Below are 57671 nucleotides of genomic sequence, written 5' to 3'. Positions count from 1 at the left end.
TCAAAACATAATGGAAAATCGATATCCTATGCAGGCGGGTGGCATGATGCCGGCGATTTATCACAGCAAACACTTCAAACAGGCGATGTAACTTTTTCACTTCTTGAGGCATATAATAAATTAAAGGACAGGAATACCCCTCTTGCCATGCGATTGTTGGAAGAAGCCGAATGGGGATTGGAGTTTATGTTGAAAAACCGTTATGGCGACGGATACCGGGCAAGCAGTGTAGGATTGCTTATCTGGTTAGATGGTATATTTAGTACACAAGATGATATTTCGACAGTTCGTGTACAGAATCTGGCATTCGATAATTTTTTGTATGCAGGATATGAAGCCTATGCAGCAATGACAATTAATCGTGATCCGATGTTGCAGGAATATCTTCAAAGAATAGCAAAAGAAGATTTTGATTTTGCTATTGAAAAGTACAAAAAAGATGGCTATGGTGGTTTCCTTCATTTCTATGAGCATAGTTATAATACTTCCGAAAGCCAATATATGGCAACCATTTCATGGTCGGCTAGTATGCTTTACAAATTAACTGGTGAAGAGTATTATGCACAGCTAGCTGCCGAATATATACGATATACATTAGAATGTCAACGAAAGGAACCTTTGAAAGATAGAAATAAAACTAAAGGATTTTTCTATAGAGATAAATCACGGCAATCTATTGTACATTACAATCATCAATCGCGCGAACAAGTTTATATGCAAGCAATGACGTTATTGTGCGAAACTCAACCCAATCATTCGGATTACAATAAATGGGTAGAATCTATTCAATTATATGGAAATTATTTGAAAGGTTTAATGCAATATACTGCTCCTTATGGAATGGTGCCAAGTGGTGTATATCATATCGAGGAATATAAAGATATAAAAGGGTTTAATAGTTTGCACCTTTGGCCACCTGCTAACGCCAACGAATTGTATATAGAACAAGTACAGAAGGGTGCAAAGCTGGATAAAGAACATTATGTGAAACGTTTCCCTGTATGGTTCAGTATATTTAACGGCAATACAGCCATTCATTTAGCAACAGGAAAATCAGCTGCAATATGTGGTAATTTCCTGAAAGATGAAGAATTACTCAATGTTGGTTTGGAACAACTATACTGGACAGTTGGAAAAAATCCGTTCGGACAATCACTTATATATGGCGAGGGGCATAATTATCCGCAAATGGATAGTTTCTCATCTGGCGAAATGGTAGGGGAGATGCCTGTTGGCATTCGCACCTTGGGTAATGACGATGTTCCTTATTGGCCGCAAACCAATAACGCATGTTATAAAGAGGTATGGGTAACGTCGGCAGGTAAATGGTTATCACTAATAGCAGAGTATTAAAATGTTACTATAACGAATAAATAAATTAAAAATTATGAAGAACTGGAAGTACAGTATTTTATTGCTGATTTTTATGTGTGCATCAATGTTGAATGCACAGACCCCCGATGGTTATCCTGCTAATTACGCAAATGCACCTCGTTTCAAAACATTGGTGTATTATACTCATCATGCCGAAGGTGCCCATGTGGAGTTTGCTTTGCAAGGAATTGAGTTTTTTAAGAAATTAAATTATGGTAATGGATTTATTTTAGATATTACCGAAAGTCTGGCCGACTATCCTTACGAAAAGCTGAAAGAGTATGATATAGTTGTTATGCTCAATGGTTATCCCAACAGTAAAACCGAACGCGATGCATTTGAAGAATACATGGAAAACGGTGGTGGATGGATGGGATTTCATGTTGCCGCATATAACGATAAAAATACTAAATGGCCCTGGCTTGTAAACTTTTTGGGTGGTGGTGTGTTCTATTGTAACAATTGGCCGCCTCAACCGGTTTTGGTAGAAGTTGATAATCCAAATCATCCGATAACTAAAAACCTTCCGGCTTCTTTTGTAGTACCAGCCAGTGAGTGGTATCAATGGAATCCCAGCCCCAGAAATAATAAGGATGTAGAAGTATTGCTCTCTATTTCTGAAAAGAATTATCCGTTAGGTATTAAAGATGTTGTGAACTTCGGAGATTTTCCAATTGTGTGGACAAATAAAAACTATAGAATGATTTACCTTAATATGGGTCATGGCGACGAAGAGTTTACCGACGCTACACAAAATCTTCTTTTTATAAATGCATTCAGATGGGTTTTAAGTATAGATAAAAAGGGAGATCCTTTCAAAAAGTAAAATTATTATAGAAATAATCTTCACCCGGATGTAATTCCTTTACATTCGGGTGTTTTTGTTGAATGTGAAGAAATTATCTATCTTTGTTCCCAATAAAAACGTTAGAACAATGAACTATATTCAAACAGAAATTGATGGTGTATGGATTATACAACCTAGAGTTTTCTCAGATACCCGCGGCTATTTTATGGAATCGTTCAAAATGGAAGAATTTCAAAAGAATATAGGACCGGTTAATTTTATTCAAGATAATGAATCGCAATCATCCTATGGGGTATTAAGAGGATTACATTATCAAACAGGTGAATTTAGTCAAGCCAAATTAGTTCGTGTTATTCAGGGTAGGGTGTTGGATGTTGCTGTGGATATGCGAAAATCGTCTCCCACATTTGGCAAACATATAAGTGTTGAGTTAAGTGAAGATAATAAACGTCAGATATACATACCTCGTGGGTTTGCTCATGGCTTTTTGGTGCTAAGCGAAAAAGCTATTTTTACTTATAAAGTTGATAATGTGTACACACCTGCTGCCGAAAGAACTTTGCTGTTCAATGACCAAGCTTTAAATATTGATTGGCCAATAGGAGAGTTCGACTTAATTCTTTCGGAAAAAGATAAATTAGGGAAACCATTTGGTAATGCTGACTCTTTTGAATAATTTTGAATAAAAAATTACTGATATGAATATAGCTATTGTAGGAACCGGTTATGTTGGTTTAGTTACAGGAACCTGTTTTGCCGAAATAGGGGTAAATGTAATTTGTGTAGATACCAATAAAGAGAAAATTGAAAATTTGCAAAAAGGAATTCTTCCCATCTATGAAAATGGACTCGAAGATATGGTTTTGCGTAATCATAAAGCAGGAAGGCTACATTTTACTACTTCGTTAGAAAGTGTACTAGATGATGTAGAAGTAGTTTTCAGTGCAGTTGGTACCCCACCGGACGAAGATGGAAGTGCCGATCTGAAGTATGTACTGGAAGTAGCCCGCACTATTGGCCGGAATATGAATAAATATCTTTTAGTTGTTACCAAAAGTACGGTTCCTGTAGGAACAGCAGCAAAGGTAAAAGCAGCTATAAAAGAAGAACAGAAGAAAAGAGGAGTTGATATTGAGTTTGATATAGCCTCAAATCCCGAGTTTTTGAAAGAAGGAAATGCTGTTGACGATTTTATGAGCCCCGACCGTGTTGTGGTAGGAGTAGAAACCGACCGTGCCGAAAAACTAATGTCCAAACTATACAAACCATTTTTATTGAATAACTTCCGGGTAATTTTTATGGATGTTCCTTCGGCAGAAATGACCAAGTATGCAGCAAATTCAATGTTGGCTACACGTATTAGTTTTATGAATGATATAGCTAATCTTTGTGAATTGGTTGGAGCCGATGTGAATATGGTCCGTAATGGAATTGGTTCCGATTCGCGAATTGGCCGTAAATTCCTGTATCCCGGAATTGGCTATGGAGGTTCTTGTTTTCCTAAAGATATAAAAGCCCTTATTAAAACTGCCGAACAGCATGGATACGAGATGCGGGTACTCAAAGCAGTAGAAGATGTAAATGAAACTCAGAAAAGTGTATTGTTTACTAAGTTACAGAAATATTTTAATGACGATTTAAAAGGTAAAACTATTGCTTTGTGGGGACTATCATTTAAACCGGAAACTGATGATATGCGCGAAGCACCTTCTTTAATACTTATTAATAAGTTACTTGAATCGGGGTGTAAAGTTCGCGCTTATGATCCGGCTGCAATGGACGAAACCCGCAGAAGGTTGGGTGATTCTATTTATTATGCTAATGATATATATGATGCTGTTTTAGATGCAGATGCTTTATTGCTTGTTACAGAATGGAAAGAGTTTCGTTTACCGTCATGGCCTGTAATAAAAAAAGCGATAAACCAGCCTGTTGTTTTCGACGGACGAAATATCTACGATAAAAAAGAAATGGAAATCCTGGGATTTTATTATACTTGTATTGGAAAATAGGTTGTTATGGATGATATTTATAAAACCATATCCGAACCTTCTGAAAGTGTATATACAGAAAAACGTAGTAAATTTATAGGTATTGCACTACCTGTAACCAGTGCAGAGCAAATAAAAGAGCATCTGGATTATTATCAAAAAAAATATTATGATGCCCGCCATGTTTGTTATGCATATATGTTGGGGCCCGAAAGGAAAGATTTTCGGGCAAATGATAACGGAGAACCTTCGGGTACTGCCGGTAAGCCTATACTTGGACAGATAAACTCTAACGAACTTACTGATATCCTTATTATTGTTGTTCGCTATTTCGGGGGAATAAAACTAGGAACCAGTGGTTTAATTGTTGCTTATAAGGCAGCTGCGGCCGAAGCCATTACGAATGCTACGATAATTGAAAAAACAGTAGATGAAGATATTACAGTAACATTTGAATGGCCTTTTATGAATGATATAATGCGCATTGTTAAAGAAGAAGAGCCGGCAATTATTAACCAGAGCTATGATATGGACTGTGAAATGACTTTACGCATCCGAAAATCATTAATGCCCCGGTTGAGAGAAAGATTGGAAAAAGTAGATTCTGCACGAATAGAGGAGGGTGTATAAAAGAACTTTCACTTTTAATACACCCTCTTGATACATAGTTAGAGGTTGAATTTATGAACGTCTGAACTCTTTTGGCGACATTCCGGTATAGTGCTTAAAATACTTTCCGAAGAAAGATTGGTTAGCAAAGTTTAGTTCGTCTGCAATTTCCTGAATATTAAGTTGTGAAGACCGGAGCAGAGATTTAGCTTCGAAAATAACGAAATTATCAATCCATTCGCCCGCAGTGCGTCCGCTTGTTTTTTTAACCACACTCGATAGGTGTTTGGGGGTTAAGCATAGCGCTTTGGCATAGTAGTTAACACTTCTTTCTTTTCGGTAATTTTCTGACAGTAATCTCATGAACTGATCATATATTACTTCTTTTCTGTTTCTTTTTTCTGTTTTACGAGGAATACGGGTATCATATATGTTATATATCTCGTAAAACATGGCTGTAATCAGCGTAAGAATAATTTCTTTTGTAGTTCTTCTATCCTCATTTATCCTTTCCCAGAATAGGTTGTAATACTCCATTATAAAACTCAGTTCATTACCTTCAAGGTTTAAGCATGGGTATTCTTTTGTATAAAAGAAAAATGGAAGAATTACTTTTATTTTTGGAAAAACTTCATCTGTATATTTCCGTGAAATAGCAATTACTATACCTTGATAATCATCACTGATTTCCATACTGTGTATAATCTGGTCGGGTAAGGCAATGATTAAAGAACCTGGTCCAACATAATATTCTTGCATATTAACGCCTATCCGCGTGTACCCATCAAGACAAACCGATAGTACGGTTGTATCTAATCTGGTAGGTACTTCGTAAATCGGCATACTCTTTAGATCATTAAAAATGTAGAAATCGTCATTCATACGATTTACTTTTCTGGGTTCTTGAAAAACTGGAAGAGATTCAAGTTGTAGTGAGGTCATTTCATTCATCTTTTTTGCACTTTTTTACAAACTTATAGATAAAATCAGCTTGAATCAAGACAGAAAATACAAAAATAAGAGTTTTGGGCTATTTATTGTGTGATATGGAACTTTTTTCGAGGTGTAGATATGAGCAGAATGTTACATTTATCTTACAAAATATCCTGTATATGGCAAAAACAACCATATACAGGATAAATTGCAACTATAATGTTCCGAAAAGTATCAATTCATAATTTTAAATCCAACGAAGAGAGTTCGTGGTTGAGTAGGGCCATAGAAATACCCCGAGTCTCTATACTCTCCCTTATCCAGGTCTTTTTGGAAACTATTGAAAATGTTTTGAATACCTCCGTTTAATTGTATCTTAATATGATCGCGTAAAGGGAAAGTATAATTTAACTTCAGGTTTACATCCATAAAATTGGGCGATTTCTCCATACGGGGCGATTGTTCGTGTGGCATGTGTGGAACAATCATCTTTCCGGTGTATACTCCCGAAACAGAGAAATCGAATTTACTGGTTGGGGCAGAAGTAAATGTAAGATAGCCATAATAGTTAGGGCTACGTGGCATACGTTTCGTGGTTAATGGATTTTCATCCAGATCTTTGGCCCAAACTTCATGTTGAGTATATTCACTTCTTTGGGCTGTAAATCCTAACTGAAATTGGGCGGTGCGTCCATGAGCAATTTTTGCATCCAGATTTAATCCATATACACGTGCTCCGTTACCGTTACGGCGCTCTTTTTCGAAATAGCCATTTTCATTTTCTCCTATATCTTCCAGAACAAAAACATGATTTAATTCTGTATAAAATCCTTCCAGCAGAATATTTGCCTGCCAATGTCCAAATAATCCTGTCCAATCTACCGAACCACTGAAACTATTTGAGCGCTCTTCGCGTAGATTATCTGCTAATTTAATTTGAATACCTTCGCCACCTACTGCGGTAATATGCAGGTCTTCGTCGTAAGCTTGTGGTGCACGGAAACCAGTTGAATAGGTGGCCCGGGCTTGAAAACTATCAGAAGGTTTATATAATAGGTTTACACGCGGACTGAATATTAAATTATCAATCAGGTTGTGCTTGTCCAAACGCGCACCAACAAGTAAAGTTAGTTGGCTCATCTTCCATTCGTTCTGTATAAATCCGCCGCCAATTTTCACTTCCTGTTTCATATTGCGTTCATAACCAGTCATAACGTCGTGTAGGGCATTGTGCTGGTATTCAATTCCCCCAGTAAAAGTAGCTGGTGCAAACCATAGTTTATCCATGTTGCCCACATACATGGCTCCAGCCACCCAAGTCAGATCATCGGTTTTTCCATAAGCAAATTCGTCTTTCTGTGCACCGTAATAACTATTACGATCTACGTGCTGAATAGATCCGTATACCGATAACTTGTGCTTATATTCATTCCAGAAATTATCATAGCTAATGCCTCCACTGTTTATTACATGTTTGGTTTGCTCGGTAATATCACTTTCATGGGGTTGCAGATCGAATGCATTACCTCCACGGCGAAATTCGTTTGTAGTATGGTATTCAATATTAATTTTACTAAAGTGTGTAGGGCGATAATATCCTCTCATGCCAAACGTATTCATATTTAATTTACCAATCTCCGAAAAATCATCATCATCCCGGTCGTAGGGATTTCTGTTGCGGTATGTTTCGTAAAGGGCTATACCATACGAATTATCCTTGGCTACCAACGATACATTGCCTCCCATGTATTGTTCCCACGACTGGCCATCCATATTAGAGAGGGAACTTGATACCTGGAAAGAGTTGTTTATAGGGTCTTTAGTTATAATATTAATTGTACCACCCACAGCATTGGCTCCAAATAAGGCCGATCCTCCACCACGAACAACCTCTACTCTTTCAATCATATTTGTAGGAATCTGTTCCAACCCGTAAACACCAGAAAGAGCACTGATTATGGGCCGACTATTGATTAATATCTGTGAATAAGGCCCCTCTAATCCGTTGATTCTGACTTGTGGGAAAGCACAATTCTGACAGTTATTCTCTACACGGAGGCCAGACTGAAAGTTAAGTGCTTTGGCCATATCTACAGAATTAACTGTTTCAAAGAGTTTGGGAGTTATTACATTCACTACAACCGGAGCCGATTTTCGGCTAACTTCGTTCCTGTTGGCCGAAACTACTACTTCGTCAGTAATGAAACTTTCTTCTTCCATTTTAAAGTGTACAATTGCTGTAAACTGTGAGCTTACAGTAACAACTTTCTCTTGTGTTTTATATCCTAATGCTTCAACACGAAGCGTATAATTACCTTCGGCTAGTTTTTTAAACTCAAATTGTCCTTCTTCGTTCGAAACTGTTCCGGTACCTTTTTCTACAATTAATATAGTGGCGTATGGTATGTTTTCGTCTGTACCTTTTACAATAACATGTCCGGCTATCATGTTGCCTTCTTTTATAGGATTAGCCCCATAAAGGTTTATGCTTGCACACACTAGTGCAAGTATATATAGTAGATTTCTCATTTAATAATGAATATATTAGTATAAATAATAGATTATTGGGTGTATCAAAAAGTTCAATCGCACTTTTGATACACCAAATTATAAACATTGTATACATTTTGCTATTGAGCAAAGCGTAAATCTGGGCAAATAATTTAAAATAAGGGAGGTGCTCTTAGTGAAGGGATTCTTAAATGGACTTCCTTAAAAACAGGAGTTGTTTTTATAGGTTGCAATACCTTAATAATAGAACGGAAAAGTTTTTTTAAGGTAATTCCACAATCCGAATTTAATGAAAGAAAAGAGGAAAGATGGACAATAAAATGTAATCCGTCGTCCGGATGTTCGTGTTGTCCGCTAAAAGGGTGAAAATGGGTAACAGGAATGCCTTTAGAATAATGTACATGGATAAATAGAAGTACATTTATCTGATATACATTAAGAACTATAAGTAATAGTAAGGGTAGTATTTTTCTTGTAACCAGTTTCACTATAACCATTTTAGGTTTCGGAGCGCAAAGTTACATAATATTTTCGTATTTTTCATAAGAATGGAAGTAGTTATAGCTCCTAGCGAAGCGATAACTCCTTCCATTCTGAAATATGAATAATTTAGGTTAAATCTTCCATTATTGTTTTTACCGGATTACCTCGTTTCAAATTATTGTGGTTATTCCAGTTTTCCTGCGCTACCTGCATGGTTTGTTCAACCTGCCAGGCAGCTAAACGTACAAGTAATCTTTCGGTAGCCAGTTTTTTGTTTTGGATTTGCGAACGTTCGTCGCTTGCCACAACGCTTATTCCCGATGGAACATGAGTGGCTCTTACAGCCGACTCGGTTTTGTTTACATGTTGTCCTCCGGGTCCTGATGCTCGCAATGTTTGATAAGTAATATCTTTATCATTAAAAGCAAACAATTGGGGAGATTTGTAGCTGTTAATACCTATAAACCAGTTTTTTCTTTTATGATAAATGCGGTAAGGGCTTTGGGCAATCCACTGAATTGTGCCTTGCCATTCTTCAACTAATTGGTTGCAATTGCTTCCTTCCAGTGATAGAATAGCCGAAAGAAGGGTCCGGTTTAGCGGACCTTCTTCTCGGTATAATATCTCAGCATTGAGTTTCATTATCCGGGCTTGTTTTATAATTTTCTCCAAAACCAAAGCTACTACACGGCAGCATTCGGCAGGACCACGGCCAGACGTAATTTGAAGATATATTTTGTTTTCCATTGTTTTTATTCTTTATTCATTCTAACTATTTTAGGCATAAATTTGCCATGTATGTCTACTAACGATTCTTGTGCTGTCATAATACGGTCAATATTCTTGTATGCCAGTGGAGTTTCTTCTACACTACCTCCCAACAGGGTAACACCAGCCTGCGAAAGCATTTTCTTTAAAGCAGATTGTGTAAACTGTTCTTTTGCTTTTTGGCGCGACATAGCTCTGCCTGCCCCGTGTGATGCAGAATTCAAGGATTCATCAATTCCTTTTCCACAAACCAGATATCCGGGTGTTGCCATACTTCCGGGTATCAATCCCAGTTGATTTTTTCCGGCAGGCGTGGCTCCTTTGCGGTGAACAATGGCATAACGTCCGGGAGCTATTTCTTCTCTCCAGGCAAAATTATGGTGATTGCTAACATTGGCTATTGGCTTCAATCCCAATGCCTTACCCAGATTTATACTGATTCTTTCGTGGCAGGCACGGGCAAAATCTCCAGCCAGATTCATGCTTAACCAATATTCTTGTCCGGCTTCTGTATCCAAATTTAACCATGCAAAATGTTGGGCTTCGCGAGGTAGTTTACAAACCTCACGGGCAATGTCGCTATAATGTTTGGCTATGGCTGCTCCCATACCACGCGATCCGGAGTGGGAGAGAAGTGCTACATAATCTCCCGAAGGCAGGTTAAGTGCATTATTCTCTTTTAATTCCAGTTCGCCGAATTCCACAAAATGATTTCCACCACCCGAAGTACCTAGTTGACGAACAGCTTTACCATGTAGAACTTTTAATAATGCAGTTGATTGAAATTCAGCACGATCAAGAATTTCATGTTCCTGACTAAAAGTTAATCCACCTTCCATTCCAAAATGTGTAAAACTCTTTAAGGCCTCCTTTATCCCGTGTGAGTATCGTTTCAAAAAATCTGTTCGTGCATCAAAAATAGTAAGATGCATTCTGCAGCCAATATCCAGTCCTACTGCATAAGGAATAACAGCATTTTCTACAGCCAAAACACCACCTATCGGTAATCCGTATCCGGCATGCGCATCGGGCATTAATGCTCCTGCAATGGTAACAGGTAGTTGCATGGCGAGTTGCATTTGTTGTTTAGCTAAGCTATCAATAAATTTGTTTCCATATGTTTTATAGTTTAAAGGCTCGTTACGTAAGTTATATACTGTGAACTGTTTATTTATTAGGGTAGGCGAAAAGTGTTCGGCCAATTTACCCCATATTTCGTTGTTTTTATATTTTTCCGGATATTCCAATAAATCAGTCAGAATGGTTTTAATAGCATCTTTACTGTCGTGTTTGCAGTGTTTGTTTACTATTGATATTGCTAAACTACGAGCTATATTATTGGTATATCCAAGTTTGCTTAATTCTTTAGGTTGTATTCCCATAATTATAAATAAAGGAAAAAGATGTTGGATACCTTTGATAGTGGGATATAACATACCACTTCAATGTATCAACATTGTTAAATAAGAAAATAGATTGTGTGTACAGGACTAATCAACTGTTATCAAATAGCAGCCGTTATAATTGATAGGTAATAGAACATGAGTTGCAAAGGCTCTTCATCCCGATGAGCCGGCTTAGTCCCCGTCTTGATATTATAATTTCTCCAACATAATTATACCCTTTCTTTAGTTTTAAGGGTTAATAAACTTAAATTTCGGAGCAAAGATAATAAAAAGATTAGAAAAACTAATAAAAGTGAATTTTATTAGTTCATTCATACAAATAAAGTGAATATGCGAATATATGAAAGGAAGAAAGTAAAAACGAGAGTAAAATCATATCTGAAAATCAATAAATTACAGTACCACTGTTTTTTTGAGCTTGAGAAAAAAGTATCACGCTGGTGGTACAAAAGTATCACAGCTAAGATACTTTAGTACCACACCTGTGGCACTTTTGTACCACAGGTGTGGTACTTTTTTCTCATCAGTGTGGCACTTTTTTCTCACTTATGTGATATTAAATATCCTCCAATCCAGCCTTCATTATACCCTCTACCAAACTATTGAGGTATAGTTCCAGATAACTATATCCGCTGTAAGAATCAATATCCCTATATGTTTTTCCTTGAGGTAAAAACGTTGATGCCCACACATCAGGAATTCCATCATTATCACTATCAACAGGTTTTGGAACAGACTTATATTCAATGTAGCCTTCACAATTTGAAGGACTATCAATTATGCCATTGGTGCTGTAAGTTCCTTCGTAAGTGTAGTTTCCTTTTAAAGTTTCCTTTGTAACACGTATATCAATATCATCCTGGTGCAAACTGGCACCAGCTAAATTCAGCACTTTATTATATGCGTTTTCGGCTGTATGAGTACTTACTTTTGCAACATTAAATTCAAAATCCGATTTGATACCTTGAGCAGGTAAAGAATAATCCGGTTTTTCATTGGGGTGTATGCCATTCCAATTATCTTTGTTGGTAGTTGCTATTTCATTAACTACTTGAGGTATTGCCCGAATCTGTGGACAAGAGTCATCGAAATAGTTACCATTCACATAAAAAGTTCCCCAGGTTCCGGGTTTGTTCCGATATAACCCATCGTCGGCATTGGGCGAAAAAATACGGTGTGTTATCTTCCTATTTGTAGCAGTTGATGGGCCAGGTTTATAATAGTTATTCACAAAATTATAGCTTCCGCCTTCGCCCGCATATCCTCCGTTGGTAGGTCCCCAGTTGTAAAACACATTGTTTCTGATGTCTACTATTTCTTTTTCAGGTTCACCAGTGTACCGGCTGCCGCATAACCGTGGGGTGCGGCTGGAATGATGCACCATTAAATTATGGTGGAAACTAGCTTTCTGTCCACCCCAGATTGCTCCATAACCATGATTCCCTTTTCTGTGAACAGATTTATTGAGGCTTTCGCTGATAATACACCATTGCAATGTCATATTACTATTATCATAGAAAGAGGCACACTCGTCTGTACTCCAACTCATAGAACAGTGATCTATTATTATATTTTTTGCCCTTTTTCCTTCCATAGCGTCTTGCTCTGCTTTTTGTTCATCGCCTAAACGACAACGGATAAAACGAACAATAACATTATCTGCATGAATAATAAATGAATGATCTTTAAGACAAATTCCGTCTCCGGGAGCTGTTTGGCCGGCTATGGTAAGATCACCATTTTCAATAACCAGATTTGAATCAAGGTCAATTGTACCCGATACATCAAAAACAATGGTGCGAGGCCCATTTAGTAAAATGCCTTCGCGAAGAGAACCCAGCCCACTGTCGTTCAGATTAGTAACATGATATACAACACCTCCACGACCACCGGTTGTATAGCGCCCGAAACCTTCGGCACCCGGAAAAGCTGGTGTTAGTTGCCACCATTTATCCTCTACTCCAAAAATAGTTTCGGGTGTGTATTGGGCAGCTTCTGCAGCAGTTAACTGTTTAGACCAGCTAACTCTATTGCTAATATCGGAATTTCCTGTGTTGTTATATTCGGCATATCTTGCTGTTTTTTCGCGTTCGGGTTTCTTCCAGTTGTGCCATCCTTCGGGTACAATATGATTTCCCAGATTGCAATGAATAAAAGTTGTGGCTGCAAAATCTCTCCACGGTCTTCCCAGATAAACTTTCTTAATAGCAGGCGAAGCTGTTAATGTACAATTAATAAACACATATCCAAATTTAATGTCTGCTGGGGTAGAGGCCGCAGTTATATATGAATTCCGTTTACTATGTATTTCACAATCCTCGAATATAGCTGTGGCTGGTCCGAATATAAAATCGGTAGTACCTTCAATATAACAATTGAAAAAATATAATTGGGCACCGTTTGTATCAGTGAATACTGTATCCTGGTTACCTAATAACCGACAATTCAAGAAAACAAGTTTATCACCTTCGGTATGTAAAGCAACCGCCTGTCCTAATTGGGCTGCGTTATTTTCTATTGTCAGGTTTTTAAAAGTGATGTTATTACCCTGTACTTTTAGTGTGTATGTAAGAAAAGTCCCCATTTCATTTATACGTGCATGGTCGTCGTAGGTAATGATGGTTTCTTCGGTGTCTTCTCCAACAATTTGTATGTTTTGGATATAAGAAGGAATTATAAACTTTTCTTTGTATGTACCTTTTTTAATATAAATAACTTCTGGTAGCCTGTCGGCATGCTGTAGAGCATCAATAGCTTCGTGTATGTTACGATAAAGTCCAGTTCCGTCACGTGCAACATAAAGAGTGTCATTTTGTGCATGTATGTTCGAAACTATAAAAAAAACGAAAAGTGAAAAAAGAAAGTGTTTCATAAATATAAATATTTCTATTGAGAGATTTAATTTGTGGTAAATGTATGTCATACAAGAAACATTAAGGAGTTTTTTTTGGTGTATTATGTGGAATATTTGATGTTTTGGTGGAATATGAACCATTATATATCAAAGTAAGTTATTTCTTTGTAAATTTGTACCATTTGCATTCTAATTAGATTTTAATATATATGAAAACAATTATTGATTTATTTGAAAGCAGTGTTCAAAAATATGCTAATAATACCTTTTTGTGGGAAAAGAAAACCAACAAGTTTGAACCCATAACCTATAAAGAAACACAGAAACAGGTATACCGGTTAGCAGCAGGGTTACTTAGTATGGGTGTTCAATTCGGCGATAAGATAGCACTTCTTTCGGAGGGTAGAAATGATTGGATTATTGGGGAATTAGGAATTCTTTATACAGGTGCTGTAAATGTTCCTTTATCAGTTAAATTGGAAGAAAGCAACGATTTATTGTTTCGTTTAAGGCATTCTGAATCCAAATATATAATGGTTTCCGGAGCACATCTAAAAAAGATTCGTACCATTATTAACGATCTGCCTTTAATAGAAAAAATTATTGTTTTTGATGAATTGGATGCTTATGATAGCAGCAAAGAAATTCCTCTTGAAAATATATTAAAAGAAGGTGACCAATATCTGAAGGCAAATCATAAAGAACTTATTAAACGAAGCAAATCTATAAAAGGTGATGATATGGCTAATATTTCCTATACATCAGGAACAACAGCCGACCCTAAAGGAATTATGCTCTCTCACCGGAATTATACTGCTAATGTAGAGCAGTCTATGTCTTTAATTAAAATAACTCCTCAGGATAGTAACCTGATAATTATTCCACTCGATCATTGTTTTGGGCATGTTGCCGGGTTTTATTCTTTTATGGCATACGGAGCCAATGTTGCTACTGTACAAATAGGGAAAACACCAATAGAGTCTCTTAAAAATATCCCTTTAAATATCAATGAATTCAAGCCAACAGTAATAATGAGTGTTCCGGCTTTGGCTAAAAGTTTTCGGAAAAACATAGAAAATACAATTCGGAAAAAAGGAAAAAGTACCGAAAAGCTTTTTAAACATGCATTGAAAATAGCTTATGAATACAATAAAGAAGGTTATAATAAAGGTGGAGTTACGCAAATTCATAAAAAACTATTATTGGCAATTTATGATAAATTGATGTTTTCGCGTGTACGAGAGGCTTTAGGAGGCAAATTAAAGTTCTTTATTGGCGGAGGTGCTTTGCTGGATATAGAATTGCAACGTTTTTTCTATGCAATTGGAATGCCAATGTTTCAAGGATATGGCCTTTCGGAAGCAACACCGGTTATCTCTTCTAACTCATTAAAAAAACACAAACTAGGATCGTCCGGAACCTTAGTAGCAAATCTGGATTTGAAAATTTTAGATGGAGATGGTAATGAGTTACCACTGGGAGAAAAAGGAGAAATTGTTGTTAAAGGCGAAAATGTGATGCTTGGTTATTGGAAAAACCCAGAAGCCACAGCCGAAACAATTCGCAACGGATGGTTACATACAGGTGATATGGGATATATGGATAAAGATGGTTTTCTATATGTTCTTGGACGGTTTAAAAGTTTACTTATCAGTAATGATGGTGAAAAATATAGTCCTGAAGGTATTGAAGAAGGTATTTGCGATAAATCTAAATACCTGGAACAGATGATGTTGTACAATAATCAGGATCCATATACTGTTGCATTGGTTGTTCCGGATAAAGAAGCATTAAAACGCTATGTAGAACGTATTAAACCGGGAATAGATTGGAGTACGCGTGAAGCAAAAGAACTGGCACTCAAGAAAATTCAAGAGGTTATTAATCGCTATAAAAGTAATGGGGTATATGCCGGAGAATATCCTGAACGTTGGCTTCCTGCTGCTATTGCTGTTTTGCCTGAACCTTTTACCGAACAAAATCAACTTCTCAATTCTTCTCTGAAAATGGTTCGTGGAAAAATAGAAGAACGTTACAAGGAACGTTTGGAATTTTTATATACTCCCGAAGGTAAGAATATAATAAACGATCAGAATTTGTTTGCATTATAAACAATTATATTACTTAAAAGTGTATATTCGCATAAAGGAAAACTCTATTAAAAATTAAATAGTATGAAGTCAATAAATTATCCTGTAATCCGTTCCATATTTGCTCTAATCATAGGTTTAGTGGTAGTTATATGGCCAGGCGTTGCTGCCGACTATCTGGTTATGACAATTGGTATTTTATTTATAATTCCAGGTTTAATAGGTATAATCGGATATTTTGCTTCTAAAGGTAAAACTGCAAAAAGCCGTTTCCCCATTGAGGCGATTGGTAGTTTCCTTTTTGGTTTGTGGTTGGTTATTAATCCGGGATTCTTTATTAATATATTAATGTATGTTCTTGGCTTTATTTTATTGCTTGGAGGCATACATCAATTGTACACTTTAATAATGACCCGTAAATGGACCAATGTGCCAGTAGCCTTTTTTATTACTCCGGTATTAATCCTGATTGCAGCTTTACTTATTTTGTTTAGTCCACGCGAATCTCAGGAAACAATTTTTATAATAATAGGAGCTACGGCAATTGTGTATGCAGGTTCGGAATTACTTAATTATTTCCGCTTCCTGAATAATAAACCTCAAAATCCTGCAATTACCGATATTGTAGATGCCGAAATAATTGATGAATAATGTATTCATCACTCACAACTCATCACCCAAAATTCAATATGCAAAAATTACTTTCGCTGCCACCTAATTTAACAAACTACTTTTATGAATTAGAAGATGCAAACCGGGAAGAATGGTTTTGTACTTCAGACCCAATAGGGTCTAAAGTTGGTTCAGGTGGAGGCACAGCATGGCTTTTAGACGAGTGTCACCGTTGTTTAGCACCTCAGCAATCGTTCGATCAGTGGCTTGAGGGCGATAAACGTATATTGCTTCATGCAGGCGGACAAAGTAGGCGTTTACCTGCTTATGCACCATCTGGGAAAATATTAACTCCAATTCCGGTATTCCGGTGGGAGAGAGGGCAGAAACTTAATCAGAATTTGCTTTCTTTACAATTACCTCTGTACGAACGGATAATGAAAGCTGCACCAGCATCTTTGCATACACTGATTGCCAGCGGTGATGTATACATTCGTTCGGAACGGCCTTTAAGTCCGATACCCAATGCCGATGTGGTATGTTATGGCCTTTGGGTTGAAGCTTCGTTGGCAACCAGGCATGGCGTTTTTGTTTTAGACAGAAACAATCCGGAACAACTTGACTTTATGTTACAGAAACCCTCAATTGAAGAATTAGAGTCTGTAACCAAAACCCATGTATTTTTGATGGATATAGGAATTTGGCTTCTAAGTGATAAAGCAGTTAAATTATTAAAGAAGCATTCTTATAAAAATGATGCCATGGTACCGGATTACTATGATTTGTATTCTGATTTTGGCTTGTCGCTTGGAAACAATCCACGTATTACTGATAAAGAACTAAATGAACTTTCAGTTGCAATATTACCATTAACTGATGGCGAATTCTACCATTATGGAACAAGTACTGAGTTGATTTCTTCTACCTTATCCATACAAAACAGAGTGCATGATCAACACAAGATAATGCACCGCAAAATAAAACCAAACCCGGCAATCTTTGTGCAGAATGCAATAACCGGAATATCTTTTAAAGCAGAGAACGAAAATTTGTGGATAGAGAATAGTTTTATTGGTCAAAACTGGAAATTAGGAAAGCGCCACATACTAACTGGTATACCCGAGAATAATTTTAATATCCAATTACCCAACGGAGTGTGTATTGACATTGTTCCTATAAATGAAAACGAGTGGGTGGTAAGGCCCTATGGCATGAATGATGCATTCCGGGGAGATTTGCATGATGAAAATACCACCTTTTTAGAAATCTCTTTTGCAGAATGGCTACATCAGAGAAATCTTAAATTAACAGATACAGGTATTTCAAACACAAAAGATATTCAATCTGCCGGATTGTTTCCGGTGGTTGATTTAATAGAAAAATTAGGCACAGTACTTAAATGGATGGTTACAGAACCATTACTGGCAGAGGGAAAAGAAATATGGATGAAGGCAACTCGTTTGTCTGCTGATGAAATTTCTGAAAAAGCCAATCTGGTACGCTTGTATCAGCAAAGAGAAAAGTTCTGTAAAAACAACTGGGAAATACTTTCCAGGAATTATGAAAAAAGCGTTTTTTATCAACTTGATTTAGCAAATGCTGCCGAAGAATTTACCCGGTTAAATCTTGATACCCCTTCCGTTCTAGCCGAAGATGCAACAGTTATGACTCGTATTCATAACCGGATGCTTCGAAGCAGAATCCGGAAACTAAAAGGAGAGGAATACATTACAGAAGAAAATTCTGCCTTTGAATTGCTCAGAGAAGGTTTATTAGGTGAAATCAAAAATAAAAAAAGTGACCCTCATTTAAATGTATATAACGATCAGATAGTATGGGCACGTAGTCCGGTACGCATTGACTTGGCAGGCGGATGGACAGACACCCCTCCTTATTCTCTGTTCTGTGGAGGAAATGTAGTAAACCTGGCTATTGAATTAAATGGTCAACCACCTTTGCAAGTATATATTAAGCCCAGTAAGGAATATCAAATAACCTTACGATCTATAGATATGGGAGCATTGGAACAGGTTACTACTTTTGAGGAACTGGCCGATTATAAGAAAGTAGGATCTCCTTTCTCTATTCCTAAAGCAGCACTTGCTTTGTCTGGTTTCCTACCATTGTTTTCTAAAAATAAATTTAAATCACTGAAAGAGCAATTAAAAGCTTTTGGTGCAGGTATTGAAGTTACCTTGCTGGCAGCAATTCCTGCAGGTTCAGGTTTGGGTACCAGTTCTATTCTTGCTTCAACTGTATTGGGAGCAATAAATGATTTCTGTGGTTTAGCATGGGATAAAAATGAAATCTGCCATCGAACCCTTGTTCTGGAACAATTGTTAACTACAGGTGGTGGCTGGCAAGATCAATACGGTGGAGTATTTCATGGTGTTAAATTGCTACAATCAGAATCGGGTTTTGCACAGAATCCACAAATACGTTGGTTACCCGATTATCTGTTTACCTTACCCGAATATAAAATGTGTAACCTGTTATATTATACAGGCATTACCCGTACAGCCAAAGGTATTCTGGCAGATATTGTAAGCGGCATGTTTCTAAATTCATCTGCTCATTTAAGTCTGTTAGCTGAAATGAAAATCCATGCATTAGATATGAGCGGAGCCATTTTGAAAGGCAGTTTTCAAGAGTTTGCAGGATTAATTAATAAAACCTGGCAACAGAATAAAGCATTAGATAGTGGTACAAATCCTCCTACTGTAGAAGATATTATAAACCGGATTAAAGATTACACATTAGGATATAAATTACCTGGTGCAGGTGGTGGCGGTTATTTGTATATGATTGCCAAAGACCCACAAGCAGCAATCCGCATCCGTGAGGAACTAACCAACAATCCGCCCAATTCATGTGCACGGTTTGTTGATATGGAGCTTTCGGATAAGGGATTACAAATTTCGCGATCGTAACATCTTAACGCTAAGTTACGCCTAGTTTCGCAGAGTATACTATATTATTATACTCTGCGAAACTAGGCGTAACTTAGCGTTTAAAAAAAATCATAGAACTTAGCGTTATAATTTAAAGATGCATAAAATGGAAAATCAAAACAAAATAGCAGCTCTATTCGATTTTGATGGAGTTGTTATGGATACAGAACCACAGTATACTATATTCTGGGACAAACAAGGACACAAATATTTGGATGAAATAGATTTTGGAAAGAAAATAAAAGGGCAAACCTTGAAACAAATCTTTGATAAATATTTTTCTGGTATGTACGAAGAACAGGATCAGATAACAAAAGGATTGGATAAATATGAGGAAGATATGACTTACGAGTATTTACCAGGGATTAAAGATTTTATAGGGGATTTAAAAGCAAATCATGTGAGAACTGCTTTAGTAACCAGTTCAAATGAAAATAAAATGAATAATGTATATCATGTTCATCCCGAAATGAAAGAATTATTCGACCATATACTCACAGCAGAATGCTTTACCCGTTCAAAACCCGATCCGGAATGTTTTCTTTCAGGAATGAAGTTGCTGGATGCCACTCCTGAAAATTCAATTGTTTTTGAAGATTCATTTCATGGACTGACAGCCGGAAGGGCTTCGGGAGCTACAGTTGTTGGATTAGCAACAACAAATACTAGAGAATCGTTAGAGGGTAAAGCTGATATCATATTAGATGATTTTAAAAGCATGACCTTTGAAAAACTAAAGCAGCTGGTATAATATAAATTATTGTTATACCTTTGCGCCCAATTTGTTCAGAAAATAGGTATTAATCTAAATCTCAACTAGTTATGTATTGTAATTTCCGGCGGCTTTATTTCGCCAACTTTTTTCTGTTTATTTCAATTTATATGCTGTTTCCAGTATTACCACTGGCAATGGCAAACCAGTTGGATATAACCATAACAGAAGCCGGTTACATTTTTATATCTATGATAGCAGGTCGTATTGTTGCTGGACCTTTTGTCAATTATCTGATAGATGCTTTTAAAAGGAAATACCTCTGTATAACGGCATTGATAACAGTTTTAGTAGCAACAATAGTTTATCAGGTAATTGATAATAAAGAAGAAGCTTTCTTTTTATCCTTTATTCAAGGTGTTGCTTTTGGGGTTATTAGCTCTTCACTTATCACTATCTCTATTGATATCACTCCATCCGAATATCGAAATAAAGCAAATATTATCTTGGGTTGGTCAACCCGACTGGGAATGTTTCTGGGTATAAGTATTGGAAGTTTCTTTTATCTTAATACCAATCTAACCTATACAGTATATGGAGCTTTGTTTTGTGGAGTAATTGCAATCCTTTATTTATTTCTGGTCAATATACCGTTTCGGGCTCCGATTGGTTCCGGCTTATTATCATTAGACAGATTTCTTTTGCCCAGAGGATGGGTTTTGATTATAAATATGATAATGGTTGCCTTTGTGCCAGGGTTGCTTGTACCTTTAATACATTTTAAAGCAGAATCATTACTAATGATTAATGGATGGAAAATTCCCTATTTTTTTGTAGTCATATTAGGTTTTGCTACTTCAATTCTCTTTAAAAGGTTTATCAATAAATCGAATGGAAAGGTAGCCATCTTGTCTGGTTTAACCTTGTTGGTGCTTTCGGTTTCATTTTTTATACTTTTTAATTCCATTTTGGGTTTAGCTATTTCAGGTGTTTTACTTGGCATATCCCTTGGCTTGATTACTCCCTTGTTTTTGATGATGTTTGTAGAGTTATCCAGTCATTGCGAACGAGCTTCTGCCAACAGCACAAATTTATTATCGTGGGGCATAGGACTAGCTATCGGATTGTGTGTTTCCTGCTATCTGAAAGATAATTATAGTTCCCTCATTGTGTATCAAACAGCTATGTTTTTTGCTTCTTTTGCACTTCTCTATTTTGTGATTTTTACTTATCCTTATTACTTGAAGAAAAAGGTTCGATAGAAAGTATCATATAAATAATGTGTAAGAATCCTTTCGTTTATTGGATGAAAGCAAGTTTTATGTTACTTTTGTAACTTGTTTATAATAAAACGCGTCATTCAATAAACGACTGATTATAATGATAAAGAAGATAGTTATAACCCTTTGGGTACTTTTTGCTATTGTTGTATTGGCATGTGTAGGAATCTTTGCAGCTATAGCTACTGGAAAAATAGGTTATATGCCCCCGGTAAAAGAACTGGAAAATCCCAATTATAAATTTGCAACCGAAATATTCTCGGCAGATGGTAATCTGCTAGGAACATGGTCATTAAGTACGGAAAATCGTGTTTATACAGGATATGATGAACTTTCTGCCGATTTGATAAAAGCACTAATTGCAACAGAAGATATTCGTTTTTCCGAGCATTCGGGTATTGATGCCAAAGGATTGGCAAGAGCTGTTGTAAAACGTGGAATCCTGATGAAGAAGAATGCAGGTGGTGGTAGTACTATTACTCAGCAATTATCTAAGTTGCTTTACTCTCCTAAAGCTGACGATTTTATGGAACGTGTACTTCAAAAACCTATTGAATGGGTAATTGCAGTAAAGCTTGAAAAATATTATACCAAAGAAGAAATTCTAACACTATATTTAAATAAATTCGATTTCCTGAATAATGCTGTAGGTATTAAAACAGCTGCACATACATATTTCAGTACCGACCCAAAGAATCTTAAAATAGAAGAAGCTGCTACCTTGGTAGGGATGTGTAAAAACCCCTCATACTATAACCCGCTTCGTTTTGCCGAACGCTCTAAAGGCAGACGAAATGTAGTTATTGAACAAATGGAAAAAGCAGGATATATCACCAAACAACAAAGTGATTCTTTACAAGCATTACCTTTGACATTAAAATATAATCGGGTAGACCATAAAGAAGGTTCGGCAACATATTTCCGTGAATACTTGCGTGGGGTTATGACAGCAAAACAACCTGTTAGAAGTGAATACAAAACCTGGCAGAAACAAAAGTTTTACGATGATTCAATAGCTTGGGAAACCGATCCATTGTTTGGTTGGTGTCAGAAAAACAAAAAGAGAGACGGCTCAAATTACAGTATTTACACTGATGGTCTTAAAATTTTTACCACTATTGACTCGCGCATGCAACAGTATGCCGAAGAAGCTGTTGAAGAGCATCTGGGAGATTTCCTTCAGGATCGTTTTTTTGCTGAGAAAAAAGGAAGATCAACAGCACCTTATAGCAGCCGGTTGAAAAAAGATGAAGTTAGTGCTATCTTAGATAGATCCATCAAACAAAGTGACAGATACCGTTCAATGAAAGCCGCCGGAGCATCTGATGCAGAAATAGAAAAAGCATTTAATACTCCGGAATCAATGTCTGTATTTACTTGGAAAGGCAATAAGGACACAATACTTACCCCATTAGACTCGATTAAATACTACAAACATTTCTTACGCGCCGGATTTTTGTCTATGAATCCGATGAATGGGCATGTAAAAGCTTATGTTGGCGGTCCTAATTACAACTATTTCCAATACGATATGGCAATGGTAGGGCGTCGTCAGGTAGGTTCAACAGTAAAACCGTTTTTATATACATTGGCTATGGAAAGCGGGTATACTCCATGTGATGTAGCAAGGCATGTAGAATATACACTTTTTGATGAAAACGGAACGCCATGGAGCCCCCGTAATAGTATAAAAGACAGATATGGAGAAATGGTTACACTGAAATGGGGGTTGTCACGTTCAAGTAACTGGATATCTGCCTATTTAATTGATAGATTAAATCCTTATGCGTTGGTAAGGTTGATTCATGACTTTGGAGCACAGAATCAGGATATTGTAGCCTCTCCTTCATTAAGTCTCGGACCATGTGAAATATCTGTAGGAGAGATGGTGGGCGCTTATACTGCTTTTGCTAACAAAGGCATCAGGGTATCTCCGTTATTTGTGACACGTATAGAAGACAATGAAGGAAATGTATTGGCCACATTCACTCCCCGCATGAAAGAAGTGATAAGTGTATCAAGTACTTATAAAATGTTAGATATGCTTCGTGCAGTAGTAAACGAAGGAACAGGTAACAGAGCAAAAAGAATTTATCAAATAAAAGCTGAAATAGGCGGTAAAACAGGAACCACTAATTATAATTCGGATGGTTGGTTTATTGGTTTTACTCCTTCATTGGTATCAGGTGTTTGGATTGGAGGTGAAGAACGTGATATCCACTTTGACACCATGACTAACGGACAAGGAGCAGTTATGGCCCTTCCCATCTGGGGGATTTACATGAAGAAAGTACTTGCTGATGAAACATTGGGATACGATCCGGAAGAAAAATTCCAATTCCCAAAAGGTTATTCACCATGTGGCCCCACTACACCTTCTTCTTCAGAATCGGAACAGTTCGAGCTGGGAGGTCTGGACGATTTATTTAACTAAAAACATGCATGTATATTTAATATGCATGGGCAGTAATTCAGGCAAAGAGGAAAAACTACTCTTTGCCAGAACACACTTAACACACTTATTCTCATCAATCATATTTGGTGAAGAAATTGAAACCAAGCCATTATTTATTGCTAATGATTCCCTTTTTTTAAATCAGGTTGCCAGATTTGAATCGGAACAAAATCCGGAAGAAGTTCGATGCCTAATGAAACAGATAGAATCTTCTGCAGGACGAACTAAAGAAGATACAGCCAGGGGAATAATAGCTTTGGATATTGATATTTTAATGGTTGATGATATTGTGCTTAAACCGGAAGATATGAAACGTCAATATGTGATTGATGGAATTAAAACAATATTAACGAAGACTAGAAAATGAAATTCTTAGCAATTATACCGGCCCGATACGCATCTACACGTTTTCCGGCCAAACCTTTGGCGGTTTTAGGAGGCAAACCTATGATCCAAAGGGTATATGAACAAGTATTGGGAGCATTTGAAGATGTATACGTAGCCACAGATGATGAGCGGATTGAAAATGTTGTATTGGGATTTGGTGGAAAAGTAGTTATGACATCATCATTGCACCAAAGCGGAACTGACCGTTGTTATGAGGCATATACCAAAGTTCCTGGAAATTATGATGTTGTGGTGAATATTCAGGGCGATGAACCTTTTATTCAGCTATCGCAATTGGAAACGATAAAAGAATGTTTTACCGATTCATCTGTTCAGATTGCTACTTTAGTTAAACCTTTTGCAGCCGAAGATGATATTGAAATGCTTGAAAATCCTAATTCTCCCAAAGTAATAGTTGATAAGAATATGAATGCACTGTATTTTAGTCGTTCAGTAATTCCTTATCAGCGTAATGTAACCAAACAAGAATGGCTTAAACATCATATCTATTATAAACATATTGGCCTTTATGCTTATCGTTCGGATGTGTTGAAAGAAATAACAACATTAGCACAATCATCATTAGAGTTGGCCGAATCTCTTGAACAACTGCGGTGGCTGGAAAATGGTTATAAAATAAAAACAGGAATCACACATGTAGAAACAATAGGTATTGATACTCCCGAAGATTTACAACGTGCCGAACTGTTTTTGAATCAAATAACAGAATGATGCCCGAACGTAAAACCCAACCATCGATACAACCTTTAGACAAAATCAATATCCAACACCCGGAGAAGATTGTAATGCCCAATGGTATACCTGTGTATGTTATTAATTCCGGTGAACAGGATGTTATTCGTATGGATATTGTTTTCAAAGGAGGAAGTTGGCAACAAGCTTACAAGCTACAAGCCCTTTTTACCAACCGGATGCTTCGTGAAGGAACCGAAAAATATTCGGCTGGAGAAATTGCAGAGAAACTGGATTATTATGGTGCATGGCTTGAACTATCCAGCTCTCTTGAATATGCATACATTACTTTATACTCGTTAATAAAGTATCTTCCTCAAACATTGGAGATTCTTGAATCAATAGTTAAGGAACCGGTTTTTCCGGAGAAAGAGCTTTCTACTTTATTAAAAGCCAATTTGCAGCAGTTCTTAATAAATTCTACCAGAGTTGATTTTATTGCTCACAGAAATCTGCTGTCTTCATTGTTTGGCGATCAGAATCCATGTGCCCGTTTGGTGAATGAAAAAGATTATGAAAAAGTAAACCGGGAAATGTTATGCGAGTTCTATAGATCATCCTATCACTACAAAAATTGCTCTATTTACTTATCAGGGAAAGTAACCGAAAGTACAAAATCACTTATTGAAAACTCTTTTGGAAAGGATAAATTCGGAAATGGTAATAATCAGATAAGCACTATCGATTATCCAATTAGTACCATTAAATCAAAAAGAATTTTCACAGAATGTAAGGATGCTTTGCAAAGTGCGGTTAAGCTGGGAGAATTTTCTATTCCTCGCCAACATCCCGACTATTTAAAGCTACGGGTATTAATAACTTTATTTGGCGGATACTTTGGTAGCCGTTTAATGTCGAATATTCGTGAAGATAAGGGATACACTTATGGTATCTCTGCCGGATTGTTCTTTTATCCGGGAACAGGTTTATTAACTATCAGTACTGAAACAGCTAACGAATATGTAGACTCTTTGATAAATGAGGTATACAGGGAGATTGATGTTTTGCAAACAACAAGAGTAAGCGAGAAAGAACTTTCAATAGTAAAAAATTATATGATTGGAGAAATGTCTCGAAGCTATGAATCTTCTTTAGGTTTGGCTGATGCATGGATTTTTATTCATACTTCGGGGTTGGATAATTGTTTTTTTGATGATTCGTTGAAAGCAGTAAAAGAAACAACTCCTACTGATTTATTGGATTTAGCATGCAAGTATTTAGATAAAGAAAACTTAAAGGAAGTTATAGCAGGAAAAAACTTATCTTAAAATTTTTGCAGAAGTCACGGATTTCAGTGATAAGTTATAACTTTGTCAAAAACAAAATGAATAAAATAAAAGAGAACAAGATGAAATACATATATACACTACTCGTTTGCATATTCTTTTCACAAATAGGATGGGCCCAAAAAAACATTAAAATAGGTACTTATAAATTTAAAGACGGCTCTGTATATACAGGAGAACTAAAAAGTCGTAAACCCAATGGTAAAGGAAAAACTGTTTATCAGAATGGAGATGTTTATGAGGGTGAATATGTGAAAGGATTGCGTGAAGGATTGGGAATTCACATGCTTTCCGATGGTGAGAAATATGAAGGTCAATGGTTACAAGATAAGAAACAAGGACAAGGTATCTATTATTTTTTGAATAATAATAAATACGATGGAGCGTGGTTCGAAGATCTGGAACAAGGAGAAGGCACCATGTATTATCACACCGGAGATACTTACAAAGGAGCTTGGAATATGGGAAAACGCGAAGGTACCGGAACATACACCTGGCGCAACGGTTCGAAGTATGTAGGCGAATGGAAAGACGACAAGAAGAATGGAAAAGGTACATATACCTGGGACGATGGAGCTAAATACGAAGGTCAGTGGAAAAATGATGTTCATAACGGAAAAGGTACTTTTCTGTACTTCAATGGTGATAAATATGTTGGCGATTGGTTAAATGGAGTACAACACGGAAAGGGTATTTATTATTTCAGTGATGGTGACCGTTACGAAGGAGCCTATAAAAACGGACAACGTACAGGTGCCGGAATTTATTATCATGCCAATGGCGATAAATATGTAGGAGAATTTAAAGAAGGTATGCAACATGGACGGGGTACATTAACCTGGGCACATGGAGCAGAATACGAAGGAACCTGGGTTGAAGATAAACCTGAAGGAAAAGGTAAATACCGGTGGAGCAACGGAGATATATATGAAGGTGAAATGAAAAATACTCAACCTGAAGGACAAGGTACCTTAACCCTAAAAGACGGAACCATATATAAAGGTAATTTTGTGAATGGTTTAAAAGATGGTAAAGGAGTAGAAATTGATTCCAATGGCGTACGCTATGAAGGAACCTTTAAACAAGGCATAAAAGATGGTCCGTTTGTTGAAACTGATAGTGCAGGGAAAGTTATTCGTGAAGGCTCTTACAAACAAGGACGATTAGGAAAGTAATAGAAGTAGTTGAATAAGATAATTGAGGTAGAGGAAGTAAAGTAGTTGAGTGATTTTTATACTTTACCTTCTCTACCTCATTTTATTTTACTAACTTCCCCGAAAATGAACGATTAACCAACCAAGTTGAATCAAATTTATACCATTAGTTAGCCATTTACAGTGTAATTTAGCCAACTGAATAACCTGTTTATACGAACTCTAATATCAAAATAAAAAAAATGAAGAGAACACTATTAATCTGTAGCCTTGCTACGTTAGGGCTTATGGGATTTGCACAATCCAATGAATGGAAGAATCCCGAAATCAATGCTGTTAACCGTGCACCGATGCACACTAATTACTTTGCTTACGAGTCTGTGGATACTGCCCAGAAAGGAGTCAAAGAAAAATCAGCTAATTACATGACCTTAAATGGTATATGGAAGTTCAATTGGGTAAAAGATTCGGATGGCCGGCCGCTTGATTTCTATCGTACCGATTTTAATGATAGGGGATGGGACAATTTAGCTGTACCGGCTCTTTGGGAATTAAACGGATATGGTGATCCATTGTATGTGAATACAGGTTATCCATGGCGTCCTGTCTTTCAGAATAATCCTCCTGAAGTACCTGTAACCGATAATCATGTAGGTTCTTACAGAAAAGAAATAACTATTCCGGCCAACTGGAACGGTAAGGAAGTTTTTGCCCATTTCGGTTCGGTAACATCTAATATGTATTTATGGGTAAACGGAAAATATGTAGGTTACAGTGAAGATAGCAAACTGGAAGCCGAATTTAATCTTACCAAGTATCTTAAACCTGGTAAAAACCTGATTGCATTTCAGGTATTCCGCTGGTGTGATGGAACTTATCTGGAAGATCAGGACTTTTTCCGTCTATCGGGTGTAGGACGCGATTGCTATCTTTATGCACGTAATAAGCAATACATTCAGGATATTCGTGTTACTCCGGATTTGGATGCACAATATAAAGATGGTACTCTTGCCATTGAAGTATGGATGAAAGGTGGAAATGTTGATTTAGAATTAACCAATGCGCAAAAAGAAGTAGTTGCTACAGCCCAGGTTAAAGGATCAGGAAAACAAACAGTAACAATGCAGGTTGCTAATCCGGCTAAGTGGACTGCCGAAACTCCTAATTTGTATACACTAACTGCACAATTAAAAAGCGGTAACAAAACATTGGAAGTAATTCCTCTTCGTGTAGGTTTCCGTAAGATTGAAATGACAAATGGTCAGATATTGGTAAACGGTCAGCCGGTATTGTTTAAAGGTGCAAACCGTCATGAAATGGATCCCGATGGCGGATATATAATTTCGCGCGAACGTATGCTTGAAGACATTAAGATAATGAAGCAATTCAATATTAATGCTGTACGTACCTGCCATTATCCGGATAACAACCTTTGGTATGATTTGTGTGATGAATATGGACTTTATGTTATAGCCGAAGCTAATGTAGAATCTCATGGTATGGGATATGGGGACAAAACGCTTGCAAAGAATGCATCGTATGCAAAAGCTCACATGGAACGTAACCAACGCAATGTTCAACGTAGTTTCAATCATCCTTCTGTTATATTTTGGTCGTTAGGTAATGAAGCCGGATTTGGTCCTAACTTCGAAGCTGCTTATACTTGGATTAAAGCCGAAGACAAATCTCGTCCGGTTCAGTATGAACAAGCACATGGAAATGAATTTACTGATGTGTATTGCCCCATGTATCTGGATTATAAAAGAAGTGAAGAATATTGCCAAAAGAATCCTTCTAAACCTCTTATCCAATGCGAATATGCACATGCAATGGGTAACTCACAGGGTGGTTTCAAAGAGTACTGGGATCTGATTCGCAAATATCCTAATTACCAGGGTGGTTTTATCTGGGACTTTGTAGATCAGTCTATTCGTTGGAAAAACAAAGACGGTGTAGAAATCTATGGATATGGTGGTGACTTTAACCGTTACGATGCTTCCGATCAAAACTTCTGCGACAATGGTTTGATTAGTCCGGACCGTGTTCCCAATCCACACATGTACGAAGTAGGATTCTATCACCAATCAATCTGGACAACACCTGTTAACCTGCAAACCGGTGAAGTTAATATATATAATGAAAACTTCTTCCGCGATTTATCCGGATATTATATGGAATGGCAATTGTTGGCTAATGGCGAAGTACTACAAACCGGAATTGTTCAGGATTTAAAAGTTGCACCTCAACAAACTTCAAAACTGAAACTTAATTATTCGTTAGAAGGCATTTGTCCATGCAAAGAAGTGTTGTTGAATGTTGCATATAAATTAAAATCGGCCGAAACTCTTCTTCCTGCAGGATATGTTGTCGCTAAAAACCAACTGATTGTAAAAGAATACAAAGCTGCTGAATTAGCTATTGAAAATGTAGCTTGCACTAATGTTGCAGTTGTTGCTCCTTATGTTGAAGAAAACGATAGATATTATCTGATAGTTAAAGGAGAAACATTCCGTTTAGATTTCACACGTCACAATGGGTTCTTGAGCCGCTATGATGTTGAAGGACAAAAACTAATGAATGATGCTGGTATGCTTACACCAAACTTCTGGCGTGCTCCAACCGATAATGATATGGGAGCTAACTTACAAGCAAAATACAGAGTATGGAAAAATCCGGAATTGAAATTAACTTCTTTGAAACATACTACAGATAATAATCTGGTAACTGTGACTGCCGAATACGATATGCCATCTGTATCAGCAAAATTATCTCTTACTTATGTAATCAATAATAAAGGAACAATTAAAGTAACACAGAAAATGACTACTGCCGGTAGCGATGTACCCAATATGTTCCGCTTTGGTATGCAAATGCAAATGCCCGAAAACTACAGCTATATTGATTACTACGGCCGTGGACCAGTTGAAAACTATTCGGATCGTAAAACAGTAACTGATATTGGTCGTTATCGTCAAACAGTAGAAGAACAGCCTTATGCATATATCCGTCCTCAGGAAACCGGAACTAAATCCGATATTCGTTGGTGGCGTCAGTTAAACAGAGGTGGTTTTGGTTTGGAATTTGTTGCTGATGCTCCATTCTCTGCTTCAGCATTGAATTATACTATCGAATCATTGGATGAAGGATTACGCAAACATCAAAGACACTTCTCTGAAGTAAAACCTGTTGATTATACCAATCTATGTATTGATAAAGTACAAATGGGATTAGGATGTGTAAATAGCTGGGGTACCTTGCCACTTGAGCAATATCGTATTCCTTATGGAAATTATGAGTTTAACTTTATAATTAAACCCGTAAAGAATAAAGTGAAATAAATATGTAGTATTAGTATAGAAAAAGCAGGTATCCATCACGGCTACCTGCTTTTTTTTAATATACAGTAAGAGATGTGTGTGTCAGAATTATTAAATGATTAACCTTACTGTAAACTGTGTGCATTCATGAGATTAGTGTACTTGCAACAAAATAGGTAGGATCATTAGCATAGATATAAATAAGTGAACCACCTTTAAGCAGGTTAATTATTGCTTTACTTACAGTTTGGGGTATTGCAGGACATCCTAAACTCCGTCCAAGTCGTCCGGTAGAGTTAATTGTGGCAATACTGGAATATGGTGCAGCGTGCATCACAATTGCTCGGGCTTTAGCCATATCATTGATGCCTTTTTCAAGCCCGTTGAGTACCAGCGAATAACCGTTTTTTCCGTTATAAGTATTTTCGGTCAGAAAGAATCCCAACGAACTTTTATATGAACCGTTTTTGTTCGAAAAAGATGTTGCATATAAATTACCACTATTACGCCCATGAGCTACCAGTGATTTATATAGCAATTCTTTGTTCTTTAAATCAATAACATATAAACGCTCTTCGGTTGAAGGTTTGGAATAATCAATGATGGTGATAATTTCCTTTTTCTTTTCTTCTATTTTATTGTATCCTGTAATGGCTTGTTCAAATAGATTGTAGCTCAGAATCTCGTTGAGATTCATTTCCTCATACAGTTTCCACGTATCGGGTAATTTCGGTAAAGAAAATACCTGATCATTCTGCTCGTTGAATCTTGGATGCGTAAATGGAATAATGGATAGAATTATAACACTAAAAATCAGTCTCCTCATATCAGCTTCATCGTTTTGGTAGATCAAAGTTATTATTTATTCTTGTTTTACTAAGATTTAACCCCGATTTATAACTTTTTTTTGTGACTTCTAACTTTAAAAAGATATATCTCTTTATTTTCTACAATAAGTCTTTGTTTAATGATTACAGATTTATACCTTTGCACGAAATTTAAAACCCCAAGGTAATTACTATTTAAAATGAGTAAAAAAGCGCCATTCATGGTATTCTCGGGCACTAAATCGAGATATCTGGCTGAAAAAATCTGTGCAGGTCTTAATTGTCCTTTAGGCAATATGAATATTACGCATTTTGCCGATGGAGAATTTGCTGTTTCCTATGAAGAATCGATAAGAGGTTCGCATGTGTTTTTGGTTCAATCCACTTTTCCTAATTCAGACAATCTGATGGAACTTCTCCTGATGGTTGATGCTGCCAAAAGAGCTTCTGCAAAAAGTATTATTGCTGTTATTCCTTATTTTGGGTGGGCACGTCAAGACAGAAAAGACAAGCCACGCGTTTCTATCGGTGCTAAATTAGTTGCCGATTTATTGTCTGTAGCCGGTATCGATCGTTTAATTACGATGGATTTACATGCTGACCAGATACAAGGTTTCTTTAATATTCCAGTAGATCATTTGTATGCTTCGGCAGTATTTTTGCCATATATCGAATCTCTGAAACTAGAGAATCTGGTAATTGCTGCTCCCGATGTTGGTGGATCGAAACGTGCCAGCACTTTTTCTAAATATCTGGGAGTGCCTTTGGTGCTTTGCAATAAATCGCGTAAAAAAGCAAACGAAATAGAATCAATGCAGATTATTGGTGATGTAGAAGGCATGAATGTAGTACTTATTGACGACATTGTTGATACAGCCGGTACAATAACCAAAGCAGCTGATGTAATGCTGGAAGCTGGTGCAAACTCGGTTAGAGCAATTGCCAGTCATTGTGTTATGTCCGACCCTGCATCGGAAAGAGTATTGAATTCTGGTTTGGTTGAAATGGTGTTTACCGATAGCATTCCTTTCTGCAAAGAATGTAATAAGGTAAAACAGCTAAGCATTGCTGATATGTTTGCCGAAACTATAAGACGAGTTATGAATAACGAATCTATTAGTACACAGTATATTATCTAAAAAAACACATCAAACGAAGGAATTGCAACTTCGTTAATTTACAGAAACACAGAGGTTGTTTTATTATTAAAATAACTCTGTGTTTTTTTATATCTTTACAAATATGGACAGTTTAAAAATACAGAGAGAAGAGGTATACTATCTTTGTGGAATTAAACAGAAAACCACAGATTTACTGATTATAACATGTAATTAGTAAATCTGTGGTTAATATTAATGTTTTTGATACAGCTTTAAATTAGCGTGCAGCAAAATAAATTTGATTCATTACATACTGACGTGCAGCCATAACTCCTTCTGCATCGATAGATACATTTAATGAAGTGCCTTCTGAAGTAAAGATTTGTGCAGTTCCATCTTCGTTAAACTGAATAAGTTCTTTATTGTAGTTTTCGGCAACTACATTCCAAGTATTGGTTTCTTGGTTATAAATAAGTTCAACAGGAGTTTCGCCTTCTTTCGAAATAGAATAGCCATTTTCAAGCGTTTCTACTAAAAAGTCTCCGTTTTCACCTTTTACCTTTTTAACTTCGCCTACATTAGCAAGTGGGTTATTACCACTCCAAAATTCAATTGAGTTTATTACCAAAATGTCTGCCAGATAAGAAATTTCATACACTGGTATTATGTAGAATGCAAAGAAAACCAGTTCGTTTACAAATTTATTATCACTGATTTCGTTATTCCAGGATAATAAACGATTTGAAAGAGAAAATGAACCAATGCACGAACTGAATAGAATAGAACAGCTAAGTACACATGCACAAATTAGCGACAATTTGTTTTTTTTCATAATTTTGTAATGTTTTGGTTATTAATTAGTTATGCGACTTTAACCTATAAAATAGATTAAATTAGGTATGCAAATATAAACAAATTATTATTTAAAGGTTATCTTCTTCTTTTATTTATTTCTTTGCCTAAAAAATAGTCTACAGAAAATTTACCCGGACCAGCTATAAACATTAGGATATAAACTGCCATATAAGCAAAAGCTAACTCTTTAACAGCAAATGGATCGCCTCCATGAATAACAAAGAAGGCCATTGCCATTGTAAATATCATTGGTATTGTAGCCAATCGGTACAGAACTCCAAATATAAAAGCAATAGCACAAACTAGTTCTGCAAAAATAGCTAAACCAAGTGATATAGCACTTCCAACGCCCAACGGATCGGCAAAGATTGTAGAAAGCTCACTCCAATTGCTCCATTTTTGTATACCATGGGTCATTAAGAGTATTCCGAAAATAATTCTTGCCGTTAGCAAGAGCATTGAGATACCTGTAGAAGCAGGTTTAGATGGAAATAGAAACTTTATAAACATATCGATATATTTTAAATTATTACTTAATAACAGCAAAATTGAAACAAAACTCCTCTACCAGGAAGTTTAAAAGTGTGAATTTGCCAGCACTGCCAACACACTGCCGCTTATTTGCCTGATTAACAGCTTATTAAAGCGTGCTGGCAAAGTGTGCTGGCAATTATATTTACACTTTGCCAGCACGCGAGATGTGCATGAAACAACTTGTTTCATTTTTATTTTGTACAGTGAAACAAGTAGTTTCCTATATAGAAAACCAACAGTTTCATGCATAGAAAACAAGTAGTTTCCTATATAGGAAACTGTTGGTTTCATACCGTGAAACCGTTGGTTTCCTACTGTGAAACTGTTGGCTTTCTACAGTGAAACCCTCATCTAAATCGCAAGGAAGTCGAAAGTACCTATTATATTCCCTGTTGAATGTAATTTTCAAATATTACACGCGATATGCGCGATATTATCTGCGCATTTGTTTCATCATTTTCTTTTGAATCTTTTATGAAGATAGCTACCGAATAACCGCTTCCATTGGGTAAGGTAACAAAACCTACATCATTATCGGCTATCTTTATACCTTGTGCATTTCTGGATGAGTTTCCGGTTTTATGACCAACAGTAAGATGCTCGGGTAATAAACCTTTTATTTTATTAGGTCCGGTAGTTGTTTCTATAAGAATGGTTTTCAGGTAATCATTATATTCGGGTGAAAACAAATTTTTCGCCCTGAATAATTCTACTAATTTTATAGCTTCCGATGGGGTTGTCCAGTTAGTGTAAACAGCATCCGGGTTTTCGGTCATGGCTTTTTCATTGCAACAGATAGCTATATTTTCAATACCAAGTCCTTTAATATAAGTTTCTACAGTTTCTGGACCACCTATATAGTCGAAGAGTATATCACAGGTATTGTTGTCGCTTTGCGATACTGTATATTTAAGAAGCTCCGAAATAGGAATTGTAATATTACCTTCTGGGTGTTTATCTCTCAATGGACTGTATGTGTTGGGCAATAAATCTTCCTTTTTTATGTGAATCTCAGTATTCATAGAAAGATTATTCTTTTCCATATAATCCAATAATGCCATAGCAACATGGAGTTTGTAAACACTCATCATAGGATATTTTTGATTGTCGTTAATTGTTAACTGACTCTTACCGTCAAAATTAACAGCTACACCAACAGTCGCATTTTTTCCTTTAATAATAGATAGAATTTGATTTCTTAGTGAGTCATGTTGGGCATAACCAGTCAGATAAAATCCAGATAAACAAATAAATAATAGTAAACGGTTCATAATCTATAATTAATATTTAATTCATTGTTATAATGCGGATAGCGTTATTTATAACAATCTTATTACTTCATTTGTTTACCTTGTGTGCTGGTAAAATCAGGCTAAAAACAGTGGCGATATTATATTGTAGCAAATTTCTTCCAGATATTTCTCATCGATATAGTCGAAAGTATTAAGTAATTCACTGTCAATATCCATAACTCCCCAAACATTATTATCGGGAGTGAACAGTGGAATTACAATTTCCGATTGCGACAATGAACTACATGCTATATGACCCGGAAACTGTTCTACATCAGGAACTACATATGTTTTCTTGTCTCTCCATGCGCTGCCACATACACCTTTTCCTTTTTTTATTCTTGTACATGCCAAAGGCCCCTGGAAAGGTCCTAATACTAACTCTTCTTCTTTCACAAAATAAAATCCTACCCAGAAAAAATTAAATGCTTCTTTAAGAACTGCTGTAACATTAGCAAGATTAGCAATCAGATCACTTTCGTGTTCTGTCAACGATTTAATTTGAGGCAATAAAGCAGTATATATTTTTTCTTTATCGTTTCCGGTTGGTATGTATAATTCTTCTGCCATAATAGTGATTTTTTCTGCAAACATAAACAAAATATTTGTTTGTACAATCTGAATAAAAGCTATATCTTTATAGGCTTTTAATTATAAAATATATTATGACTAAGAAAATATTTTTAGTAGTTATACTTATGACTTTTGTAGGTATAACTTCGGCTTTGGCAAAGGATATTCGTACTGCGATTTTTAAAGTAAACCAAATGGAATGCCAAAATTGTGAAAAGAAAGTTCGCAATAATATAAAATTTGAAAAAGGACTGAAGAAGATCGAAACCAATCTGGAAAATAAAACTGTAACAATAACATACGATGCAGATAAAACTACAGTAGAGAATATACAAGCAGGCTTCAAGAAGTTTAATTATGAAGCTAAGTTTGTTGAAGAATCCAAAGAGGGAGAAAATAAAAAATAACTCCGAAATATTCATGAATCTTTTCTTTGAAGATTGGGGTCTTATACCTTATAATGAAGCATGGAGTAAACAAACGGAGCTTTTCAACGATTTGATAGATAAGAAAATTGCTGGAAAACCATACAAGAACTATGTTATACTCTGTGAGCATCCACATGTCTATACGCTTGGCAAGAGTGGAAAAGTAAACAATATGCTTTTAGGTGAGGAGCAACTTAAAACAATAGGTGCAACTCTTTTCCATATTGACAGGGGAGGTGATATTACTTATCACGGCCCTGGTCAGTTGGTTTGTTATCCAATAATTAACATCGACGAAGCACATCTGGGATTAAAAGCTTATATTTACAAGTTAGAGGAAGCTGTGATTCGTATATGTGCATCCTATAATGTTTCTGCCGGCCGAATGGCAAATGCTACAGGTGTATGGTTAGATGTTGATAAGCCTACTGCACGAAAAATATGTGCTATTGGTGTGCGTAGCAGTCACTTTGTAACCATGCATGGATTGGCTCTTAATGTAAATACCGATTTAAAATACTTTAGCTATATTAATCCCTGTGGATTTATTGATAGGGGAGTAACTTCCCTGCAAAAAGAATTAAGCAGGGAAATTGATATGAATGAGGTTAAAGAGAGACTGATTGAGGAAATAGCGTTACTTTTTAAGATCAAATAAGTAGCTTACTCTTCCTAAAATAGTAGTGTGGGCAGAACGACTGAAAAAATCTTTTTTGGTGTTGTTGAATATATCTGCCAAACCGAAATAATACCTTCCTTCAAGAAGAAAATTCCCAGCTTTTGTACGTATTTCCAAACCTAATCCACCAACTATTCCATAATCAAACTTTTTTTCTGCATCCTTGTGATACTGTTCTATAATAGGGCGCTCTGTTGTTGAGGTGTCAGTAAATGGATCGCTAAACTTTTCACTCTCATTTAATAAAAAGGCTATTTGTGGGCCAAGATTTATAAAGAAACGTGCACCACGCTCTTTCCCAAAAGCCAGATGTGCAAGGAATGGAATTTCCAGATAATTCATACTGCGGCTGTATTCATCGTTCGAGTCATCTTCGATCAGCTCTTTCCAGCCTCTTTGTGTATAATTTAACTCAACTTGCAAACCGCAAATCATAGCAAAGTATTTTTCCGAAATATAGCGTGCTGTTATACCACCACCAAATCCCATTAAGCCACTTTGTTTAATTTTAGGTGTAAATGAAACATTACTATAATTTATTCCTCCATTAAAACCTATTGCAAAGTTATTACGCAACTCGCCTACTTGCGACATAGCTGGTAGGGTTATCATTATAATAAGGAGGAGAATATATCTTTTATACATATACTGTACATTAAATTATTGCTTAATCAAAATCCAGTTTGGTTAATTCGTAGTTCTTATCAAAATGAATGAAGAATACTTTTTTATTGATGAATCCACCCCAGTTATTTACTCTTTCGAATTTAAAACCGGTTTGAATAGATTGCACATCCATTTTTGAGATATTTGCTTCTAACCCAGTACCATACTTGGCCAGCCCACTTAAAAAGAAGAAACCTGTATCATAACCTAGCATGCCATATTTAGGATATATGTTAATCATTTCTTTAGAGTATTCTTTATGATACGAGTTAATGAAATTTATTGCTCTTGGCAACAAATTATTGGTGTAGAACGATGAATAGAAATAAGTATCCAATTCAAAGAAACTATTTAAATGATCTTTTGTATATGTTTGCCATTTAGGATATCCAAATAAACTTATTTGCTGTTTAGGATCTTTTGCCAACAACTCTAATGTTGGTAGAATCTTTACTAAAGTTTGATCGCTTTCCGAACTGGGAATAAAAATATTTTGCTTGTCGGATTTCAAAGAAGCCCTGAGAGTAGCCACATTCGAATTACCACTAAGTGTTTGAACTGGTATTTTTTGTTTGTTGAGTTCTGTTTTTAACCCAGTCAGGAAACTGGTTTTATCATCATCATCTTTCCCCATATCCAGAATGATAACGTTAGCATTACGGAAGTTGCGTACAAAATGTTCGTAAACTTCAGAGTATAAATAAGATTGTGGAGGGTTTATCTGATAGATCAATGGGTTTTGGTAAACTTCATCAATGCGCGACGAAACAGGTATAACCAAACGGATATTATTCTCATCGGCAAAGTCGGAAAGTGGCTTTACATGTTCCTGATAAAGAGGGCCAAAGATAATATCCATATTCTTTAATTCCGGTTTCTTTATGATGGCGTTAATAGAAGATTGTTTATTTCCTGAATTATACACATGAATATCCATCGAAACACCAACCTTTTTCAGCGAATCTACAGCCATAAGAAAACCTTCGTAATATTCAATCATTCTGGCTGCATCTGCTTGTTTGTCACCATCAATAATAAATGGAAGTATCAAAGCAGCTTTTATTGAAGCCAACTGGTGTGGAACTTCCTGATTTTCCTTGAATAGTTCGGTATTTGAAGGTATAACCAATGGTTCTTCGTCTTTATTAGTTTCCATTGGAGGGGCAGGGAAGGGGATACATAACAGTTGCCCTTTTTTCATTCCGTCTTTCAATTCCGGATTTGCAGTGATTAATTCTTCTTCCGATATATTATAACTGCGGCTAACACTAAAAATTGTTTCTTTGCGTTTTACCTTGTGCATTTCACGGCAGCGTGGAACAACTGCCGCAGGAATTTCTGGTGTAGGTTCAATTACTTCAACTTGTTGTTTAGCTGCAGGAATACGAATCACTTCTCCGGTTCTGAAATTAGCAGCACTAAGTCCAGGGTTTTCGTCGGTTATATCTTTAGCTGTTACATTATATATTTTGGTTATTCGATACAATGTTTCGCCTGCCTGAATAGTATGAAATATATCTTTGGGTGTTTCTTCTGTCTTTGGGGTTACTTGTGGAATTTTTAAAGTTTGGTCGGTGTATATCTTTTCTTCGCAACCCGGATTAAGTTTGATTATATCATTCTGGCTAACACCATACATAATTGAAATGGAATATAAACTTTGTCCTTTTTCTATTTTATGAAGAAAATAAGTAATATTTTCCTGTGCCTGAATAGTTATTGCATACAAACCACTTAGGAAAATAATGAAAAAAATTCTTTTTAAAGATTTCATTTATGATGCTTTATGATTATCTAATTAGTCTACTGTACAATCTCAAGGGCGCAAAGGTACAAATAAAGTAATAAAATTCTATACAGAATGCGTTAAGAACTTAAAAACTTATAAACTTCGACATATATAAGCCTAAAATAAAATTTTATTTCGAGTGGAAATTGTAATTTTGCATTAAATATTATTTGATGATGCAAGAGACAGAATATATAAACGTGTATGGTGCGCGCGTACACAATTTAAAAAATATTGATGCTGAGATTCCCCGCAATAGTTTAACTGTAATTACCGGATTAAGTGGTAGTGGTAAGTCTTCTCTGGCTTTTGATACCATTTTTGCAGAAGGACAACGAAGATACATTGAAACATTTTCGGCTTATGCCCGTAATTTTCTGGGTAATCTGGAACGTCCTGATGTGGATAAAATAACAGGTTTAAGTCCGGTTATATCTATTGAACAAAAAACAACGAATAAAAATCCCCGTTCAACAGTAGGAACAACTACCGAAGTTTACGATTATTTGCGTTTGCTATACGCCAGGGCAGGAGAGGCCTATTCTTATTTGTCTGGCGAAAAAATGGTGAGATACACTGAAGAACAAATCATTGATCTTATTCAAAAAGAATATGGCAACAAGAAAATCTATATTTTAGCTCCCCTTGTTAGGGCACGTAAAGGACATTATAAAGAATTATTTGAGAATATCCGCAAAAAAGGATATCTGAATGTTCGTGTAGATGGCGAAGTGAAGGAAATAAAGCATGGAATGAAGCTCGACCGCTATAAAAACCATGATATAGAAGTGGTTATTGACAAACTGGCAGTAAGCAAAAAAGATGAAAATCGCTTGAAACAAAGTGTAGCCATTGCTATGAAACAAGGTGATGGACTAATCATGATCCTGGATTTTGATACAATGGAAGTTCGTCATTATAGCAAAAGGTTGATGTCGCCTTTAACAGGTTTATCTTATAAAGAACCTGCTCCTCACAATTTTTCATTTAACTCTCCACAAGGAGCTTGCCCTAAATGCAAAGGATTGGGCGTAGTGAATCAGATTGATGTTGATAAGGTTATTCCGGATAAGAAACTTTCTGTTTATGATGGTGCCATAGTACCGTTGGGAAAATACAAAAACTCAATGATATTCTGGCAGATAGCTGCTTTGTTGGAGAAGTATGATACAACCCTTAAAACTCCAATGTCGAAATTGCCAGATGATGTAATTGAAGAGATATTATATGGATCTGATGAACGATTAAAAATTAAGAATTCTGTTTTAGGTACTACATCCGATTATTTTGTGACCTACGAAGGAGTAGTAAAATACATTCAGATGTTGCAGGAAAAGGATGCGTCGGCTACGGCACAAAAATGGGCAGAACAGTTTGCTCGAACTTCCGTATGTTCGGAATGTAAAGGAGCTCGATTAAATAAAGAAGCATTGCACTTTCGTATACATGATAAGAATATCTATGAACTGGCAAACATGGATATATCTGAACTCTATGATTGGTTGATGAATGTAGACCAATACCTTTCAGAAACTCAAAAGAAAATAGCAGTAGAAATATTAAAGGAAATTCGTACTCGTTTAAAGTTTCTTCTGGATGTAGGGCTCAATTATCTGTCATTAAACCGTAGTTCGGCTTCTTTATCCGGTGGGGAGAGTCAGCGTATTCGTTTAGCAACTCAGATCGGCTCTCAACTGGTAAATGTTCTCTATATATTGGATGAACCCAGTATCGGATTACACCAGCGGGATAATTTACGCCTTATAAACTCTTTAAAAGAGTTGCGGGATATTGGTAACTCGGTTATTGTGGTAGAACATGATAAAGACATGATGTTTGCTGCCGATTATGTAATTGACATGGGACCGAAAGCCGGACGTTTAGGCGGTGAAGTTGTTTTTGAGGGAACTCCTAAAGAAATGTTATCTACAAGTACTTTGACTTCACAATATTTGAATGGAGAAAAAGAAATAGAGATTCCGGCAAAACGACGCGAAGGAAACGGAAAAATTATCCGATTGAAAGGAGCCAAAGGTAATAATCTGAAAAATGTAGATGTAGATTTTCCTTTGGGAAAGCTTATATGTGTAACTGGAGTATCCGGAAGTGGCAAATCTACTTTAATAAACGAAACACTTCAACCTATATTGTCGCAAAAGTTCTATCGTTCGCTTCAAGACCCATTAGAATATGATTCGATAGAAGGACTTGAGTATATAGATAAGGTGGTAAATGTAGATCAATCGCCATTAGGTAGAACCCCTCGTTCTAATCCGGCTACCTATACCGGAGTTTTTACGGATATACGTAACTTATTTGTAGAACTTCCGGAAGCAAAAATCAGAGGATATAAACCAGGACGTTTTTCTTTTAATGTAACTGGTGGACGGTGTGAAGCTTGTTCGGGTAACGGTTATAAAACCATTGAAATGAACTTCTTGCCGGATGTATATGTACCCTGTGAAATTTGTCATGGTAAAAGATATAACCGTGAAACATTGGAAGTACGGTTTAAAGGGAAATCTATAGCTGATGTACTTGATATGACCATAAACAGGGCTGTGGAGTTCTTTGAAAATGTTCCTCAAATACTGAATAAAATAAAAGTTATTCAGGAGGTAGGGCTTGGATACATCAAATTGGGGCAAGCATCTACTACACTTTCGGGAGGTGAAAGTCAGCGAGTGAAACTGGCTACGGAATTATCGAAACGAGATACAGGAAAAACTCTCTATATTCTGGATGAACCTACTACCGGATTGCATTTTGAGGATATCCGGGTTTTGCTGGGAGTATTAAACAAACTCGTAAACAAAGGAAATACCGTTATTGTGATAGAACATAATCTGGATGTAATTAAAGCTGCCGACTATATTATAGATATGGGTCCCGAAGGAGGTAGAGGTGGTGGAGAATTACTTAGCTATGGCACTCCCGAAGAAGTTGCCCTCAGCACAAAAGGGTATACACCTCAATTCTTAAAGGAAGAACTGGGTATTGGCAAGAGTAAAAAGAAAAAATAGCAATGAAAATAAATAAAACCAATGCTGCCAGATTATTGGACCAAGCAAAAATACTATATGAACTGATTCCCTACGAAGTGGATGAAAATGATTTAAGTGCCATACATGTAGCTGCTGATTTGGGTGAAAACATCGAGCAGGTTTTTAAAACATTGGTACTTCATGGTGATAAAACCGGTTATTTTGTTTGCATTATTCCAGGAGACAAGGAAGTTAATTTGAAGATAGCAGCAAAAGTTTCCGGGAATAAAAACAGTGAGATGATTCCAATGAAAGATCTCTTATCTGTAACAGGCTATATACGGGGAGCATGTTCTCCTGTAGGCATGAAAAAGCGCTTCCCAACTTATATTCATGAAACATGTTTGGATTTTGAATGTATATATGTAAGTGCTGGCCAAAGAGGGCTACAGCTTAAAGTCAATCCGCAAGATTTGATACGAGTAACTGAAGCTAAACCTGCTATTTTGTATTAAAATGATAGAATAACGCATCTCGACCCACTTATTCCTTTTGCTTTACGTGATAAAAGTTTAAATATAATTGGGTTTTTGTGCACTAGTAACTATATTTGCATTGAATAAATATAATATTAATATACTTAAGTTTTAATTCTATGTTTAAAGATCAACCAAAAGGGTTAATATCAGCTGCCCTGGCCAATATGGGTGAGCGTTTTGGCTTTTATATTATGATGGCCATTCTTACCTTGTTTATTTCATCGAAGTTCGGTTTGTCCGAGACAACAACCGGTTACATCTATTCTGCTTTTTATGCTTCCATTTATTTGTTGGCTTTAGTCGGCGGATTAATTGCGGACAAAACAAAGAATTACAAGGGCACTATTTTAGTGGGAATAATTTTAATGGCTGTAGGTTATCTTGTTATTGCTATTCCTACACCAACTCCTGTTCCTAGTTTCTGGCCATATTTGTTACTTACTTGTTTTGGGCTTTTAATCATTTCTTTTGGAAATGGTTTGTTTAAAGGAAACCTTCAAGCCTTGGTTGGTCAAATGTATGATAACCCTAAGTATTCGGATAAACGAGACTCTGGTTTCCAAATTTTTTATATGTTTATTAACATTGGTGCCATGTTTGCTCCATTTATTGCAATTGGTGTTAGAAACTGGTGGCTAAAGGTGCACAACTTTGATTACAATGGTTCTCTTCCTGAATTGTGTCATGAATATATTGCTAAAGGTACTTCAATGGCAGACGGCTCATTGAATAGGTTAACAGAATATGCTAGTGCTGCAACATTAGATGGAACACCAGTTACTGATTTATTGGCTTTTTCAAACAACTATTTGGATGTGTTCAACAGAGGATTTCAGTATGCTTTTGCTGCTGCAATTGTTGCTATGCTAATATCTTTGGTTATTTATATTATTAATAAAAGTCGTTTCCCTGATCCAGCTAATAAGACTCTTGTAAATAAAGATGGCACTGCTAAAATATCTAAAGAAGAAATTCAAATGAGTGCTCATGAAATTAAACAGCGTATTTATGCTTTGTTTGCTGTATTTGGTGTGGTTATCTTCTTTTGGCTTTCGTTCCATCAAAACGGATATTCACTAACTTATTTTGCAAGAGACTATGTAAACCTTGACATTATTAATATTGATTTAGGTTTCACTACTATAAAAGGAGCTGAAATATTTCAGAGTGTAAATCCATTCTTTGTTGTGTTTTTAACCCCACTTATAATGTGGCTTTTTGGTGTGTTGAAAAATAAAGGCAAGGAGCCTTCAACTCCAATGAAAATAGCTATTGGTATGGGTATTGCTGCATTGGCTTATGTATTCTTAATGGTGTTTTCGTTTGCATTACCTGCAAAAGAAGCATTATCGGGTATGACTGCAACCGAGTTGGATGCAATGAAAGTTACACCATGGGTTATGGTAATCTTATATTTTATACTAACTGTTGCCGAGTTGTTTATTTCCCCGCTGGGTTTATCGTTTGTGTCTAAAGTTGCTCCTCCACATTTGCAAGGTATAATGCAGGGTGCATGGTTAGCAGCAACTGCTATTGGTAACTCGATATTATTTATTGGAGGTATACTTTATACAAACGTACCACTATGGATTTGTTGGTTGGTATTTGTAATAGCTACAGGGCTTTCAATGATAGTTATGTTAAGTATGGTAAGATGGCTAGAGAGAGTAGCAAAATAAAAGATAAATAATAGAACCTACAATAAATAAAAAACGAGAGGATTAAACATTCTCTCGTTTTTTTATTTATAATCAATTTTCTTTCTGAACTATTGCAGTTAAAGTTTTGAATATGATTTTTATATCCAATGAAAAAGAAAATGTCTTTGCATATTTAACGTCCAATAACCTACGCTCCTCTGCTGATATTTTCTTAGGATCACCTTTTTTCTCTACTTGCCATAACCCCGTCAGACCGGCTGGTGCCATAAATCTATCAATATAATCATCGCTTGTTAATTGTTCGGCTTCATCGAGTGGGAGAGGGCGATTTCCTACCACCGACATATCACCTTTCAGTATATTTATTAATTGAGGTAGTTCATCGATACAGTATTTTCTGATAAAACGACCAACTTTTGTTGTATTTATATTGTTTTCAGTGTCTTTAGAGGTTTGAATTATGTAGTCTTTTTCTGAAACAATATAATCATCTGATATAAGTACAACTTCGTTTTCCATGTCATCTTCCGTCAAATCATCAAAATCGAATTGTTTTGAGTTGTTGGCCACAGTGTACATTGAGCGGAATCTCAGAAAATCAATAATCAGATAATTTGTTCCTACTCTTTTTGTTTTATGTAGAATGGGTCCTTTGCTTTCAAAGCATATTGCTAATGCAGTAATAATTAATATAGGCGATAGAATAATCAGAGCAAGAGAAGAGAAAACAATATCAAAGACCCTTTTCCATAAAGGTAATTTGAATACTTTGATCTGATATGACCTTTCCTTTTTCTGTGAATGATCTTTTCTGCGTTTATCGTGGAACTGAAAAATTTCATCAACTTCTGCTTGTGTTGTATTTGGAGATAAGGTGTTGTTGATCCCTGCTTTCAAATATAGGGGAGCGTCTTTTCCCAGTGAAAGCTCTGTTATTAATACAATGTATACAAGCGGATGCTTCTGTCTGATCTCTTTTATGTCCGAAATTTCCTTTTCCTTATCTTCGTGCTCATAAAATACTATTATATCCTCCTCATTCTCAATTTTATTTATTGAAGGAATTGCTTTATGGTAATCATTAGCAGAATAGAATATATTTCTTCTGGATAATTGGGAGAAATCCTTTATGAATTTCTTATTTTTTCCAATGTATATTATATATTGCATGCTGGTAATTATTGGTTAAGTATTTTTCTTATCCTTGTTTTAATTTCTAAAGGGTTAAAAGGCTTAAGAATATAATCGGCAGCACCTTCCTCTAATAATCTTATTCTTTCGGTTGTACTTTCTTCGCTGGTAAGCATTATTATTGGAATGGACTGAAATAATTCATTTTTTTTCATGTAGCGAAGAAACTCATCACCCGTCATTACCGGCATTCTAATGTCTGTTATAATAAGATCTGGAAAGTCTCCGTTTTGCAACCAGTCGATTGCTTTTATCGGATTTTCAAAATAAATGAAGTCATATTCCTTTGAAAGATAAATAGCTATCACTTTAGCTATCGTTTCTTTATCATCAATTAATACGATTTTCTTTTTCATTGATTTAATATGTTTATTAAAATAGCATTTTTATTCTGTGTTTGCAAAAATACATATATTTATTGATTATGACATTTGTGTTTAGAAATTTTCTTTGTTTCTCCCCGAACGTATTTCGTTGGTTAATTCATCTATTTTATCGGTTAATTTCTTAACCTTTTCTTCCAATTCATCATTGTTGTCGCTAACCATGGCATCAACAAATATGGAATTAATAAAAGACATTCCCAGAATTCCACCGAAAAACAAGATTAAAACAAAATATAGTTTGGTTAACAAGGCACAAATTTCACTTGTTCGTTCAGCAATTAAATCAGGTATTTCGTACCATCCTTCAGTCGAGAAAACTCTAAAAACAGAATATATAGATAGTAATGGGTTGGCAAAATATTCGGGAGCAATGTTTTTATAAATAGAGCATGTTACTACCGAAACAATAAAAATAAGGATGATAAAGGATAAAATAATCAGTGATGAAGTTTTCAATGCGTTGTTAACTCCATTAATTATTAAATTTATATTGGGAATAAATTTTAAGAGTCTCACAGACTTGAATATTCTGAGTACTCTTAGCGAAATAATGAATTCAATAGAAATATTGTTTCCTGAGTATACATAACTCAATAATAAGGAGGCAAATGACAAAGACACTACAACAAAATCAAGCTTATTCCAATTGCTTTTCAGGTACTTCTTTAAACCATAAGTATTACTTTTCAATATAATCTCTACTAAAAAAATGAGAGTGAAGTAATTGTCCAGACGATAAATATATATAGGTATATTATTGAATTCCTGGATAAAGATTATAATTGCGTTCAGAAATATAAGTATCAGGATAAACTTATCATTAAAAAAGAGTTTCTTAATTGTGGCTATGACATTATTCATATTAAGTATTATTGCTAAATGGTGTTTTTGACCGAGAATATGGCAAATATATATAAAACACCCCATAAATAGGAAAAAGGAGATAATTAATTGCAGGAAAAAACAAAAGTCCATAAAAAAAGCACTCCTGTATCGACCGCTGTCACAGGAGTGCCTACACAAAAACTAAACTAGACTTAACTAAACTATTCTATTCCAGAGTTTCACAACTCCTTTTCTCTGCTACAAAAGTACATACTTAATTTTAATTACACAAGTGTGTATCGACAAATTAATCAATTTTATCGACTAATTCGCAAAATTAGCTTCTTTCATCCAAATATTTCTGGAAAGCTTGTTTGTAACTGTCGCTTACCGGAATATATGCTTTTTCAAAAACAATGCGTCCGCGGTCTATTATTTTTATTTTATCTTTTTGTACAATAAATGATCGGTGAACACGCATAAATTTAGAATCCGGAAGCAATTCTTCCATAGATTTCATGCTCATAAGTGAAAGAATGGGACGGGCATTATCTTCGGTATATATCTTTATATAATCTTTTAGTCCTTCGATATATAATATTTTTTTCAATTCTATTTGTAACAACTTATAATCGCTTTTTACATAAATACAATCGATTTCATCTTGTGTTGAAACTCTTTCGAACCACTGAACTGCTTTGTTTGCTGCTTCCAAAAAATCAACATACGAAATCGGTTTAAGAAGATAGTCCAAGGCATTTACCCGATAGCCATCTAATGCATATTGCTCAAATGCTGTAGTAAATATAATTCTGGTATGCTTATCAACCATCTTAGAATACTCTAACCCATTTAATTCAGGCATTTGGATATCAAGGAACAAAAGATCTACAGGGTTTTCTGTTAGATTTTTCATTGCTTGAATTGCACTTGAGTACTTTCCGTTTAAACTTAAAAAGGAGGTTTTATTCACATAACTTTCCAATAGGCTTAATGCTAATGGTTCGTCGTCGACAATGGCACAGCTTAATATCGTTTCTCTCATGTTTTAATAACCAGTTTTGAAAAATATTCTTTATCATCATCTGAAATGTTTTTTTCCCATGTGTACTTTCCGGGGTATAACAGTTCCAATCTTTTTTTCACCTGAGGCAATCCAATTCCTGAGCCACTTTTATCATTATCGGTTTTGGGGTAATTACTATTACGTATTTCGCATGTAATTTCTCCATTTTTTTCATATAATGAGATAAATATATAGCTTGGCTCATCAGAAGATATTCCATGTTTAAAAGCATTTTCTATTAATGAGATAAAAATTAATGGTGTAATCAGAATCTGATTGTTTGATGCAATATCAATATGTGTTTCAAGCTTAACATTGGGAGTTAGCCGTATACGCATTAGTTCGATGTAATTGCGAATAAAATCAGCCTCTTTTCCTAATGGCACAAAATTCAATTGATTGTCGTATAGCATATATCGTAGCAACTTGCTTAACTCTTGAATGGCTTGTTGGGCTTTTGTTACATCGAATGCTGTAAGCGCATAAATGTTATTTAATGTATTGAGCAGAAAATGTGGATTAAGCTGGTTACGCAGATTTTTAAGTTCGGCTTCGGTACGGTTTTTCTCTGCATCTTTTCGTGCACTTTCAATCTCTTTCCATTTTTTTGTTATCCGTATAATTGCACTGATGCCTGCTGTAAATATCAAACCTACCAGATCCCTGAGTATGAATGTCCAACCACCTGGCCGTGGTTTACGTGGCCCCGGTTTAAAATGTTCTGGATGAATATTAGGAGGAACAGTAATACTTTGCCAATAATGCAGAAACACACCAATTATACTTATTAAGATAATATTATATATAAGGTATAACAATGATTTCTCGCGGAATAAATATTGTGGAATTAAAATTAAATAGTTTATATAAAAAACAATCATAAAGGTGAATGGAACCATAAAATGCCTAACATGGTCCTCCCAGTTAAAATTCACATAGTTCCGGTCGATAAACATCAATGGAAACATAATGATAATACTCCAACATATAACATGGAGGAGTATTTCCATAAAACGTTCTTGTTTACGTATTTGTGTTTTCATAAAACAAATATAAACATTTAATTTTTATTCATAGCGTATTGCGTCTATCGGATCAAGATTTGCTGCTTTTTGTGCCGGATACCATCCAAAGAAAACACCGGTAACAGTACATACTGCAAAACTTAACAAAACACTCCACATTTGTATGGCTATAGGCCAGTTTAGAATGGCTTTCACAACAAAAGATGCTCCGACTCCTATAAACACTCCTATAATTCCACCTGTTATGCTAATCAGGATTGCTTCTATAAGAAACTGGCTGAGAATATCTATTCCTCGTGCACCTACCGACATGCGGAGTCCGATTTCGCGGGTACGTTCTGTAACACTTACATACATAATGTTCATAATACCTATACCGCCAACAATTAAACTGATTCCGGCTATACAGGCAAGCAAAGTAGTCATTAAGTCGGTAGTAGAACTTAGCATGGTGCTGAGTTCTTGTTGCGAACGTATAGTAAAATCACTCTCATCGGTTTCTTTGAGTTTATGATTGTTCCGTAAGATCGATTCGATATCATCAATAGCCAATTCCGTCATATCTTCTGTTAGCGCAGATGCATATATTCCTTGCAAGTAAGTTATTGCCAATACACGTTTCATGATGGTAGTGTATGGTGCCAGCACAACGGCATCCTGATCTTGCCCCATAGAGTTGTAACCTTTGGGTTTTAAAACTCCAACAACCTGAAAAGGGATTTTATTGAAGCGAATAACCTGTCCCACAGGATCGGATCCATCGGGAAACAAATTGTCTACAATTGTTTTGCCTATTACACATACTTTGGCACTACTTGCAATATCCTCTTCGGTAAACATGCTACCGCTTTCAACTGTTAACTGACGGATTTCAAGGTAATCTTTGTTCACCCCGTTAACACTCGACGGATAATTATTGGCACCATTAATGAATTGGCCAGAGCTGGATACATTAGGACTGATTGCTGATAGAAACTTGTTTTCGTTACTCAACCTGATGTAATCTTCCAACTTCAGGGTTTGCATAGCACTTGGATCCATACGTACCCCGCCACGGCGTTCTGCTCCGGGATGTATCATAATCATGTTAGAGCCCATTTCGGATATCTGATCCTGAATGCTTTTTTTTGATCCCTGTCCAATGGCAAGCATGGTTATAACCGAAGCCACTCCAATAATAATACCAAGCATGGTTAAGAATGCCCGCATCTTATTATTAGCCAATGCCCGAAGGGCTATTTTAAATAAATTTGTTCCATTCATAATGTAAACTTTTACCTCCTTAATTATAATTCCTCGGGGAGAGGTAATCCGGCCAATGTTTCGGCTGCCGAATATATTTTATTGTTCACAGTATCTTCTTTTACCCGTCCATCCCTTAAAACAATGTTCCGGCTTGTATATTGAGCTATCTCAGGATTATGGGTTACAAAGATGATTGTTCGTCCTTCGGCATGCAGTTTCTGGAACAATACAAGTATTTCGAAAGAAGTTCGGGTATCCAGATTTCCGGTTGCTTCGTCGGCCAAAATAACTGCTGGGTTATTAACCAACGCCCGGGCAATGGCCACACGTTGCATCTGCCCACCACTCATCTGATTACTTTTGTGCTGTAATCTGTCGCCTAATCCTACATCTTCCAACGCTTGAATTGCACGTTGCTTACGCTCTGATGCACTGACAGATGCATTATACATAAGAGGTAATTCTACATTTTCGATTGCAGTAGTTTTAGGAAGCAGATTGTAACTTTGGAAAACAAACCCGATTTTACGGTTTCTCAATACCGCTCGTTCACTTTTACTCATCGTTTTTACTGGGATACCGTCCAACAGATATTCGCCGCTGGTAGGAGTATCCAAGCATCCCAGTGTGTTTAGAAGAGTTGATTTGCCCGATCCGGAAGTACCCATAATTGTTACAAATTCTCCTTCGGTAATAGTGAACGAAATATCCCTCAAAGCATGTACAGTTTCAATGCCAACTTGGAAATCCCGTTTTATGTTTACTAATTCGATTATTTTCTTGCTCATAGTTTTTTTCTTTTCTTGCTATCTTCTTCCACCACCTGGAGGGGTTGGCATAAATGGAGAAGATTCTTTTTGTTCGCCATTTTGAGGAATAGGGATTTGCCCCGGCATTTGTCCGATAACAACATCCGATACTACTTGTGTTCCTTCGCTTATTCCCGATTTGATTTCTGTAAGAATACCATTACTGATACCAATTTCTACCGCATGTGCAGTAAAGACATTCCCTTGGCGTGTCCATAGTTTATTTTTGCCTGGAACATCGTTTATAATGTCTTCTTTGCCAACAATTGGTTCAACTGGGGTAAAACGCAGAGCTTTGGACTGAACAGTCAATACATTATTAATCTCGAGTGTAAATATGGTTACATTAGCTGTTAATCCGGGTTTCAGCTTTAAATCCGGGTTATGTGCAGATATTACAACTTCGTAAGTAACTACATTGTTGGTTACCGTTGCTTGTTGCCTGACTTGGGTTACATACCCTTCAAATGTGTCATTCGGAAAAGCATCAACAGAGAAAGATACACGCAATCCTTCTTTCACTTCACCTATATCGGCTTCATCTACATCGGCAATAACCTGCATAGCTGTGAGGTCGTTGGCTATGGTAAAAAGGGTAGGAGTACTGAATGATGCAGCTACTGTTTGTCCTTCCTCTACTGCCCGGCTAAGTACAACACCATCAATAGGAGAGTAAATTGTTGCATAGCCCAGGTTTGTTTCGGCTTTTGCCAAATCATTCCTACTAATGTCATACGAATTCTTAGCCCGTTCATAGTTATACCATGCCGATTCATAATCAGTTTCAGAAACCAATGTTTTCTCATGCAAGGTTTTCATACGGTTATAATTTAATAATTGATATTCGTATTCGGTCTTAGCATTTTCCAAATTACTTTTCTTACTGGCTAGCTCGTTCAGAAGATTTGTTTTGTCGAGTTCGGCAATGATTTCTCCTTTCTTCACTTCGCTGTTATAGTCAACATATATTTTATTCACTATACCCGAAACCTGTGTACCTACTTCTACCTGTGTAACAGGTTCCACTGTTCCTGTAGCTGTAACAGAGTTGCTAATGGAACTTCTCGAAACAGTTACGGTTTGATACATAACGTTGTGTTTTGCTGTTTTTCCGAAGAAAAACCAACCAATAGCACCAACTACAACTACTCCAATAACGATAGTTGTTATTTTTTTCTTATTCATATTCTGGTGTTTTTAATATTTTAAATAGATATATCTTCGCCTTGATAGAAGTTTAATAGTTGTAAGCTTAAGATTGCCATGTATTTAGCCTGAAGTACTTCCTGCTGAGCTGATTGAAGATTATTTTTTTCAGTTAGCAATTCAACCGTATTTTTCATTCCTAAATTGAATTGTTCGTTAACAAGTTCATAACTGGTTTCGGAACTACGTAGTTTTTCCATTGCTGCTACATAGCGTTGCTGTGCACTTGTTGCATCTAACCAATATCCTTCTATGGTGCGGAAAAGTGCTTTTTCTTCGTTAGCCATATCAAGTTTGCTGCTTTCATAATTGAGGCGGGCTTTTTGAACAGCGCTTTTGGTTTGCCTATTATTAAAAATTGGAACAGAAAGAGATAGCCCCAGAGAGTTATTCCAACCGTTTTTAACTTGTTGGGCAAAGGTGAAATCGCTTCCGGAAGTGTGATTGGTACCTATTCCTGCACTCAAACTAAGGGTAGGATAATAACCGGCTTTTGCTATATCAATACCAATTTCGTTTGCTTTAATATTGAGCTTGCTTGCTTCTATCTCCGGACGAAAAGTTATAGCCCGCCGATAAACGTCACTTTTGTTGGGAAGAATTGCCAAAACATTTTCATCGTCTGTTTGTGGAAGAATAAGATTCATTTCTTCTTCTCCATCCAGTTCTAACATCTGTTTCAGTTGAAGTTTATAATCCTGAAGAGCTGTCAATGAATTTACTAGCTGATATTTATCATTGCTGTACTGTGCTTCCAGTTGAGCATAATCACTTCTGGCAATAGATCCTGCTGCAAGTAATTCTTTGGCCCGGTTTACCTGTGCTTCCGAAACAGCAAGAGTGCTTTCGTTGGTTTTTACAGATTCGTTTGCATAAAGTATTTGCACAAATAATTGAGTGATGGATTCAATGATGCTATTTTCATTGGTATGCACATCCAGTTCTGCTATTTGTTGGTTTACTTGCTGTTGTGTTACTGTTTTGGTGTTTTTTCCACCATTAAAAATGGTCCATGAAGCATTTAATCCGTAATTACCATTATAACTGTTTTTCTTAACTCCGCCATCTTCAGTCAGAGGCCGGTTTACGTAGTTATGGCTTGTACTAAACGATAAACTTGGAAATAAATTTGCTTTAGCAGTTAATACATCAACATTACTGCTTTCTGCTACAATTTTGTTTTTCCTGATGTTTATGTTGTTTTGCAATGCATAATTAATACATGCCTGCAAATCCCACTCAGATGGATGTTCCTGAGCATAAGCTTTGTTAGCCAGAAACATCCCTGCACACAATGTTATCACAATCAATCTTTTTACCTTATACATAATTATCCTGTTATTTTAAACTAACTTATTAGCTTACTTCAACAAAAGTATAATACTCCTATCTTTAATACAAAATAGATAGACTGATCTGTTTTTTTTATCGTCCAATCCTGATAAATCATCGATTCTTTTCATCTGCTCTTCCTATTATTTAGTCTATCTATCTTTTTAAAGAAATAATTGATAAAACAATTTGATGTTTAATTTGGTTTTAGTTAATGAATTGATAGATTTGTAAAAAATGGCATAAATATGAGAAAAACCGTAATCAAAATCTGGGAATTCTATATTGATGGATTTCGTAGCATGACATTAGGCCGTACATTATGGTTTATTATTTTGTTGAAACTCTTTATAATGTTTTTTGTTTTAAAGATGTTTTTCTTTCCAAATTTTCTTAATACACGGCCCAAGGGTATGAGTAAAGAAGAGTTTGTTGCTGGTGAGCTTATTGAACGTACACATATACTGGATACAGAAAAGTAGTTAATCTTAAATATATAAAAGATGGTTGAAAGCATTGATACTTCGTTAATTGATTGGTCAAGGGCACAATTTGCTCTAACGGCCATGTATCATTGGATTTTTGTTCCGCTTACTTTGGGGCTTGCTGTGGTTATGGGTATCATGGAAACGGTTTATTACAAAACCGGAAATGAGTTTTGGAAACGGGCGGCTAAATTCTGGATGAAAATATTCGGTATTAACTTTGCCGTTGGAGTAGCTACCGGATTAATTCTGGAATTTGAGTTTGGTACCAATTGGAGCAATTATTCATGGTTTGTTGGTGACATTTTCGGAGCACCACTTGCCATTGAAGGAATTGTGGCGTTTTTTATGGAAGCAACTTTTATTGCAGTTATGTTTTTTGGCTGGAATAAAGTTAGTAAACGTTTTCATCTTGCATCTACTTGGTTAACTGGTCTGGGGGCTACCATATCGGCTTGGTGGATTCTTGTTGCCAATGCATGGATGCAATATCCTGTTGGAATGGAGTTTAATCCGGATACGGTTCGTAATGAAATGGTTGATTTTGCTGCTGTAGCTTTATCGCCCGTCGCCGTAAATAAGTTCTTTCATACGGTTTTATCTGGTTGGGTATTAGGAGCTGTATTTGTGGTAGGAGTAAGTAGTTGGTTCTTGTTGAAGAAACGGGATAAGAAATTTGCATTGGCAAGTATAAAGATTGGTGCCATATTCGGTTTAATTTCTTCATTACTAATACCCTATACAGGCGATGGATCGGCCTATAAAGTGGCACAAACACAACCAATGAAGCTGGCAGCTGTAGAAGGTTTGTACGAAGGAGGCAACAAAACCAATCTTGTTGCTGTTGGGCTTTTAAATCCTAAAAAAGACACTTATAATGATGGAGTTGATCCGTTTCTCTTTAAAATAGATGTTCCAATACCTGGTATGTTATCATTTCTGTCGGATAGGAGCTTTAATGCATTTGTTCCTGGCGTGAAAGAAATTCTTGAAGGTGGATACAAATTGAAAGATGGAACAGTGGCTCTTTCGGCAAAAGAGAAAATAGAACGCGGACAAATAGCCATTGCTTCATTAGCAACTTACAGAAATGCCAAAAAGAATAACGATAAAGCTACAATGGATGAAGCGTATACCACTTTGATGCAGAACATGGATTATTTTGGGTATGGGTATATTAAAGATGTAAATGATTTGGTGCCTAATATACCATTAAATTTTTATGCTTTCCGCATAATGGTTGCTTTAGGAGCATACTTTATTCTATTTTTTAGTGTGATACTATTTCTGGCTTATAGAAAAGATCTTTCCAAAATAAGATGGATGCATTGGCTTGCACTGATAACAATACCTTTTGGATATATTGCCGGGCAAGCCGGATGGGTGGTAGCCGAATGTGGCCGTCAGCCATGGGCTATTGTTGATATGCTACCAACATCGGCAGCAATATCAAAACTTGGGGTTGGTTCTGTACAAACTACATTTTTTATATTCCTTATTTTATTCACAATTATGCTTATTGCAGAAGTAAGTATAATGTTGCGGGAAATTAAAAAAGGACCAGAGAGATAAAGTCCTTGATTAATTCTTAATTTTTAATTCTTAATTCAAAAGTCATGGATTATATATTTCTTCAACACTATTGGTGGTTTATAGTTTCGCTTTTGGCAGCTATATTGGTATTCTTGTTATTTGTTCAGGGTGGTAATTCTTTAATCTTTTCACTGGGAAAAAAAGAAGAACATCGCAAAATGATAATAAACTCTACAGGAAGGAAATGGGAATTTACATTCACCACGCTGGTAACCTTTGGAGGTGCATTTTTTGCATCATTTCCATTATTCTATAGTACTAGCTTTGGAGGTGCATATTGGCTGTGGATGCTGATTCTGTTTAGTTTTGTGCTTCAAGCTGTGAGCTACGAGTTTCAGAGTAAAGCAGGTAATCTGTTGGGACAGAAAACATATCGCATATTTTTAGTGATAAATGGGGTAGTAGGACCTGTATTATTAGGAGGTGCAGTTGCTACATTTTTCACCGGATCGAACTTCTATATTAATAAGGAGAATATAGTAGATAGTATGATGCCTGTAATCAGTAGCTGGGGCAATTCGTGGCATGGATTAGATGCACTTACTAATATATGGAATGTAGTTTTAGGATTGGCTGTGTTTTTTCTGGCCCGCATTCTGGGGATTCTTTATTTTCTGAATAACATTGATGATAAAGAATTAAATGAAAGATCAAGAAAAGCTTTAATTGTCAATACTGTTTTTTTTCTGGTTTTCTTTCTGGCTTTTGTAATTAGAACATTGTTTGCCGAAGGGTTTGCTGTAGATCCGGAAACAGGAATGGTGTTTATGGAAAAGTATAAGTATTTGAATAATTTTCTGCAAATGCCAATTCTATTAATAACATTTCTTGTTGGTGTAGTGTTGGTATTATTTGGAATTGTAAGAGGAGCTTTCGGTTCAACATTCCGAAAAAGCATCTGGTTTGCAGGAGTCGGTACTGTATTTACTGTATTGGCATTATTGCTATGTGCTGGTTATAACAACACCGCATATTATCCGTCGAACCTTGATTTACAAAGTTCGTTAACCCTAACCAATAGTTGTTCTAGTGAGTTTACATTAAGAACAATGGCATATGTATCTATACTGGTACCTTTTGTGTTAGCCTATATTTTTTATGCCTGGCGAAGTATTGATAAGAAAAAGATAGATTTGGAAGAAATGCAAGGCGATGACCACACATACTAGCTGGGATAGTAAAAAGTGTTTTCAAAAAGAAGTTCCCTGTTTAGCTATTTTACGCTTGATAAAAACAGCAAAAATGAAAATTTACATGAGTCACCACCTGTTATACGCGCTGTGAGGCCGATTTTACAATGAATTTTCAAAATGCTGCATTTCGCATTGATGAAATGCTGCATTTCGTTTAATCAAAATGCTGCATTTTGAAAGTGTGAAATGCAGCATTTTGAAATAACGATTTGCAGCATAAAAATTAGTGTAGATTTATAAATGAGTAAAAGTTTACATATTAATCAACGCATTTTATTTTAAGCTTTGACCCCTAACAATAGTAGGGACTTTCTGGTAGAAAACTTTGGATTTTTCCGCATAATAGTCCACTCTTTTCCATGAAAAAGTCCATACTTCTTTGCAAGCTATATAATAGAAAGGTTTCGGTCTATATAGCTGAGTACCTTCGTGCTATATAGCTTCGACCCTTCGTACTATATAGCTTCAGACCCTCGTGCTATATAGAAAGATGTTTTACTTGTTATTGAGCTGTGCTTTTCTCCTACTGAGGTGAAAGAGTTATGATACTTCAAATGTAAGCGTCTCCGCTTTGTCGCCTATATTGTCTTTTCCTTGTTCTGTATCTTTGCATTTAATTTTTATATAATATTTTATGCAAGCCTCAGAACTATA

The 57671-nt window shown here is 36.1% G+C and carries 46 protein-coding genes (1 of these 46 running past the window's edge); 25 read left to right on the top strand and 21 right to left on the bottom strand.

What is annotated here, in order from left to right:
- The 5 genes from D0T85_RS10725 to D0T85_RS10705 form a co-directional block, all read left to right on the top strand.
- Nucleotides 1-1353, top strand: the 3' portion of a protein-coding gene (locus D0T85_RS10725) for a glycoside hydrolase family 9 protein (RefSeq protein ID WP_163213161.1). 1107 nt of this gene lie to the left of the window's left edge; 1353 of the gene's 2460 nt are visible here — the last part of the coding sequence; its start codon lies beyond the left edge, outside the window; its stop codon occupies nt 1351-1353.
- Nucleotides 1354-1387: 34 nt separating this feature from the next.
- On the top strand, nt 1388-2200 hold the full coding sequence (locus D0T85_RS10720; RefSeq protein ID WP_163213111.1) for a ThuA domain-containing protein: 813 nt from the start codon (nt 1388-1390) through the stop codon (nt 2198-2200).
- 109 nt (nt 2201-2309) lie between these two features.
- Nucleotides 2310-2858 carry a dTDP-4-dehydrorhamnose 3,5-epimerase gene (rfbC, locus tag D0T85_RS10715; RefSeq protein WP_163213109.1) on the top strand — a complete coding sequence of 183 codons (549 nt, stop codon included), beginning with the start codon at nt 2310-2312 and terminating at the stop codon, nt 2856-2858.
- A gap of 22 nt (nt 2859-2880) precedes the next feature.
- Nucleotides 2881-4194 (top strand): UDP-glucose/GDP-mannose dehydrogenase family protein, encoded by a 1314-nt coding sequence (locus D0T85_RS10710; RefSeq protein ID WP_163213107.1) that lies wholly within the window; start codon nt 2881-2883, stop codon nt 4192-4194.
- A gap of 6 nt (nt 4195-4200) precedes the next feature.
- On the top strand, nt 4201-4803 hold the full coding sequence (locus D0T85_RS10705; RefSeq protein WP_163213105.1) for a YigZ family protein: 603 nt from the start codon (nt 4201-4203) through the stop codon (nt 4801-4803).
- 51 nt (nt 4804-4854) lie between these two features.
- Here D0T85_RS10705 and D0T85_RS10700 read toward each other — a convergent pair whose 3' ends face one another.
- The 5 genes from D0T85_RS10700 to D0T85_RS22770 all read right to left on the bottom strand — a co-directional run bounded on the left by D0T85_RS10700 (nt 4855) and on the right by D0T85_RS22770 (nt 13755).
- On the bottom strand, nt 4855-5664 hold the full coding sequence (locus tag D0T85_RS10700; RefSeq protein ID WP_239060697.1) for an AraC family transcriptional regulator: 810 nt from the start codon (nt 5662-5664) through the stop codon (nt 4855-4857).
- A 285-nt stretch (nt 5665-5949) separates the two neighbouring features.
- Nucleotides 5950-8244, bottom strand: coding sequence for a TonB-dependent receptor (locus D0T85_RS10695; RefSeq protein ID WP_163213101.1), 2295 nt, complete (start codon nt 8242-8244; stop codon nt 5950-5952).
- Nucleotides 8245-8835: 591 nt separating this feature from the next.
- Nucleotides 8836-9456 carry a peptide chain release factor H gene (gene prfH / locus D0T85_RS10690; RefSeq protein WP_163213099.1) on the bottom strand — a complete coding sequence of 207 codons (621 nt, stop codon included), beginning with the start codon at nt 9454-9456 and terminating at the stop codon, nt 8836-8838.
- 5 nt (nt 9457-9461) lie between these two features.
- Nucleotides 9462-10859, bottom strand: a complete 1398-nt coding sequence (locus D0T85_RS10685) for an RtcB family protein (RefSeq protein WP_163213097.1) — start codon at nt 10857-10859, stop codon at nt 9462-9464.
- Between the two features lie 580 nt (nt 10860-11439).
- On the bottom strand, nt 11440-13755 hold the full coding sequence (locus tag D0T85_RS22770) for a pectinesterase family protein (RefSeq protein WP_239060696.1): 2316 nt from the start codon (nt 13753-13755) through the stop codon (nt 11440-11442).
- 191 nt (nt 13756-13946) lie between these two features.
- Here D0T85_RS22770 and D0T85_RS10675 point away from each other — a divergent pair, with 191 nt between their 5' ends.
- The 11 genes from D0T85_RS10675 (at nt 13947) to D0T85_RS10625 (ending at nt 30755) form a co-directional block, all read left to right on the top strand.
- Nucleotides 13947-15848, top strand: a complete 1902-nt coding sequence (locus D0T85_RS10675) for a long-chain fatty acid--CoA ligase (RefSeq protein WP_163213095.1) — start codon at nt 13947-13949, stop codon at nt 15846-15848.
- Nucleotides 15849-15911: 63 nt separating this feature from the next.
- On the top strand, nt 15912-16478 hold the full coding sequence (locus tag D0T85_RS10670) for an HdeD family acid-resistance protein (protein ID WP_163213093.1): 567 nt from the start codon (nt 15912-15914) through the stop codon (nt 16476-16478).
- A gap of 38 nt (nt 16479-16516) precedes the next feature.
- The gene (locus tag D0T85_RS10665) at nt 16517-19369 is read left to right on the top strand and encodes a bifunctional fucokinase/fucose-1-phosphate guanylyltransferase (RefSeq protein ID WP_163213091.1); all 2853 of its coding nucleotides are present in this window, start codon (nt 16517-16519) and stop codon (nt 19367-19369) included.
- 127 nt (nt 19370-19496) lie between these two features.
- Complete coding sequence (locus tag D0T85_RS10660) at nt 19497-20141, top strand: HAD family phosphatase (protein WP_163213089.1); 645 nt, start codon at nt 19497-19499, stop codon at nt 20139-20141.
- Between the two features lie 71 nt (nt 20142-20212).
- Nucleotides 20213-21364 (top strand): MFS transporter, encoded by a 1152-nt coding sequence (locus D0T85_RS10655; RefSeq protein ID WP_255495695.1) that lies wholly within the window; start codon nt 20213-20215, stop codon nt 21362-21364.
- A 118-nt stretch (nt 21365-21482) separates the two neighbouring features.
- A complete protein-coding gene (locus D0T85_RS10650) occupies nt 21483-23816 on the top strand; it encodes a transglycosylase domain-containing protein (RefSeq protein WP_163213085.1) in 2334 nt (777 codons plus the stop codon).
- 25 nt (nt 23817-23841) lie between these two features.
- Nucleotides 23842-24204, top strand: coding sequence for a 2-amino-4-hydroxy-6-hydroxymethyldihydropteridine diphosphokinase (locus D0T85_RS10645; RefSeq protein ID WP_239060695.1), 363 nt, complete (start codon nt 23842-23844; stop codon nt 24202-24204).
- Nucleotides 24201-24956 (top strand): 3-deoxy-manno-octulosonate cytidylyltransferase, encoded by a 756-nt coding sequence (gene kdsB / locus D0T85_RS10640; RefSeq protein ID WP_163213081.1) that lies wholly within the window; start codon nt 24201-24203, stop codon nt 24954-24956. Before D0T85_RS10645 ends, kdsB begins: the two co-directional genes overlap by 4 nt.
- A complete protein-coding gene (locus tag D0T85_RS10635; RefSeq protein ID WP_163213159.1) occupies nt 24956-26245 on the top strand; it encodes a pitrilysin family protein in 1290 nt (429 codons plus the stop codon). Before kdsB ends, D0T85_RS10635 begins: the two co-directional genes overlap by 1 nt.
- Before the next feature lie 80 nt (nt 26246-26325).
- Nucleotides 26326-27438, top strand: a complete 1113-nt coding sequence (locus tag D0T85_RS10630) for an MORN repeat-containing protein (protein ID WP_163213157.1) — start codon at nt 26326-26328, stop codon at nt 27436-27438.
- A gap of 221 nt (nt 27439-27659) precedes the next feature.
- Nucleotides 27660-30755, top strand: a complete 3096-nt coding sequence (locus D0T85_RS10625; protein WP_163213079.1) for a glycoside hydrolase family 2 TIM barrel-domain containing protein — start codon at nt 27660-27662, stop codon at nt 30753-30755.
- A 124-nt stretch (nt 30756-30879) separates the two neighbouring features.
- Here D0T85_RS10625 and D0T85_RS10620 read toward each other — a convergent pair whose 3' ends face one another.
- Nucleotides 30880-31560, bottom strand: a complete 681-nt coding sequence (locus D0T85_RS10620; protein ID WP_163213078.1) for a murein L,D-transpeptidase catalytic domain family protein — start codon at nt 31558-31560, stop codon at nt 30880-30882.
- A 201-nt stretch (nt 31561-31761) separates the two neighbouring features.
- On the opposite strand from D0T85_RS10620, the gene D0T85_RS10615 reads away from it, so the two are divergent.
- Nucleotides 31762-32700, top strand: a complete 939-nt coding sequence (locus D0T85_RS10615) for a ribose-phosphate pyrophosphokinase (protein ID WP_163213076.1) — start codon at nt 31762-31764, stop codon at nt 32698-32700.
- A 238-nt stretch (nt 32701-32938) separates the two neighbouring features.
- Here the strand turns inward: D0T85_RS10615 and D0T85_RS10610 are convergent, their stop codons facing one another.
- The 4 genes from D0T85_RS10610 to D0T85_RS10595 all read right to left on the bottom strand — a co-directional run bounded on the left by D0T85_RS10610 (nt 32939) and on the right by D0T85_RS10595 (nt 35912).
- On the bottom strand, nt 32939-33493 hold the full coding sequence (locus D0T85_RS10610; protein WP_163213074.1) for a DUF3332 domain-containing protein: 555 nt from the start codon (nt 33491-33493) through the stop codon (nt 32939-32941).
- 98 nt (nt 33494-33591) lie between these two features.
- Nucleotides 33592-34026 (bottom strand): DoxX family protein, encoded by a 435-nt coding sequence (locus D0T85_RS10605; RefSeq protein WP_163213072.1) that lies wholly within the window; start codon nt 34024-34026, stop codon nt 33592-33594.
- A gap of 404 nt (nt 34027-34430) precedes the next feature.
- Nucleotides 34431-35321 carry a class A beta-lactamase, subclass A2 gene (bla, locus tag D0T85_RS10600; RefSeq protein WP_163213069.1) on the bottom strand — a complete coding sequence of 297 codons (891 nt, stop codon included), beginning with the start codon at nt 35319-35321 and terminating at the stop codon, nt 34431-34433.
- 96 nt (nt 35322-35417) lie between these two features.
- Entirely contained in the window at nt 35418-35912 is a 495-nt protein-coding gene (locus D0T85_RS10595) for a GAF domain-containing protein (RefSeq protein WP_163213067.1), read from the bottom strand.
- A gap of 95 nt (nt 35913-36007) precedes the next feature.
- On the opposite strand from D0T85_RS10595, the gene D0T85_RS10590 reads away from it, so the two are divergent.
- Nucleotides 36008-36322, top strand: coding sequence for a heavy-metal-associated domain-containing protein (locus D0T85_RS10590; RefSeq protein WP_163213065.1), 315 nt, complete (start codon nt 36008-36010; stop codon nt 36320-36322).
- A 13-nt stretch (nt 36323-36335) separates the two neighbouring features.
- Entirely contained in the window at nt 36336-37001 is a 666-nt protein-coding gene (lipB, locus tag D0T85_RS10585; protein WP_163213155.1) for a lipoyl(octanoyl) transferase LipB, read from the top strand.
- Here the strand turns inward: lipB and D0T85_RS10580 are convergent.
- Together D0T85_RS10580 and D0T85_RS10575 are read right to left on the bottom strand one after the other, a co-directional pair.
- Nucleotides 36981-37667 carry a porin family protein gene (locus D0T85_RS10580; RefSeq protein WP_163213063.1) on the bottom strand — a complete coding sequence of 229 codons (687 nt, stop codon included), beginning with the start codon at nt 37665-37667 and terminating at the stop codon, nt 36981-36983. The two genes, lipB and D0T85_RS10580, sit on opposite strands and share 21 nt — an antisense overlap.
- A gap of 22 nt (nt 37668-37689) precedes the next feature.
- Entirely contained in the window at nt 37690-39462 is a 1773-nt protein-coding gene (locus D0T85_RS10575) for a LysM peptidoglycan-binding domain-containing protein (RefSeq protein ID WP_163213061.1), read from the bottom strand.
- A gap of 191 nt (nt 39463-39653) precedes the next feature.
- On the opposite strand from D0T85_RS10575, the gene uvrA reads away from it, so the two are divergent.
- The 3 genes from uvrA (at nt 39654) to D0T85_RS10560 (ending at nt 44679) form a co-directional block, all read left to right on the top strand.
- Nucleotides 39654-42500, top strand: a complete 2847-nt coding sequence (gene uvrA, locus D0T85_RS10570) for an excinuclease ABC subunit UvrA (RefSeq protein ID WP_163213153.1) — start codon at nt 39654-39656, stop codon at nt 42498-42500.
- 2 nt (nt 42501-42502) lie between these two features.
- Nucleotides 42503-42976, top strand: coding sequence for a Cys-tRNA(Pro) deacylase (gene ybaK / locus D0T85_RS10565; protein ID WP_163213059.1), 474 nt, complete (start codon nt 42503-42505; stop codon nt 42974-42976).
- 140 nt (nt 42977-43116) lie between these two features.
- On the top strand, nt 43117-44679 hold the full coding sequence (locus D0T85_RS10560) for a peptide MFS transporter (protein ID WP_163213057.1): 1563 nt from the start codon (nt 43117-43119) through the stop codon (nt 44677-44679).
- A gap of 72 nt (nt 44680-44751) precedes the next feature.
- Here the strand turns inward: D0T85_RS10560 and D0T85_RS10555 are convergent, their stop codons facing one another.
- The 9 genes from D0T85_RS10555 to D0T85_RS10515 form a co-directional block, all read right to left on the bottom strand.
- Nucleotides 44752-45831 carry a sugar transferase gene (locus D0T85_RS10555; protein ID WP_163213055.1) on the bottom strand — a complete coding sequence of 360 codons (1080 nt, stop codon included), beginning with the start codon at nt 45829-45831 and terminating at the stop codon, nt 44752-44754.
- An 8-nt stretch (nt 45832-45839) separates the two neighbouring features.
- Nucleotides 45840-46208 (bottom strand): PleD family two-component system response regulator, encoded by a 369-nt coding sequence (locus D0T85_RS10550; RefSeq protein ID WP_163213053.1) that lies wholly within the window; start codon nt 46206-46208, stop codon nt 45840-45842.
- 81 nt (nt 46209-46289) lie between these two features.
- Nucleotides 46290-47099: an ion transporter gene (locus D0T85_RS10545; protein WP_163213051.1), complete on the bottom strand. Its 810-nt coding sequence runs from the start codon at nt 47097-47099 to the stop codon at nt 46290-46292.
- A 301-nt stretch (nt 47100-47400) separates the two neighbouring features.
- Nucleotides 47401-48108: a LytTR family DNA-binding domain-containing protein gene (locus D0T85_RS10540; protein WP_163213049.1), complete on the bottom strand. Its 708-nt coding sequence runs from the start codon at nt 48106-48108 to the stop codon at nt 47401-47403.
- The gene (locus D0T85_RS10535) at nt 48105-49172 is read right to left on the bottom strand and encodes a sensor histidine kinase (protein WP_163213048.1); all 1068 of its coding nucleotides are present in this window, start codon (nt 49170-49172) and stop codon (nt 48105-48107) included. The genes D0T85_RS10540 and D0T85_RS10535 overlap by 4 nt, the downstream gene beginning before the upstream one ends.
- 24 nt (nt 49173-49196) lie before the next feature.
- A complete protein-coding gene (locus D0T85_RS10530) occupies nt 49197-50417 on the bottom strand; it encodes an ABC transporter permease (RefSeq protein WP_163213046.1) in 1221 nt (406 codons plus the stop codon).
- A gap of 23 nt (nt 50418-50440) precedes the next feature.
- Nucleotides 50441-51187, bottom strand: a complete 747-nt coding sequence (locus D0T85_RS10525; protein ID WP_163213044.1) for an ABC transporter ATP-binding protein — start codon at nt 51185-51187, stop codon at nt 50441-50443.
- Between the two features lie 18 nt (nt 51188-51205).
- Nucleotides 51206-52393, bottom strand: coding sequence for an efflux RND transporter periplasmic adaptor subunit (locus D0T85_RS10520; RefSeq protein WP_163213042.1), 1188 nt, complete (start codon nt 52391-52393; stop codon nt 51206-51208).
- A gap of 20 nt (nt 52394-52413) precedes the next feature.
- Nucleotides 52414-53742 (bottom strand): TolC family protein, encoded by a 1329-nt coding sequence (locus D0T85_RS10515; RefSeq protein WP_163213040.1) that lies wholly within the window; start codon nt 53740-53742, stop codon nt 52414-52416.
- A 252-nt stretch (nt 53743-53994) separates the two neighbouring features.
- Between D0T85_RS10515 and D0T85_RS10510 the strand changes: the two genes are divergently transcribed.
- Genes D0T85_RS10510 through D0T85_RS10500 form a run of 3 tightly spaced genes read left to right on the top strand, consistent with a single transcriptional unit; the run spans nt 53995 to nt 56993 of the window.
- A complete protein-coding gene (locus tag D0T85_RS10510; protein ID WP_163213038.1) occupies nt 53995-54228 on the top strand; it encodes a DUF4492 domain-containing protein in 234 nt (77 codons plus the stop codon).
- A gap of 21 nt (nt 54229-54249) precedes the next feature.
- Nucleotides 54250-55803, top strand: coding sequence for a cytochrome ubiquinol oxidase subunit I (locus tag D0T85_RS10505; protein WP_163213036.1), 1554 nt, complete (start codon nt 54250-54252; stop codon nt 55801-55803).
- Between the two features lie 44 nt (nt 55804-55847).
- On the top strand, nt 55848-56993 hold the full coding sequence (locus D0T85_RS10500; protein ID WP_163213034.1) for a cytochrome d ubiquinol oxidase subunit II: 1146 nt from the start codon (nt 55848-55850) through the stop codon (nt 56991-56993).
- Nucleotides 56994-57671: the final 678 nt, after the last annotated feature.

It is taken from the genome of Bacteroides sp. 519 (genome assembly GCF_010500955.1).
Taxonomy (GTDB): domain Bacteria; phylum Bacteroidota; class Bacteroidia; order Bacteroidales; family Bacteroidaceae; genus Bacteroides.
This window is presented reverse-complemented; position numbering and strand designations above follow the sequence as displayed.

Excerpts from the sequence above, each read along its gene's own strand:
- D0T85_RS10510 (WP_163213038.1), top strand. The coding sequence starts at position 53,995 with ATGAGAAAAACCGTAATCAAAATCTGGGAATTCTATATTGATGGATTT.
- D0T85_RS10620 (WP_163213078.1), bottom strand. The coding sequence starts at position 31,560 with ATGAGGAGACTGATTTTTAGTGTTATAATTCTATCCATTATTCCATTT.
- D0T85_RS10685 (WP_163213097.1), bottom strand. The coding sequence starts at position 10,859 with ATGGGAATACAACCTAAAGAATTAAGCAAACTTGGATATACCAATAAT.
- kdsB (WP_163213081.1), top strand. The coding sequence starts at position 24,201 with ATGAAATTCTTAGCAATTATACCGGCCCGATACGCATCTACACGTTTT.
- D0T85_RS10705 (WP_163213105.1), top strand. The coding sequence starts at position 4,201 with ATGGATGATATTTATAAAACCATATCCGAACCTTCTGAAAGTGTATAT.
- D0T85_RS10625 (WP_163213079.1), top strand. The coding sequence starts at position 27,660 with ATGAAGAGAACACTATTAATCTGTAGCCTTGCTACGTTAGGGCTTATG.
- uvrA (WP_163213153.1), top strand. The coding sequence starts at position 39,654 with ATGCAAGAGACAGAATATATAAACGTGTATGGTGCGCGCGTACACAAT.
- D0T85_RS10630 (WP_163213157.1), top strand. The coding sequence starts at position 26,326 with ATGAAATACATATATACACTACTCGTTTGCATATTCTTTTCACAAATA.
- D0T85_RS10575 (WP_163213061.1), bottom strand. The coding sequence starts at position 39,462 with ATGAAATCTTTAAAAAGAATTTTTTTCATTATTTTCCTAAGTGGTTTG.
- D0T85_RS10700 (WP_239060697.1), bottom strand. The coding sequence starts at position 5,664 with ATGAATGACGATTTCTACATTTTTAATGATCTAAAGAGTATGCCGATT.
- D0T85_RS10590 (WP_163213065.1), top strand. The coding sequence starts at position 36,008 with ATGACTAAGAAAATATTTTTAGTAGTTATACTTATGACTTTTGTAGGT.
- D0T85_RS10505 (WP_163213036.1), top strand. The coding sequence starts at position 54,250 with ATGGTTGAAAGCATTGATACTTCGTTAATTGATTGGTCAAGGGCACAA.
- rfbC (WP_163213109.1), top strand. The coding sequence starts at position 2,310 with ATGAACTATATTCAAACAGAAATTGATGGTGTATGGATTATACAACCT.
- D0T85_RS10610 (WP_163213074.1), bottom strand. The coding sequence starts at position 33,493 with ATGAAAAAAAACAAATTGTCGCTAATTTGTGCATGTGTACTTAGCTGT.
- D0T85_RS10660 (WP_163213089.1), top strand. The coding sequence starts at position 19,497 with ATGGAAAATCAAAACAAAATAGCAGCTCTATTCGATTTTGATGGAGTT.
- D0T85_RS10645 (WP_239060695.1), top strand. The coding sequence starts at position 23,842 with ATGGGCAGTAATTCAGGCAAAGAGGAAAAACTACTCTTTGCCAGAACA.
- D0T85_RS10580 (WP_163213063.1), bottom strand. The coding sequence starts at position 37,667 with ATGTATAAAAGATATATTCTCCTCCTTATTATAATGATAACCCTACCA.
- prfH (WP_163213099.1), bottom strand. The coding sequence starts at position 9,456 with ATGGAAAACAAAATATATCTTCAAATTACGTCTGGCCGTGGTCCTGCC.
- D0T85_RS10500 (WP_163213034.1), top strand. The coding sequence starts at position 55,848 with ATGGATTATATATTTCTTCAACACTATTGGTGGTTTATAGTTTCGCTT.
- D0T85_RS10530 (WP_163213046.1), bottom strand. The coding sequence starts at position 50,417 with ATGAATGGAACAAATTTATTTAAAATAGCCCTTCGGGCATTGGCTAAT.
- D0T85_RS10655 (WP_255495695.1), top strand. The coding sequence starts at position 20,213 with ATGTATTGTAATTTCCGGCGGCTTTATTTCGCCAACTTTTTTCTGTTT.
- D0T85_RS10525 (WP_163213044.1), bottom strand. The coding sequence starts at position 51,187 with ATGAGCAAGAAAATAATCGAATTAGTAAACATAAAACGGGATTTCCAA.
- D0T85_RS10720 (WP_163213111.1), top strand. The coding sequence starts at position 1,388 with ATGAAGAACTGGAAGTACAGTATTTTATTGCTGATTTTTATGTGTGCA.
- lipB (WP_163213155.1), top strand. The coding sequence starts at position 36,336 with ATGAATCTTTTCTTTGAAGATTGGGGTCTTATACCTTATAATGAAGCA.
- D0T85_RS22770 (WP_239060696.1), bottom strand. The coding sequence starts at position 13,755 with ATGAAACACTTTCTTTTTTCACTTTTCGTTTTTTTTATAGTTTCGAAC.
- D0T85_RS10665 (WP_163213091.1), top strand. The coding sequence starts at position 16,517 with ATGCAAAAATTACTTTCGCTGCCACCTAATTTAACAAACTACTTTTAT.
- D0T85_RS10515 (WP_163213040.1), bottom strand. The coding sequence starts at position 53,742 with ATGTATAAGGTAAAAAGATTGATTGTGATAACATTGTGTGCAGGGATG.
- D0T85_RS10635 (WP_163213159.1), top strand. The coding sequence starts at position 24,956 with ATGCCCGAACGTAAAACCCAACCATCGATACAACCTTTAGACAAAATC.
- D0T85_RS10520 (WP_163213042.1), bottom strand. The coding sequence starts at position 52,393 with ATGAATAAGAAAAAAATAACAACTATCGTTATTGGAGTAGTTGTAGTT.
- D0T85_RS10535 (WP_163213048.1), bottom strand. The coding sequence starts at position 49,172 with ATGAAAACACAAATACGTAAACAAGAACGTTTTATGGAAATACTCCTC.
- D0T85_RS10540 (WP_163213049.1), bottom strand. The coding sequence starts at position 48,108 with ATGAGAGAAACGATATTAAGCTGTGCCATTGTCGACGACGAACCATTA.
- D0T85_RS10670 (WP_163213093.1), top strand. The coding sequence starts at position 15,912 with ATGAAGTCAATAAATTATCCTGTAATCCGTTCCATATTTGCTCTAATC.
- ybaK (WP_163213059.1), top strand. The coding sequence starts at position 42,503 with ATGAAAATAAATAAAACCAATGCTGCCAGATTATTGGACCAAGCAAAA.
- D0T85_RS10710 (WP_163213107.1), top strand. The coding sequence starts at position 2,881 with ATGAATATAGCTATTGTAGGAACCGGTTATGTTGGTTTAGTTACAGGA.
- D0T85_RS10595 (WP_163213067.1), bottom strand. The coding sequence starts at position 35,912 with ATGGCAGAAGAATTATACATACCAACCGGAAACGATAAAGAAAAAATA.
- D0T85_RS10650 (WP_163213085.1), top strand. The coding sequence starts at position 21,483 with ATGATAAAGAAGATAGTTATAACCCTTTGGGTACTTTTTGCTATTGTT.
- D0T85_RS10550 (WP_163213053.1), bottom strand. The coding sequence starts at position 46,208 with ATGAAAAAGAAAATCGTATTAATTGATGATAAAGAAACGATAGCTAAA.
- D0T85_RS10675 (WP_163213095.1), top strand. The coding sequence starts at position 13,947 with ATGAAAACAATTATTGATTTATTTGAAAGCAGTGTTCAAAAATATGCT.
- D0T85_RS10560 (WP_163213057.1), top strand. The coding sequence starts at position 43,117 with ATGTTTAAAGATCAACCAAAAGGGTTAATATCAGCTGCCCTGGCCAAT.
- D0T85_RS10615 (WP_163213076.1), top strand. The coding sequence starts at position 31,762 with ATGAGTAAAAAAGCGCCATTCATGGTATTCTCGGGCACTAAATCGAGA.
- D0T85_RS10555 (WP_163213055.1), bottom strand. The coding sequence starts at position 45,831 with ATGCAATATATAATATACATTGGAAAAAATAAGAAATTCATAAAGGAT.
- D0T85_RS10605 (WP_163213072.1), bottom strand. The coding sequence starts at position 34,026 with ATGTTTATAAAGTTTCTATTTCCATCTAAACCTGCTTCTACAGGTATC.
- D0T85_RS10545 (WP_163213051.1), bottom strand. The coding sequence starts at position 47,099 with ATGAATAATGTCATAGCCACAATTAAGAAACTCTTTTTTAATGATAAG.
- bla (WP_163213069.1), bottom strand. The coding sequence starts at position 35,321 with ATGAACCGTTTACTATTATTTATTTGTTTATCTGGATTTTATCTGACT.
- D0T85_RS10695 (WP_163213101.1), bottom strand. The coding sequence starts at position 8,244 with ATGAGAAATCTACTATATATACTTGCACTAGTGTGTGCAAGCATAAAC.